The 50866-nt window shown below is 62.1% G+C and carries 47 protein-coding genes and 2 pseudogenes (1 of these 49 running past the window's edge); 22 read left to right on the top strand and 27 right to left on the bottom strand.

The window, feature by feature from the left end; translation table 11 throughout:
* A protein-coding gene (locus AC1Q7Q_RS05985) for an alpha/beta hydrolase (RefSeq protein WP_492373867.1) crosses the window boundary here: on the top strand, positions 1-283 show its final stretch. Its footprint begins 521 nt before the window's first position; the window shows 283 of its 804 coding nt (coding positions 522-804); its start codon lies off the left edge, out of view; the stop codon is at positions 281-283.
* Here the strand turns inward: AC1Q7Q_RS05985 and AC1Q7Q_RS05990 are convergent.
* The 3 genes from AC1Q7Q_RS05990 to AC1Q7Q_RS06000 form a co-directional block, all read right to left on the bottom strand.
* Complete coding sequence (locus tag AC1Q7Q_RS05990; RefSeq protein WP_492373809.1) at positions 280-3198, bottom strand: bifunctional diguanylate cyclase/phosphodiesterase; 2919 nt, start codon at positions 3196-3198, stop codon at positions 280-282. The two genes, AC1Q7Q_RS05985 and AC1Q7Q_RS05990, sit on opposite strands and share 4 nt — an antisense overlap.
* On the bottom strand, positions 3195-4430 hold the full coding sequence (locus AC1Q7Q_RS05995; RefSeq protein WP_492373868.1) for an ABC transporter substrate-binding protein: 1236 nt from the start codon (positions 4428-4430) through the stop codon (positions 3195-3197). Before AC1Q7Q_RS05995 ends, AC1Q7Q_RS05990 begins: the two co-directional genes overlap by 4 nt.
* 477 nt (positions 4431-4907) lie before the next feature.
* A complete protein-coding gene (locus AC1Q7Q_RS06000) occupies positions 4908-5828 on the bottom strand; it encodes a LysR family transcriptional regulator (protein WP_492373810.1) in 921 nt (306 codons plus the stop codon).
* Positions 5829-6042: 214 nt separating this feature from the next.
* Here AC1Q7Q_RS06000 and AC1Q7Q_RS06005 point away from each other — a divergent pair, with 214 nt between their 5' ends.
* Positions 6043-7179, top strand: coding sequence for an MFS transporter (locus AC1Q7Q_RS06005; protein ID WP_492373869.1), 1137 nt, complete (start codon positions 6043-6045; stop codon positions 7177-7179).
* A 191-nt stretch (positions 7180-7370) separates the two neighbouring features.
* A complete protein-coding gene (locus tag AC1Q7Q_RS06010; protein WP_492373870.1) occupies positions 7371-7754 on the top strand; it encodes a hypothetical protein in 384 nt (127 codons plus the stop codon).
* 61 nt (positions 7755-7815) lie between these two features.
* On the opposite strand, the gene gcvA is transcribed toward AC1Q7Q_RS06010, so the two are convergent.
* Positions 7816-8769 (bottom strand): transcriptional regulator GcvA, encoded by a 954-nt coding sequence (gene gcvA / locus AC1Q7Q_RS06015; RefSeq protein WP_492373811.1) that lies wholly within the window; start codon positions 8767-8769, stop codon positions 7816-7818.
* A gap of 152 nt (positions 8770-8921) precedes the next feature.
* Between gcvA and AC1Q7Q_RS06020 the strand changes: the two genes are divergently transcribed.
* Positions 8922-9743 carry an aminotransferase class IV family protein gene (locus AC1Q7Q_RS06020; RefSeq protein WP_492373812.1) on the top strand — a complete coding sequence of 274 codons (822 nt, stop codon included), beginning with the start codon at positions 8922-8924 and terminating at the stop codon, positions 9741-9743.
* Positions 9744-9854: 111 nt separating this feature from the next.
* Positions 9855-10547, top strand: coding sequence for a cytochrome b/b6 domain-containing protein (locus AC1Q7Q_RS06025; protein WP_492373813.1), 693 nt, complete (start codon positions 9855-9857; stop codon positions 10545-10547).
* 29 nt (positions 10548-10576) lie between these two features.
* Here the strand turns inward: AC1Q7Q_RS06025 and AC1Q7Q_RS06030 are convergent, their stop codons facing one another.
* The 4 genes from AC1Q7Q_RS06030 to AC1Q7Q_RS06045 all read right to left on the bottom strand — a co-directional run bounded on the left by AC1Q7Q_RS06030 (position 10577) and on the right by AC1Q7Q_RS06045 (position 14744).
* Entirely contained in the window at positions 10577-11035 is a 459-nt protein-coding gene (locus AC1Q7Q_RS06030) for a CHRD domain-containing protein (protein ID WP_492373814.1), read from the bottom strand.
* A 288-nt stretch (positions 11036-11323) separates the two neighbouring features.
* Entirely contained in the window at positions 11324-12346 is a 1023-nt protein-coding gene (locus AC1Q7Q_RS06035) for a class I fructose-bisphosphate aldolase (protein ID WP_492373815.1), read from the bottom strand.
* A gap of 161 nt (positions 12347-12507) precedes the next feature.
* Positions 12508-14205 (bottom strand): adenylate/guanylate cyclase domain-containing protein, encoded by a 1698-nt coding sequence (locus AC1Q7Q_RS06040; RefSeq protein WP_492373816.1) that lies wholly within the window; start codon positions 14203-14205, stop codon positions 12508-12510.
* A 320-nt stretch (positions 14206-14525) separates the two neighbouring features.
* The gene (locus tag AC1Q7Q_RS06045) at positions 14526-14744 is read right to left on the bottom strand and encodes a hypothetical protein (RefSeq protein ID WP_492373817.1); all 219 of its coding nucleotides are present in this window, start codon (positions 14742-14744) and stop codon (positions 14526-14528) included.
* A gap of 376 nt (positions 14745-15120) precedes the next feature.
* On the opposite strand from AC1Q7Q_RS06045, the gene AC1Q7Q_RS06050 reads away from it, so the two are divergent.
* From AC1Q7Q_RS06050 to AC1Q7Q_RS06075, 6 genes are all read left to right on the top strand, one after another.
* Positions 15121-15465: a DUF4148 domain-containing protein gene (locus AC1Q7Q_RS06050; protein ID WP_492373818.1), complete on the top strand. Its 345-nt coding sequence runs from the start codon at positions 15121-15123 to the stop codon at positions 15463-15465.
* A 550-nt stretch (positions 15466-16015) separates the two neighbouring features.
* Positions 16016-16555 (top strand): sigma-70 family RNA polymerase sigma factor, encoded by a 540-nt coding sequence (locus AC1Q7Q_RS06055; protein ID WP_492373819.1) that lies wholly within the window; start codon positions 16016-16018, stop codon positions 16553-16555.
* Positions 16555-17340 (top strand): anti-sigma factor family protein, encoded by a 786-nt coding sequence (locus AC1Q7Q_RS06060; protein WP_492373820.1) that lies wholly within the window; start codon positions 16555-16557, stop codon positions 17338-17340. Before AC1Q7Q_RS06055 ends, AC1Q7Q_RS06060 begins: the two co-directional genes overlap by 1 nt.
* A 126-nt stretch (positions 17341-17466) precedes the next feature.
* Entirely contained in the window at positions 17467-18411 is a 945-nt protein-coding gene (locus tag AC1Q7Q_RS06065) for a metallophosphoesterase family protein (RefSeq protein ID WP_492373821.1), read from the top strand.
* A 36-nt stretch (positions 18412-18447) separates the two neighbouring features.
* Positions 18448-18795: a cupredoxin domain-containing protein gene (locus AC1Q7Q_RS06070; RefSeq protein ID WP_492373822.1), complete on the top strand. Its 348-nt coding sequence runs from the start codon at positions 18448-18450 to the stop codon at positions 18793-18795.
* A gap of 239 nt (positions 18796-19034) precedes the next feature.
* Complete coding sequence (locus AC1Q7Q_RS06075; RefSeq protein ID WP_492373871.1) at positions 19035-21242, top strand: penicillin-binding protein 1A; 2208 nt, start codon at positions 19035-19037, stop codon at positions 21240-21242.
* A 129-nt stretch (positions 21243-21371) separates the two neighbouring features.
* On the opposite strand, the gene AC1Q7Q_RS06080 is transcribed toward AC1Q7Q_RS06075, so the two are convergent.
* Entirely contained in the window at positions 21372-21845 is a 474-nt protein-coding gene (locus AC1Q7Q_RS06080; RefSeq protein WP_492373823.1) for an aminoacyl-tRNA deacylase, read from the bottom strand.
* Positions 21846-22128: 283 nt separating this feature from the next.
* Between AC1Q7Q_RS06080 and katG the strand changes: the two genes are divergently transcribed.
* Both katG and AC1Q7Q_RS06090 read left to right on the top strand, forming a co-directional pair.
* The gene (katG, locus tag AC1Q7Q_RS06085; protein ID WP_492373824.1) at positions 22129-24384 is read left to right on the top strand and encodes a catalase/peroxidase HPI; all 2256 of its coding nucleotides are present in this window, start codon (positions 22129-22131) and stop codon (positions 24382-24384) included.
* A 166-nt stretch (positions 24385-24550) separates the two neighbouring features.
* Positions 24551-25153, top strand: coding sequence for a cysteine hydrolase family protein (locus AC1Q7Q_RS06090; RefSeq protein WP_492373825.1), 603 nt, complete (start codon positions 24551-24553; stop codon positions 25151-25153).
* 278 nt (positions 25154-25431) lie between these two features.
* Here AC1Q7Q_RS06090 and AC1Q7Q_RS06095 read toward each other — a convergent pair whose 3' ends face one another.
* Entirely contained in the window at positions 25432-26406 is a 975-nt protein-coding gene (locus tag AC1Q7Q_RS06095; protein WP_492373826.1) for an alpha/beta fold hydrolase, read from the bottom strand.
* Between the two features lie 82 nt (positions 26407-26488).
* Here AC1Q7Q_RS06095 and AC1Q7Q_RS06100 point away from each other — a divergent pair, with 82 nt between their 5' ends.
* Together AC1Q7Q_RS06100 and AC1Q7Q_RS06105 are read left to right on the top strand one after the other, a co-directional pair.
* The gene (locus AC1Q7Q_RS06100; RefSeq protein ID WP_492373872.1) at positions 26489-26926 is read left to right on the top strand and encodes an Rrf2 family transcriptional regulator; all 438 of its coding nucleotides are present in this window, start codon (positions 26489-26491) and stop codon (positions 26924-26926) included.
* 281 nt (positions 26927-27207) lie between these two features.
* Complete coding sequence (locus tag AC1Q7Q_RS06105) at positions 27208-27606, top strand: VOC family protein (protein WP_492373827.1); 399 nt, start codon at positions 27208-27210, stop codon at positions 27604-27606.
* Positions 27607-27882: 276 nt separating this feature from the next.
* Here AC1Q7Q_RS06105 and AC1Q7Q_RS06110 read toward each other — a convergent pair whose 3' ends face one another.
* From AC1Q7Q_RS06110 to AC1Q7Q_RS06120, 3 genes are all read right to left on the bottom strand, one after another.
* Entirely contained in the window at positions 27883-29547 is a 1665-nt protein-coding gene (locus AC1Q7Q_RS06110; RefSeq protein WP_492373828.1) for an ABC-F family ATP-binding cassette domain-containing protein, read from the bottom strand.
* Positions 29548-29819: 272 nt separating this feature from the next.
* Positions 29820-31400, bottom strand: coding sequence for an isocitrate lyase (locus AC1Q7Q_RS06115; RefSeq protein WP_492373829.1), 1581 nt, complete (start codon positions 31398-31400; stop codon positions 29820-29822).
* 562 nt (positions 31401-31962) lie between these two features.
* Positions 31963-32886, bottom strand: coding sequence for a LysR family transcriptional regulator (locus AC1Q7Q_RS06120; RefSeq protein WP_492373830.1), 924 nt, complete (start codon positions 32884-32886; stop codon positions 31963-31965).
* A gap of 100 nt (positions 32887-32986) precedes the next feature.
* Between AC1Q7Q_RS06120 and AC1Q7Q_RS06125 the strand changes: the two genes are divergently transcribed.
* Entirely contained in the window at positions 32987-34408 is a 1422-nt protein-coding gene (locus AC1Q7Q_RS06125) for an aldehyde dehydrogenase family protein (protein ID WP_492373831.1), read from the top strand.
* A gap of 465 nt (positions 34409-34873) precedes the next feature.
* On the opposite strand, the gene AC1Q7Q_RS06130 is transcribed toward AC1Q7Q_RS06125, so the two are convergent.
* Positions 34874-35236 (bottom strand): winged helix-turn-helix transcriptional regulator, encoded by a 363-nt coding sequence (locus tag AC1Q7Q_RS06130; RefSeq protein ID WP_492373832.1) that lies wholly within the window; start codon positions 35234-35236, stop codon positions 34874-34876.
* Between the two features lie 89 nt (positions 35237-35325).
* On the opposite strand from AC1Q7Q_RS06130, the gene AC1Q7Q_RS06135 reads away from it, so the two are divergent.
* Positions 35326-35652, top strand: a complete 327-nt coding sequence (locus AC1Q7Q_RS06135; RefSeq protein WP_492373833.1) for a nuclear transport factor 2 family protein — start codon at positions 35326-35328, stop codon at positions 35650-35652.
* On the top strand, positions 35652-36431 hold the full coding sequence (locus AC1Q7Q_RS06140; protein WP_492373834.1) for an SDR family oxidoreductase: 780 nt from the start codon (positions 35652-35654) through the stop codon (positions 36429-36431). The genes AC1Q7Q_RS06135 and AC1Q7Q_RS06140 overlap by 1 nt, the downstream gene beginning before the upstream one ends.
* Before the next feature lie 379 nt (positions 36432-36810).
* Here AC1Q7Q_RS06140 and AC1Q7Q_RS06145 read toward each other — a convergent pair whose 3' ends face one another.
* Entirely contained in the window at positions 36811-37575 is a 765-nt protein-coding gene (locus tag AC1Q7Q_RS06145; RefSeq protein ID WP_492373835.1) for a hypothetical protein, read from the bottom strand.
* 502 nt (positions 37576-38077) lie between these two features.
* On the opposite strand from AC1Q7Q_RS06145, the gene AC1Q7Q_RS06150 reads away from it, so the two are divergent.
* Positions 38078-38647 carry a YdeI/OmpD-associated family protein gene (locus tag AC1Q7Q_RS06150; protein WP_492373836.1) on the top strand — a complete coding sequence of 190 codons (570 nt, stop codon included), beginning with the start codon at positions 38078-38080 and terminating at the stop codon, positions 38645-38647.
* Between the two features lie 276 nt (positions 38648-38923).
* Here AC1Q7Q_RS06150 and AC1Q7Q_RS06155 read toward each other — a convergent pair whose 3' ends face one another.
* On the bottom strand, positions 38924-39289 hold the full coding sequence (locus AC1Q7Q_RS06155; protein WP_492373873.1) for a tautomerase family protein: 366 nt from the start codon (positions 39287-39289) through the stop codon (positions 38924-38926).
* Between AC1Q7Q_RS06155 and AC1Q7Q_RS06160 the strand changes: the two are divergent.
* Positions 39265-39888, top strand: a pseudogene (locus AC1Q7Q_RS06160) (LysR substrate-binding domain-containing protein); the annotation flags it as partial. The gene AC1Q7Q_RS06155 and the pseudogene AC1Q7Q_RS06160 sit on opposite strands and share 25 nt — an antisense overlap.
* Positions 39889-39932: 44 nt before the next feature.
* Here AC1Q7Q_RS06160 and yfcF read toward each other — a convergent pair.
* Both yfcF and AC1Q7Q_RS06170 read right to left on the bottom strand, forming a co-directional pair.
* A complete protein-coding gene (yfcF, locus tag AC1Q7Q_RS06165; protein ID WP_492373837.1) occupies positions 39933-40565 on the bottom strand; it encodes a glutathione transferase in 633 nt (210 codons plus the stop codon).
* Between the two features lie 162 nt (positions 40566-40727).
* Entirely contained in the window at positions 40728-41612 is an 885-nt protein-coding gene (locus tag AC1Q7Q_RS06170) for a LysR family transcriptional regulator (protein WP_492373838.1), read from the bottom strand.
* Between the two features lie 129 nt (positions 41613-41741).
* Between AC1Q7Q_RS06170 and argC the strand changes: the two genes are divergently transcribed.
* Complete coding sequence (argC, locus tag AC1Q7Q_RS06175) at positions 41742-42671, top strand: N-acetyl-gamma-glutamyl-phosphate reductase (RefSeq protein WP_492373839.1); 930 nt, start codon at positions 41742-41744, stop codon at positions 42669-42671.
* Positions 42672-42758: 87 nt separating this feature from the next.
* Here the strand turns inward: argC and AC1Q7Q_RS06180 are convergent, their stop codons facing one another.
* From AC1Q7Q_RS06180 to AC1Q7Q_RS06205, 6 genes are all read right to left on the bottom strand, one after another.
* A complete protein-coding gene (locus AC1Q7Q_RS06180; protein WP_492373840.1) occupies positions 42759-43508 on the bottom strand; it encodes a carbon-nitrogen hydrolase family protein in 750 nt (249 codons plus the stop codon).
* Between the two features lie 229 nt (positions 43509-43737).
* Positions 43738-44610 carry an enoyl-CoA hydratase-related protein gene (locus AC1Q7Q_RS06185; RefSeq protein ID WP_492373841.1) on the bottom strand — a complete coding sequence of 291 codons (873 nt, stop codon included), beginning with the start codon at positions 44608-44610 and terminating at the stop codon, positions 43738-43740.
* An 18-nt stretch (positions 44611-44628) separates the two neighbouring features.
* A complete protein-coding gene (locus AC1Q7Q_RS06190) occupies positions 44629-44787 on the bottom strand; it encodes a hypothetical protein (RefSeq protein ID WP_492373842.1) in 159 nt (52 codons plus the stop codon).
* Between the two features lie 38 nt (positions 44788-44825).
* Positions 44826-46049, bottom strand: coding sequence for a CaiB/BaiF CoA transferase family protein (locus tag AC1Q7Q_RS06195; protein WP_492373843.1), 1224 nt, complete (start codon positions 46047-46049; stop codon positions 44826-44828).
* Positions 46050-46059: 10 nt separating this feature from the next.
* A complete protein-coding gene (locus AC1Q7Q_RS06200) occupies positions 46060-47028 on the bottom strand; it encodes a Bug family tripartite tricarboxylate transporter substrate binding protein (protein ID WP_492373844.1) in 969 nt (322 codons plus the stop codon).
* 138 nt (positions 47029-47166) lie between these two features.
* Positions 47167-48177 carry a LysR family transcriptional regulator gene (locus AC1Q7Q_RS06205; protein ID WP_492373874.1) on the bottom strand — a complete coding sequence of 337 codons (1011 nt, stop codon included), beginning with the start codon at positions 48175-48177 and terminating at the stop codon, positions 47167-47169.
* A gap of 302 nt (positions 48178-48479) precedes the next feature.
* On the opposite strand from AC1Q7Q_RS06205, the gene AC1Q7Q_RS06210 reads away from it, so the two are divergent.
* Entirely contained in the window at positions 48480-48710 is a 231-nt protein-coding gene (locus tag AC1Q7Q_RS06210) for a hypothetical protein (protein WP_492373845.1), read from the top strand.
* A gap of 125 nt (positions 48711-48835) precedes the next feature.
* Here the strand turns inward: AC1Q7Q_RS06210 and AC1Q7Q_RS06215 are convergent, their stop codons facing one another.
* The 3 genes and pseudogenes from AC1Q7Q_RS06215 to AC1Q7Q_RS06225 form a co-directional block, all read right to left on the bottom strand.
* Positions 48836-49291: a hypothetical protein gene (locus AC1Q7Q_RS06215; protein WP_492373846.1), complete on the bottom strand. Its 456-nt coding sequence runs from the start codon at positions 49289-49291 to the stop codon at positions 48836-48838.
* 103 nt (positions 49292-49394) lie between these two features.
* On the bottom strand, positions 49395-50081 hold the full coding sequence (locus AC1Q7Q_RS06220) for a Vgb family protein (protein WP_492373847.1): 687 nt from the start codon (positions 50079-50081) through the stop codon (positions 49395-49397).
* A gap of 63 nt (positions 50082-50144) precedes the next feature.
* Positions 50145-50834 (bottom strand): annotated as a pseudogene (locus AC1Q7Q_RS06225) (helix-turn-helix domain-containing protein); the annotation flags it as partial.
* Positions 50835-50866 lie beyond the last annotated feature (32 nt).

The following is a 50866-nucleotide window of genomic DNA, read 5'->3' on the forward strand; positions in this document are numbered from 1 at the left end:
TGTTGCCGGCTACCACTATCCCTGGCTGCCGGTGTCGTGGCTACTACGAGACCGCTATGACAGCGCGGCCAACCTGGCGCGGTTCGACCGGCCGGTTGTGGTGGTGGTTGCGGAGCGCGACAGCATCGTCCCGGCGCGCTTTGGCGTGGCATTGCACAAGGGGCTGATAGCGCCTCGGCTATTGTGCGTACTGCCTGATGCCGAGCACAACGATTGGTTTGGGCGGGTGGACGGTGGCTGGTGGCGCGATGCCGTTCGATTTTTGCTCGGGGGTTCAGATTAAATCGTTTCCTCGACATTCGGCCATACCCGCATCTCAAACCGATCGGGCGGAACCGGCTCCGAATACAAATAGCCTTGGGCAAAATCACAACCCACGGCGACGAGGAAATCGCGCTGCTCTGTCGTCTCCACGCCCTCGGCAATGACCTTCAATCCCAGCTTGTGAGCCAGCATGACCATGGCCTCGCAAAGCGCCTGATTGTCGCCGTCGGAGCCGAGGTTCTGCACGAATGAGCGGTCGATCTTGAGGTAATCGATGTCGAAGCGCTTGAGATAGGCCAGGGACGAGTAACCGGTGCCGAAGTCGTCGATCGAGACGCCGATTCCCGCATCGCGGAAGGTCAGCAGCTTCTTGTTCAGTTCAGCGTCCAGCAGCAGGCCCTCCGTGATTTCAACCACCATGCTCTGCCCCGGCATCCCTTCCCGCATGAGATAGTCGGACCATTGCGCACAAACCTGGCTGTCTTGCCGAATCTGCATCGGCGACATGTTGACGCTGATCTGGAAAGACGGATGGAATCGGTTGCGCCATTGACGGGCCTGATGCACGGCCTGCTTGAACACCCAATCCCCGATCGGCACGATGAGCCCCGTGTCTTCGGCCAGCGCAATGAAATCCAGCGGACTGATCGTGCCGCGCTCAGGGTGCAACCAGCGGATCAGGGCCTCGGCTTTGCGGATTTCCCCTGTCGCCAGGTCAACGATGGGCTGATAGTAGACCTGGAACTGCCCGCCAGGCAGGGCGGCGCGCAGATCGCTGGTGAGACGCAGGCGCTTTTCCGCCGCCACGCGCAAGTCGGGCGTGAAGTAGTTGAAACGATTGCGCCCGGCGTTCTTGGCCGCGTACATGGCCTGGTCGGCATTCTTGAACAGGACGTCCAGCTCGCTGGTGTCGTCGGGGTAAAGCGTGACGCCGACGCTGGCGGAAATGAAAGCCTCATCCGCGCCGAGCGCGAAGGGCTCGGCCAGCTTGTGGATGATGGCCTTTGCGATGCGTTCAATGCTTTCGGTATCGCCCGTGTTGGGCAGAATGACGGTGAACTCGTCACCGCCAAGGCGAGCGACGATGTCCGATTCGCGCACGCACGAAATGATGCGCCTGGCCGCCTCGATCAGCAGGATGTCTCCTGTGTCGTGTCCCAGGGAGTCATTGACCTCCTTGAAGCGATCCAGGTCAATCAGCATCAGGGCCATGCGCTGCTCGGAGCGATGCGCCAGGCTGGCTTCGTGCTCGAGCCGGCTGTGAAACATCTGGCGATTCGGAAGATGGGTCAGCGCATCGAAATTGGCCTGTTTCCAGATCGTCGCCTCGAATGCCATCCGGTCCGACAGATCACGCCCCACGGCCAGCACCGAGTTCACCTTGCCCGAGCGGTCGATTTCTGGCGTCAGGCGGATGTGGGTGCAGTGTTCCTGTCCATCCCTGCTGACCCATCTCAGCTCCATTTGCCCACTTTTTCCGCTTGCAATGGTTTCGGCTATCTTCTGCTCGTAGATCAGCGCATTGGCGCCGCCGGGGACTTCCGAGGGCCGCTTGCCGAGCGACTCGGCTAGGCTGCACCCTGCCGATTTACAGAAGGCGGGATTGGCGTAAGTGCGGCGGAGATCTCGGTCGTAGCGGGTAATGGTGTCCGGCGAGTTCTCGATCAACGTTCGCGACTCCTGCTCCTTGGTGACGAGCTCCGCGGTTCGCTGGTCGACGGTCTGCTCCAGGGAGGCGTTGATCTCGTTGATCTTCTGGATCTTCTGCTTGATGGCCCCACTCATTCTTTCAAAACGCTGCGCGAGCCGGCCTAGTTCATCCCTGCCGCCAGCATCGGTGCGCGCTGGCGCCGGCGCCTCGGCGCCGGTATCGTTGCCGGTGTCGTGCATCTTCCGCACCAGCTCTCTGAGCGGTGCCGAAATGCTGTGGGAAATAAAGTAGGCCAGGAAGATGGAAAGCAGGAAACCCGAGATGCCAACCAGCACGATCTGATTGCGCACGGACTGTGCCTCCGCCGTCAGTTTCTTTTCCGGGATTGTGCTGACCACGATCCATGTCGTGCCGGGAATGCCTGTGTACGCGGCAAGGTAGCGCCCCTCGCGCTTGTCCTCGAAGTCGACGAAGCCACTGGACTCCCCGTTTAGCCCGTTGCTCGCGATCTTCCTGATCAGGTCGGGCTCGGCCGTCCCGTCGGTGTTCGTGGAGATGCCGTCGGTGCGGACAACCAGCTTGTTGCTGCGGGCATCGAGCACGTAGATCTCCGTTCCGCTCCCCAAGGCGACGTCATTGAAGATGGTCGAGAACTGTTCGGGGCGAATGACCAGGACCAGCGTGCCGATCCGCCGATTGTTGCTCTTGCCGATGATGGCACGCACCATCCCGAGGTTTTGTTGCCCAACACCGTTGTCGTAGCTGCCCCAGTAAGGCCGGCCATTCCGATCGGGCGCCTGCTTGACCAGACGCATCACGCCCCGGGTCAGTTGCGCGAACGCCTGGGTGTCCAGGATCCGGTTGTTCTTGTCGAGCAGGTACTTCTGGTTGATGAAGTCAACCGACCCGTAGTGCTGCAGGAGCAGCCGGGTCATATCCTGGCGTGCCTCGTTCTGCTCCTCTGCGCTGCCATTGACCACGTTTGTCAGCGCATTTTGAACGCGATCGGACAGGACAAGAAGGCTGCTCTCCGTCTCGACCTGCTCCATGCGCAGCGCGATGTTCTTGGAGACCTGCTTGACCATCTCCTTGGAGAATACCTCGGCCTTCTGCTTGATCGCGGCGGTCGACTCTACATACGATATGTAGCCCGAGATCAGTATCGGTATCAGCGACAGCAGGATGAACGCGGTCATCAGCCGGTAGCGAATCTCGACACGGCGCAGCAGGTCCAGCGAGAGATAGGCGAAGGCGCTTCGCAGCGAACCTAGGATTGAGCTCATTTGTAATGCATCTTCGCTTCATTCTTGACGGACGCGTCGAGAAGTTTGGCGGCCTGTCTGGGCGTGATCTTTCTGGTCAGCACTTCCTGCATCAAGTGATGAAGCTGCTCGATCGAGTTGGAGGGTAGAACCGAATAGTATGGGCTGGCGGTCACCGGATAGCGGCTGACCATGTTTGTGTAGTCGACCATCTTCTGATCGCTCACGAGCGTGCCCGCGGCTTGCTTGAATGGGGGGATGTTCTGGCGTTTTCTTTGGAGAATGGAGAAGCCTTTCCCGGCAATGAATTCGAGAAAACGCATGGCTGCGGCCTTGTTGGGCGTGTCACACACCGCAAACCCGGTTTCGCTGCCGATCACAGGCACCACACGCTTGCCGGGCGCGTTCCAGGGTGGAATAAACACGCCAACCTCGAAAGGGTTGCCGTGCAGCAAATGGCCAGCCGCCCAACTGCCGTGAAAAGCCATCGCGACCTTGCCCTCCTTGAACAACCGTATGCCCTCATCGTAATCCGTCGCCATGAAGGCGTCTTGCACGTAGCCGCGTTGCGGCATCAGCGCAATACTGGCAAAGATATCGGCTACCTGAGGCGTGTTCAGGTCCAGCGTGCCATCGCCGATTTTCTGCTTCCAGGCTGGCTCGCGCGCCACCACGTTGTTGGCAAAGCCAAAGCTGAAGGGGCCGTTGCCGAGCATGTTCGGGAAGCCGCCGCTCCACATGATGGGTGTGAAGCCCGCAAGCTTGAGCTGCTCGCAAACCATCAGGAACTCGTGGAAATTGGTTGGCAGTTCCTTGATCCCAGCTTTCGCGAACAGTGCCTTGTTGTAGTAGATCAGCGTTGTCGCCACGCCGCCGGATATGCCAAAGCGCTTGGATTGGCGACTGGTCCAGTCCCCCTTGAGCGGGCTGAGCATGTTGTTCCATGCCGATGTGGTGCTCACATCTGTCAGGATGCCTTGATCGGCCAATTCAGCCGCATAGGCGTTCGGGTTGACACTCACCAGATCCGGCAAGTTGCCAGAGGCGATCCGGGGCTTGATATTCTCCTCGACCGAATTGCCAATCATGAACTGCACATCCACGCGGACGTCTGGATTGAGCTTGCTGAATTCAGCCGCAATCTGGAGCATCTCCTCCGGCCAGTCTGGCGCCCATATCAACGCGGTAATGGCGGTCCTGGCGGGCACGGCCGCGCCTGGCGAAGCGTTGTCTTGCTGTTGGCAACCGGGCAAGAACAATAAAAGAAGGCTGACCAGGCCCGTTAGCAGGGCGGCAAACCCAATGCGTCGCGCTTGGTGATTCACTTTGCGGATTCGGGATGGATTAGCCGTGCTTCAGCAGGCACTTTTGACGCAGTGGAAAGCGAACCGCTGGAACTTGCATCGCGAAGGAACCGATGGCGAGGCATGGTGGCGTCCGGGCTGCGATGGCTTGCAACGACATCGACAAGCGTGAATGCGCAGCCAACCCACATCGGGAAACGCTTACGACGGCTGGGATGCGTATGTTTGACCATGACAGCAGATCGGGCGAATTGAGGGGGGCGGTGCCTACACTGCATATCGACAACGAGCGCGAATACTGTACCGGGACAAACCCGAATTTCCTCGCCATGACGCGTAGTTGCCGGTATCGCCAGAGCCAGCATCATAGCCGAATGAGCGCGCCTGACTGGGGATTCAACCGGCGGATTGCTGATTGCTGATTGCTCAATGCCTTGTCCCACTTGTCGCACCAGGGCCAACGATGCGCAGCGTTTGGACCACCAGCGAAAACGCCGGCGAGGGCTGGCGCCTGCTGGGGTAGTACAGGTGGTAGCCCTCGAATTTCGGGCACCAGTCCTCCAGCACGCGCACTAGCTGGCCTGCCTCGATATGCTGCATCAACTCATCTTCGGGCAGCAGGGTGATACCCAGCCCGGCCAGCGCCGCGTCCACCTGGGGCTGTGCGGTGTTGAAGATCAGCTGACCATCGACGCGTACGTTCACCCGGCGGCCTCGGCGCTCGAAATCCCAAACGTACAACCCGCCGGATGTGGCCATACGCTGATTGATGCAGCGGTGCGCCGTCAGGTCATTTGGCGTCCTGGGGATGGGGTGAGCAGCAAGATATTCCGGCGAAGCCACCACCGCCAGACGCAACGGTGGGCCGATAGGCACGGCAATCATGTCTTTGTCGATGGTGTTACCCAGGCGTACGCCGGCATCGAACCGGTCAGCCACGATGTCACGGAAGCCGTAATTCACGTCGAACTCCAGCTTGATGTCCGGATACTCGCGCAGCAGCGGCGTGAGCTTGGGCAGCAAAATGCTGTGTAGCACGTTGTCACCGCAGGTGATGCGCACGGTGCCGGCGGGCTTCTCGCGCAATTCGGTCAAGGCATCGAGCTCCGCCTCGATCTCGTCGAAGCGATGGCCGATGGCCTGCATCAGCCGTTCGCCCGCTACGGTTGGTGAAACGCTGCGCGTGGTGCGCGTGAGCAGCCGGATCTGCAATCGCTCCTCCAATCCGCGAATGGTCTGGCTCAGGGCCGATTGCGTCACACCCAGCGCAGCAGCGGCACGGGTGAAGCTGCCTTCGCGCGCCACGGTGACGAAGGCCAAGAGATCGTTGAGGTTGCGTCTGGCCACGGCGCAGTCTCCCAAGGCATATTCAGTAGCCTAGCTTATATCCCATTTAAGTATTCATTAGCTAGTCACGGTGGCTTGCGTTCGCGAAGATACAGGGCATGAGAAAGTCAATTTCAATGTCATGACAACGAACGTTTGTACCGCCCCTGCGGGCGAAACCTCCACCCAGCGGGAGGCTGGAGAGCAGCCGGCGTTCTGGAGCGGCGTCTTTGCGATGACGCTGTGCGTCTTTGCGCTGATCGCCTCGGAATTCATGCCCGTCAGCCTGCTGACGCCCATGGCTGCGGATCTCCATGTCACCGAGGGGATGATGGGGCAAGGTATCGCGATCTCCGGCGCATTCGCTGTGGTGACGAGCCTGTTCATTTCCACGCTTGCCGGCAGCATGAATCGCAAGACACTGCTGCTGGGGCTGACGGGCGTAATGACCCTGTCAGGCGCGGTCGTCGCGATGGCTTCGAGCTATTTCACCTACATGGCAGGCCGTGCGCTCATTGGCGTGGTCGTAGGCGGGTTCTGGTCCATGTCGGCGGCGACAGCCATGCGGCTCGTTCCAGCCAGTCAAGTGCCGCGCGCCTTGGCCATCTTCAATGGCGGCAACGCACTGGCCACGGTGGTGGCCGCGCCGCTAGGCAGCTACCTGGGTGCGGTCATTGGATGGCGTGGCGCCTTCTTTTGCCTGGTGCCGGTAGCGTTGATCGCGCTGGCGTGGCAATGGATCAGCCTGCCGTCCATGCGCGTGGAGCCGCGTAGCGCCGGCTCCAGCTCCGGCAATGTCTTCGCGCTATTGCGGAATCCGGTGGTGACCTTGGGGATGCTCGGTGCTGGCCTCTTCTTCATGGGGCAGTTCACGTTGTTCACCTACCTGCGGCCGTTCCTGGAAACGGTGACGCAGGTTGGCGTATCCGCGCTCTCGCTCATTCTGCTGCTGATCGGTGTGGCAGGCTTCATCGGCACCACGCTCATCGGCACGGTACTCCAGCGGCGCTTCTACCAGACGCTGATTGCCATACCGATCTTGATGGCCGCCATCGCCGTGGCATTGATCGCTTTTGGAGGCTGGATGACTGCCGTCGTTGCACTCCTGGGTTTTTGGGGGCTGGTTGCCACCGCAGCGCCCGTAGGATGGTGGGGCTGGGTGGCCAGGACATTTCCGCAGAACGCCGAGGTCGGCGGCGGGCTGATGGTGGCCGTTGTCCAGCTTGCCATTGCCATAGGCTCTACCGTGGGGGGCTTGCTGTTCGACAGCAGCGGCTACCAAAGCACCTTCGAAGCGAGCGTAGCCCTGTTGCTGATCGCAGCCTACCTGACTTTTCTGACATCACGCGCGGAAGCGGCGCAGACCGGTTGATCGATGCACGGTATCAGCGTTGTCGCTGTGGCAACCCGTAGTGGGCGGGTGAACCCGCCGGGTGCCTCAGCGAAGCGCACGGCAAAGTCCTATCCTTTGTCAATGACGTGCCGGACGCATCGCGCGGCCGGGCTGGCATCATGGCCATCAGCACGTTCTCAGTCACGGCCCAACAGTACGGCGGTGTCGGCATGAAGCGTGTTTATGCACTGATTGCGACTTGCATCCTGTTGGTTGCCTGCGTATCGACGGGCGTCGATGTGAAACCGGAGCAATTGTCGAACTTCATTCCCGATTTCTCTACCGTTGACGACGTTACCGCGCAGCTTGGGACGCCCACCTCCATGACGACGCTGCGAGACGGATCCACGATACTGATCTATTCCTTTGCGACCTCCAAGCCTCACCCGGAGAGCTTTATTCCATTCATTGGCCCGCTGTTTTCCGGCGGGGAGATCCGATCGTCGACGGTCCTTTTCGAGTTCGACGAGAACGGTGTCCTCAGGAGTCAACGCAAGACGACATCGAGTGGTGCTTCGGGGTGGAGCGTATTGCCTGCCGGTGCGCCGCCTTGAAGCACTTCGACAACCCGGTGGGCTGCGCATCCGCCTGCTGTTGCAATGTCTCCACCGCCGATCACAGGCGGACAGGAGACAACGACATGTGAGCCGTGTGCGCCGTATGCGCCGTCTCATCGCGCATCCATTGGCTGAACGCAAGGATGCGAGGATCCTGGCTGCTGCGCGCCGGATAGACGAGATGATAGGCATACGCCGGCGCGATGCTCACGCTAATCTCGAATAGGCGCACCAGGCGGCCTTGGGCCAGGTCATTGGCGACCATGGGCAGTTCCACGAGGCCAATGGCAGCGCCGTCGATCACGGCCTGCACGACATGGCTCGAATCGGAAAAGGCAACGCAGCGGCTGTCGTCGAAATCGTCGACGCCGGCCGCGGCCATCCACATGCGCCAGTCGGGCCAGGCCATGCCGTCGACCGGACAGTCGACATGGCACAGCGTGTGGCCAAGCAAGTCCCGCGGTGTTTGCAGCCGGGCACCGGCTTCGCGCAGTTTCGGGCTGCAGATCGGGACGACAACCGTGTCGAACAGCCGGTCTGAGCACGTGTCTTCGTAATGCCCGGCGCCAAAGCGGATCGCGATATCCACGTCGTCCGCGTCGAAGTCCCGTACCTGATCGGAAATATCGAATGTGAGTTCAAGCGCCGGGTTGGCGGCCCTGAACCGCGCAAGCCGGGGCAGCAGCCAGTTGGTGGCGAACATCGCGCCTAGCGAGATGCGCAGATGCGCCGGTCCCCGCGCCATTCTCCGGGCCCGGCTGGTGGCCCGCTGCAAGGTGTCGAGCGCGTCGGCGGCCGCCTCGAACAGGACGGCGCCGGCGGGCGTCAGCTGGATGCTGCGGCTGGTGCGCGCGAACAGCGTGATGCCTAGCTGGTCCTCGATCTCCTTGATCTGGTAGCTGACGGCCGCCGGCGTCAACCCCACCTCCTGCGCCGCGCGCGTGAAGTTCAAGTGCCGCCCGGCTGCCTCGAAGGTCCTCAGTGCTCGTGTGCCCGGCAGCATTCGCTTCATCGATCTTCAAGCCATTTTTAATGATCCGGCAAGAAATACTCGTTTCTCAAAGCGCGGTCAATAGCAGATAGTTGCGGCCAACCCTGCGCATGCAGGCGGCGCGCGACGTTCGCCAAGCCCATTGCACGCCACTACCGGAGTCACAGCAACCCATGCCAGCTAGTCAGTCTTCCTTTATCGTTCAACGCAACGGCCTGCCGGCAACGCTCGCCGAGTTGGCACCCCTCGCCTTTGCGGGCTACGCGCATTTCACCGCGATGCAGGTGCGCGGCGGCCGGGTCCGTGGGCTGGATCTCCATCTCGAGCGGCTCAGGGTTGCCTCGATGGCGTTGTTCGGCCGCGCCTTGCCCGACGATCAGGTGCGTGCCTATCTGCGCGCGGCGCTGGCATGCGCGCCGGCGGACGTCTCGCTGGTGGCCACCGTGTACCTACCGGCGGGTGAGTTCACCGTGGCCGGCGCGGCTGTCGAGCCTGAAGTGCTGGTGCGTACCGGGCCGCCCGCGTCCGGCCCACAGGCCCCGTTGGGGTTGGCCGCTGTCCCTCACGAGCGGGTGCTCCCCGCCCTGAAGCACGTTGGCGAAGTGGCCAAGACGTATTTCCTGCGCCAGTCCGTGGGCAAAGGCTTCGACGATGCCGCTTTCGTTGACGCCCAGGGGCGGCTTAGCGAGGGGAGCATCTGGAACCTGGTCTTTTGGGACGGAGAAGCTGAAACGGTGGTGTGGCCCGAGGCCGAGATGCTGGCAGGCACGACCATGGGTATCGTCCGCCGGCAACTGGATCGCCTCGGTGTGCGTCAGCGCGTCCAGCCCGTGACGCTTGCCGATCTGCCTGGCCTGGCTGGCGCGGCGGTGATGAACTCCTGGACACCGGGGGTGGCGGTGAGCCGGATCGGTTCCGCGCCCATGCCTGAGGCGCCTAGCTTCCTTGCGCTGCTTCATCGGGCTTATCAGATGGAGGAACCTGTCTTGCCGTGAGCCCGTGCCAACGATTGCCCATTGTCGCGGATTGCGGTTGAATGGCTCCAGCTTGAATGGCGCCATTGTGGCCAGAGACCACCGTGGCAACATATGCGGGAGGGCTCAACGATGACACCTGACGGCCAGGTCAAATCTCCGGGGCAAAGTGATCGTCGCCCTGTGCTGGTCTGGGACGCGCCGACGCGGCTGTTCCACTGGCTGGCAGTGGTGCTGGTAGCGGGAGCCTATGCGACCTGGCGGCTGAACTGGATGGACTGGCATGTCCGGATTGGCGAAGCACTGCTCGCGCTGGTGCTTTTCCGGTTGCTTTGGGGCTGCTTCGGTAGCGAAACCGCACGCTTTCGCAGCTTTGTGGCCTCGCCCGCCGCTGCGTTCCGCCATCTGCGGCATATGTTGCGCCGCGAGGCCGACGTGCAAGTCGGCCACAACCCGGCGGGCGGGTGGATGGTGCTGCTGCTGCTTGCGTTGATGCTGGGCGAAACGCTCAGCGGGCTCTACATCAACAACGACATCGCGGACAAAGGGCCGCTCACCGAATGGGTGCCCGCATCGGTCGCCAATGCGATCACGGCGCTGCACACCATCCTGTGGGACGCGCTGCTGGCGGCGGTAGCGTTGCACGTGCTGGCCATCGCACTGTATGCACTGGCCAAGGGCCACAACCTGCTGCTTCCCATGCTGACCGGCCGCAAGCCATTGCCGGCGCGCATCGCCACGCCACGACTGGCATCCGCGCTGCTGGCGCTGCTTGTGCTGGGCGTTGGCGCCGCCGCGGCGGCGCTTCTCACGGCGTATCTCTGAGCTGCCCAGACCTGAGCGCAAGCGCCGCGTTAGTTGCTCTTAGGCGGCAGCACCTGGCCACGGATTTCGCCGGCGGGATGATCCTTTGTGTGCACGTTGATGTACATCTCGCCGGCAAGAAACTCTTGCGCGTCAGCCGGGGAGAGGGTGGCCTGGCCCTTGAGGGGACTGGTGACCGCAGCGCCCTTCCCGGACAGCCAGATTTTCACGCTCGCGTTCTTGCCGCTTGTGGCAGGCCCGTGGAAATGCGCCATGGTGGCCTCGCTGGGTAGGCCGCTCAGCGTGACTGCCCAGGTGACAACCCGTGTGCCAGGGTCGTAGGTGAGGTCGGCGGAACCGCTGCCCTTGGTCTCGACAGGAGGCACCTCCTGCGCGCCGCTGAGCGGCACGGTAAACGAGATTGGCGCCGCCTGCACCCAGGTCATTGACCCCGCCAAGGCGAGGCCGGAGAGCCACATGAGGGCCCGCCGCGATATTGAAACACGCATTTGATTGTCTCCTGTCCGGTATGGCACCGGTTGAACAGCGGCCGCCTGCTTTCACTGCGTGGCGGCGAGCGTACCCGATGCCGGCGCTTCCGGCGCCGGGTCAATCTGTCAGCCGACCGGTCGCTGGCATGAGTCCGAGAAAAGGATAGACCCGGCTGTCTGCCAAATCCAGAACCGTGGTTGGCAGCCAGGCCCGCATGGCGCCGCGCGTCCGAGCGCTACTCGACTTCCCGCTGGAGCGCTTTTTCAGAGTTTGAGCGCCCGATCCTGGCCGCGCCTGCCGAATGCTCAGCCCGCAGCGGTCTCCAGCGCCGCGTCATATTGTCCCAGGCTGGCCAGGCCATTCAGCCGTGAGCGCTGCAGCAGCGCCCGTTGCGCTTGCGCCGCGTTAGCGGCCTCGCCGCGCCAGGCCAGCAAGGGCGGCTCCTGCAAGGCGCGCCCGTAGGAGAAGGACAGCCGCCAGGGCAACTGGGCGAGCCGGTTCATGGCATCGAGATTGGCGGTGGCCTCGGTGGGCGTTTGGCCGCCGGACAGGAAGAAGATGCCCGGCACCGCCGCGGGCACCGTGCGCTTGAGCACCTGCACGGTCTGCATGGCAACCTCGGCCGGCGCCGCGTGCCCGGCCTCCTTGCCGGGGAGCACCATGCTGGGCTTCAGCAGCATGTGTTCGAGCACTACCGCATGCTGGTGCAAGGCGTGAAAGACTTCATGCAGCACGGCCTCGGTGACCTCGGCGCAACGCGCCATGGCGTGCGCGCCATCCATCAGCACCTCGGGCTCGACGATCGGCACCACGCCCATCTCCTGGCAGATCGCGGCATAACGCGCCAGCGCCTGCGCATTGGCCTGGATGGCAAGCCGGCCGGGCAGTTTGTCAGACACGTTGTACACCGCGCGCCACTTGGCAAAGCGCGCGCCTTGCTGGCGATAGGCGGCAAGCCGCTTGGCCAGCCCGTCGAGGCCCTCGGTGATCTCGTCGCCGGGAGCGTGGGCGAGCGCGAGCTTGCCCTTGTCCACCTTGATGCCGGGCACGATGCCATGGCGCGCAGCCAGTTCTGGCAGCGGCGTGCCATCGTCGGCGCACTGGCCTAGCGTTTCCTCGTACAGGATCACGCCGCTGATGCATTCACCAAGACCTGGTGTCGACAGGAGCAGGCTGCGCCACGCCCGGCGGCTTTCCTCGCTCGATGCCACGCCGATGCGCTCGAACCGCTTGGCGATCGTCGCCCCGCTCTCGTCGGCGGCCAGCAGGCCTTTGCCCGGTTGAACCAGGGCATCCACGGTGGCTTGCAGTTCGCTTCGTGTGTCCATGATGCGGCTCCGTGAAGGTGACATGGGAACAAGCATTAGCGCATAAGGGCAATCGCGCAAGCGAGCCGGGGGGCGTGGCCAGTGCTGATGGTGGCCAACCGAACACTTCGCGCAGCTTGCCCTTGTCCTTGCCCTGCTCGGGCGTGGTGCGCAGGGCGTAGTCAGGCCCGAGGCATCTGCGCCGCCTTGGACAGCACACAAACGGGCACCGGGTCATCGCGGCCTCGCAGGCGTGCGGCAAGCTGCGGCAGGCCCGCGGCCGAAACGCCGGCTTGCTGGAAGACCTGTTCCGAGACGATCGCCTCGCAAGCCATCTCCTTTGTCAACTGCTCGAGTCTCGAGGCCACATTCAACGGGTCACCAATTGCCGTGAACGTAACGTGGTCGCGGAAACCAATCTCGCCCATGATGGCCCGGCCGCAATGCAAGCCGATGCCAAAGCGGATTGGCGTCTGCAACTGCTGCTTGAGCGCAGCGTTGAGTTCCTCAATATTGGCTGCAACCAGCGGCACTGCGCTGAGCGCCTGGCGACAGGCCTCGGCTGGCTCGCAGCGCAAGCCAAAGATCGCGAGCACCGCGTCTCCCAGGAACTGGTTTGGCAGACCGCCTGCCTGAACCACCGCGGCACAGACCGCACTGAGGAAGCGGCTGACCATGAACAGGCTGTCGAACGGCAATTGTGCCGCCGCAAGCTTTGTGGAATCCCGCATATCCACGAACATGAACGCCGCGAACCGCTCTTGCGGCATGACGTCCCGCTGGCGCCGCTGCAGGAAGGCCGCCGATGCGGCCGGCGGCACCAGCGGCCACACGGACAGATCATGGGTCGGCCGCAACTGGCAGGCGAGGCGCACTGTCCGCGAATCCGCTCCCAGCCGCTCCAGAACGCGCCGCTCGGCCTCCGCCGGCGCGGGCAGCGGCACAGCACTGAGCACACGCACCCGGCACAATGTGCATCGGGCACGGCCACCGCAGGTGCTGGCATGGGGCACGCCGGCCATGCGGCTAGCCTCCAGCACCGAGAATCCGAGCGGCGCGAATACCTTTCGCCCGTCCGGATACAGAACACAGAGCCGCCCGGCCCGGCGCTCCCGCGCCGTGCGCACCAGGCGCGCTGCAAGCACCAGCAGCAGCGCGCCTCCATCGAAGAGCAAAAAGTCGTTGCGCAGCTCGGCGAGCCAGAGGTTTTGCAACCCCGTTCCGATGATCGTGGTCCGGGTCGCCGCGGCGCGCCAGACGGGATCCTGCGCGAGCGCGACCACTTCCCGTCCGCCCTGCAAGAAACCTAGCAGCGCGAGCACCGGGATCAGCACGGCGACGCTCAGCAGCACGCTGCGCCACGCCCCGAACCATGGTTTCAAGCGCAACCAGAACCAGATGCCGTAACACCCATGCAGCCAGGCGACCACCAATAGCATCAGCTGCACGCGGCCGAAGAACGGTGAATCGATCCAGAACGAGTACAGCAACTGCGCGTAGCCCTTGTTCAGGCCGAACTCGGCAAAGGCGACCCGCGTATTCACAACATGGTTGGCTAGCAGCGGCGGTATGCACAAGCCGAGGACGAGTTGCGCTACCTCACCCGGGGTCCAATGCAACGAGCGCCGTTCGTACAGAGCCCACAGACCCAGGACGAAATGCGTCACCAGCGCGCTGTACAGCACGGCCGTTCCAAGCCATCCCTGCCAGATGAACTTCTGCACGAGCAGACCACGCTCCAGCCAGGCGAGCGAGATATTCCCCAGCGAGTGGTTCAGCAGGTGCGTACCAACATAGGTAAACAGCACCAGTCCTGTGGTCAGACGGACCGATCGCACACCCGCCGGCCACCACCTTTGAAGATAGGGAACGTGTGACATGCTCTACTCTACCCTCCACGCCTGTCGATGCGCCAGCGCTTGCCACCAAGCGCCAGCACTGCCGAGCAGCACGCTAGGTTAGCATCACTTCCAATGGGTAGTGCAGGCGCCTGAGGCGCCTTGGATTCAGGTTCATCCGACGTTCGCGTGGGTCGATGCATCGCCGGGCTAAATCCAGCGCTGCCGTAGCTCCCTTCTCCCATTTCATGGGAGAGGGGAGCAAACCAGCGTTTTTCTTCCTGCCACTTGCACCCGCGTGCAGTACGCATACGACAGTCCGAAGAACCTCTATTTAAGCCGCCTGTGGATCTGGCGGCGTCTTAGCTGTGCGCGCCGTCGGTGAACGGATCGCGCCGATCCGTGATTTTTGCGCCGTCGGAATAAACGTCGAACTTGCCTGCTTTCGCGCCATCCGTGTAGGGATCGCGCGGCCCGACAGTATGGGTGCTGCTGTCAGAAGTTGGGGGGGTGCTGGACGACTGGGCCATGGCAGCGAAGGAAGTCAATGCCGCGACAGCGGCCAAAATCAGGATTTTCATGACGAGCTCCAAATACAGTAGGGATAGCTTCCAAAGCGCATCTCCGTGAAGGCTACGCTTGGGCACGTAACTCGCTTCCGGTTTCCGGGGGTATCGATCAATCCCGAGAACTCGTTCGCCGTGCATTTGTAGAACCGCGCAGCCACCCGTTTTATTCCGGCACAAGCTATGGATGCGGCCAGCGGCCAAGGGAAATTCCTGTGCCTCGGTTCATGTTCCTTTGTCCTCTTATCCCTGATGCCGCGGATGCGTTTTTTCCGCGAAGGAAATTGGGGAATAAGCAGACCGGCTCCGCGGTTTACCCATGCAGAGCGTCCTGCTGCGCAGTCGGGTCGACCGCGGGCATCGCTCGCTCGGACAACCAAGGAGTACTGACATGAAATCGAACTCGCTGAATCGGCTTTTTGCGCTGCCCATGCGCGGCTCGCTCATCGTGAGCACTGCGTTGATGGCAACTTCCGTTTGTGTCTATGCGCAAACGCCGCCGGCACCCGCCACGCATCAAATCACTCGCGCGCAAGTGCGACATGAACTCGAGGAACTGGAGTCGGTCGGCTACAACCCATCCCAAGGCGACAATGGTGACTATCCCGCCGACATTCAAGCAGCGGAGCAAAGGCTGGAAGCCAAACATCAAGCGCAAAGGAATGCGCTGATGGGTGGAAACCAGGCAGCACAGGCCGGTGACAACCAGACCGCACAGACGAAGCCCGCGCCTTGATTGCGGGCGCAGGCCGCACACGGCATCTCGAAAAAGGATACGGCTGGCAGAGCAGTTGAACGACCTTTTTGTGGCGTACCAATCCAGATCGGATGGGATCATGAATCGCGACCAGTTCAAGTTTTGGAACGCCGTTGGGATCATTACCATCGGCCTTCTCTTTTACTACCTCTTGGTCAACTAGTGCCCGCTGAAGCTGGTTTGAGGATCGTTCCGGGCGCGCTATGCCTGAGCCGCAGCGCCAGCGTGAGACCGCGCCCGGCAAGATCCAGCGACCAGATTCCGAGCGCTTGATTGGCCAGGTGGAGAAAGAGGTAGATCAGCAGTCATCCGCTTGCGACGCATGGGCGGCTCGCCGGTGGTGCTGGTCTGGCAGCCCGAGACGTCGACGGCTGCAGGCGGCATACCGATCACATGATCGGCGCTTGCCATGCGGAATCAACACGGGATCCATTTCAGGTCGCGGTTCCGGGAATAAAAATGGCATGCCGGCGGTCTTGCTGTTAACTCACTGCCGGTCACGGATTGCGGTTACAGCAGACACTTCAAAATGGCCGATCCAGACACCGCGCAGCGCTTCGAGACGCTTTTATTGCCGCATATGAACTCGGCCTTCAATGTTGCGCGATGGTTGACGCATAACGACCAGGATGCCCAGGACGTGGTGCAGGAGGCGTACCTGCGCGCATTCCGGTTCTTTGGCGGATTCCGCGGCGAGGATGCCCGTGCATGGCTATTGAGCATTGTGCGCAACACCTTCTACACCTGGCATCAGCAGAACCGGGGGCATGCAGCGCAGACCATGATGTTCGAAGAAGACATGCATAGCCTTGAGACGAGTGTCGCCGACCATGACGACAGTCCTGAAGCCATGCTCATACGCAGCCAGAGCCAGAAGCGGGTGCACAAGGCGTTGCTGGGCTTGCGGCTGGAATACCGGGAGGTTGTCGTGCTGCGGGAGCTGGAAGACTTGTCGTACAAGGAAATCGCCGCCATCGTGGGCATCCCGATCGGCACGGTGATGTCTCGCCTGGGCCGAGGCCGCCAGCAACTCGCGGCGCTGCTCGCCCCGACGGATCAGGAGGCGTGATGGATCACAAACAGGCGTTTGAATTACTGCCGGGCTATCTCGACCAGGAGTTGAGCCTGTCCGAAGCGCTCGAATTCGAGCGTCATCTTGCTGACTGCGAGCCGTGCCAACAGGTCTATGCACAACACCGCCAGGTGAGTGCGCAGCTGCGGCAGGCGGAATTGCGCGTAGCGGCGCCGCAGGAACTGGTGAAACGCATCAAGGCTGCGTTGCCGGTGCGCCGCACGCTCTGGCAGCGCCTGGGTGAACGATTCGGCCGGTGGAGCGGCGGTGGGTCGCTGGCCTGGGCGCCGGCTGGCGCGATGTTGATGAGTGTGGTCGCGTTGACCTGGAGCGTGGGGCTGTACCTCTCGGTGCCGTCGAGCGAGACGCGCCTGACCCAGGAACTCGTGGATAACCATATTCGCTCGCTGCAGGTCAGTCACCTCTCCGATGTGATTTCAACCGACCGGCATACGGTCAAGCCGTGGTTTGACGGCAAGCTGGACTTTGCGCCGCCTGTGGTCGATCTTGTGCAGCAGGGGTATCCGCTGGTCGGCGGGCGGCTGGATTACCTGAAGGGACGGGCGGTAGCCGTGATGGTCTATCGCTACAAGCTGCACCCGATCAATCTTTATGTGTGGCCGGGCAACGACGCGGGCGCCACGCCTCGCATCTACGCGCAGCAGGGCTATCACCTCGCCCACTGGAGTGCCGCGGGGATGAATTACTGGGCGATTACCGATGCCGGCGAAGCTGAGCTGAACGGCTTCATCACGGACCTGCGTGCACATCCTGCTTCCTAGCCGCCGCAGCGCGGTACACATCGCGGAATAAAACGGATGGCACGGCGGTTTACCTGGAGAACCCAATCGGGAGGTCCGTCGGATGGTCCGGTGAGCCACCTCTCGAACTTTCCTTGCGAGGGCAATATGTCGTCAGATCTTCCGTCCAACCCGTCGCGCCGCGGCGCGTTGAAGTGTCTCGCGTTCGGTGGCGCGGGCACCGTCTTTGTCTTGGCAGGCGGCGTTCTCGCGCCCGTGGAACTGGGCCTTGCCGCCTCCGGGAAAGGCCCGTCATCTGCCGCGGGCATTCCTCTTTTCCTGCAGATCAGCGACACGCATATTGGCTTCAATAAGGAAGCCAATCCCGACGTCGCGGGCACGCTCAGGCAGACCATTGACTTCGTCAATGCCATGCCGGTCAAGCCGGCGCTGACGATCCACACGGGCGACATTACGCATCTTTCAAAGGCAGAAGAGTTCGACCACGCGGCCCAATTGATGTCGGGGCTGAATATCACCGAGTTGCATACCGTGCCCGGCGAGCATGACGTGACCGATGGGCCTGGAACGGAATACTTCAAGCGTTTCGGTCAAGCCTCCGGCAACAAGGGCTACTACAGCTTCGACCACAGCGGCGTCCACTTTATCGGCCTGGTCAACGTGATGCATTTCAAGCCAAACGGTTTGGGGGGCTTGGGCGACGACCAACTCGCCTGGCTGAAATCGGATCTGCGGGGCCGCTCGTCCAGCACGCCGATCGTCGTCTTTGCACACATGCCAATGTGGACGATCTACCAACCATGGGGTTGGGGCACCGGCGACGCCGGCGAGGCCATGAGCTATCTGACGCGCTTCGGTTCGGTCACGGTCTTGAACGGCCATATCCACCAGATCGTGTCGAAGGTGGAAGGCAATATCACCTTCCATACGGCGCGCTCGACGGCCTATCCGCAACCGACGGCAGGCAATGGGCCCGGTCCCATGCCGCTGACGGTACCGGGCGATCAGCTTCCCAGGATGCTTGGCGTGACCAGCATCAAGATCATGCGCCACCCGCTCGCAGCGACACTCGCCGACACCACGCTCGCCTGACTTTCCAGGCACCGCTCACCAACCAGGACCCAGATCATGCTAACAACCATCCTTCGCCGCGCCTTCGTCGTCCCCCTCGGGGTCGGGATACTCATGGCGGCATTGACTTGCGAGTTCTCCTTCGCGCAAGCGCAGGAGAACCATGTCGTCGTTGTGAAGAATTTCATGTTCTCGCCGATGTCGCTCACGATCAAAGCTGGCTCGACCGTGACCTGGAAGAACCTCGATGGCGAACCGCACACGGTTGTCAACGACGCCGGCCTGTTCCGCTCCAGCGCGCTCGATCAGAACGACACCTACAAGTTCAAGTTCGACAAGCCGGGGGTCTACAAGATCTTCTGCGGCATCCACCCGAACATGATGGCGACAATCACCGTCCAGTAGGGGCCGACGAACCCGCCGTCCAGCCTCCGCTCGCCGAATGGCCCGTGAGCGGAGGCGGCCATCCAGCTCGTTGAGCTCGCGGTTGGCGATCGTCGCTTCCGTGGCCATCGCGAACGTTGTCCACACGAAACAAATGTAAGCTTCTGTAAATACCATGCGCCGCGGCCCTGTTTTGATAACAGAAGCGCCCTTGCGCTTTGGTACGATCGCGCTCTTTCCGCCAGCGCCCCGCCACCGTGATTCGCCGATATGCATCGTTGTTTTGTGAGCATTGCGCACGGTGGCTCGCCCGTGTCCAACCGCTGGCCGCCGCCGGCAGCACGATCACCAGACTCGCGCTCAACGGCGCGCTGCGCCGCCTGCGCCACCCGACGCGACGCGGCGTCGCGCTGACGCTCGCTGCATTGCCGGCGCTCTTCCTGCTATACGTGCTTGCGCTCGTGCCGTTTACGCCGGGCATCGGCGACATCCGCAAAGCCCGCGTTGATCGGCCAGCATTGATCGTGTCGGCCGACGGCAAACTGCTCGACGCGTTCAAACCGGTCAATCGCGAGTGGGTGTCGCTCAGGCAGGTCTCGCCGCATATGGTGGATGCATTGATCGCGACCGAAGACCGCCGCTTCTATGAGCATCATGGCATCGACTGGAAACGTACCGCGTCGGCCGCGCTGCATACGTTCTCCGGCGACCGGCAAGGTGGCTCGACGATCACGCAGCAGCTCGCGCGCAACCTGTATCCCGACGAGATCGGCCGCGCGCCAACGCTCACGCGCAAGCTCAGGGAAGCAATCACGGCATTCAAGATCGAAGCCGTGTACAGCAAGGATCAGATCCTGGAGACGTACCTGAACACGGTGCCGTTCCTCTACAACGCCTACGGCGTGGAAATGGCCGCGCGCACCTACTTCGGCAAATCGGCCAATCAGCTCGACATTCTCGAAAGCGCGACGCTCGTCGGCATGCTGAAGGCCAACAGCACCTACAACCCCGTGCTCAATCCCGAGCGCGCGTTGCAGCGGCGAAACACGGTGCTCGGGCAGATGAACAAATACGGGAAGCTCAAGCCCGATGCCTACACTGCATTGAAGCGGCAACCGCTCAACATCGATTTCGAGTTGCAGACCGCGCAACCGGGCGCCGCGCCGCATTTTTCGGCGCAATTGCGCAAGTGGCTGATCGCATGGGCCGATCGCAACGGCTACAACATCTATGCCGACGGGCTGGTCGTGCGCACGACCATCGATTCACGCCTGCAGGCCATGGCGACGCAGGCGTTGGACTGGCAGACGAACCAGTTGCAATGGATCGCGAACGGCGCATGGAACGAACACACAGGCTGCTGGCCGGGCAACGACCTGTTCCGGACGTTCATCCGGCAGTCGCCCGACTACCGCGCCGCACGCGATGCGGGTCAATCGGATGAGGCCGCGCTCAGGAAGCTCGCCACGAACCCCACGTTCGTGCGCGCGCTCTGCCGGAGCAAGACGCAGATCCAGGCGGGTTTTGTCGCGATCGACCCGCGCAACGGAGATATCAAGGCATGGGTTGGCAGCCGCGACTTCCGTGACGAGCCGTTCGATCACGTGCAGCAGGCCCGGCGTCAGCCGGGTTCGACGTTCAAGCCGTTCGTCTACGGCGCGGCCTTCGCGGACGGTGCGCGGCCGAGCGATACGATCGTGGACCGTAACGTCGCCATTGCGCTGACCGGGAATGCGATCTGGCGGCCTACCGACGCAGAGCCGCCCACCGGCCGGCCGATGACGCTGCGCGACGCGCTAGTGTATTCGCGCAACCGCGTCACCGCACAGCTCATGCAAAAGGAAGGCCCCGAGAAGGTCGCACGGCTCGCACACGCAATGGGTGTGCGCGCGAGTCCGCTCGAAGCGGTGCCGTCGCTCGCGCTCGGCACAAGCCCGGTCACGCTCAGGGAAATGGTCTCGGCGTACAGCACGATCGCGAACCGTGGCGCCTATATCGAACCGCGCATGGTCACGCGCATCGAGGATCACGACGGCAAGGTGCTCGCCGAATTCGCGAGCGCATCGCCAGAGCAGGCACTGCCCGCCGGCGCGGCGCAAACGCTCGTCGACGTGATGCGCGACGTCGTTAGCCGGGGCACCGGCGCGGCGATCCGGGCGCGCTTCGGGATTCGCGCCGACGTGGCCGGCAAGACAGGCACGACACAGGACAACACGGATAGCTGGTTCATCCTGATGCATCCGCAACTGGTCGCGGGCGCGTGGGTGGGTTTCGACGATGGACGTGTGACGCTCGGCAACTACTGGGGCGAAGGCGCGCACAGCGCCCTACCGATGGTGGGCGCGTTCTACGACATGGCGCTGCGCGCACGGGTGATCGATCCGGATGTGCGGCTCGGCCCCGAAACCCGGCCTCCTCGCCCGGTCCATGAGCGGCGGCATCGACACTTCCTCTTCTGGACGTTCTGACGTCGTCGCTGGCGCACGCGTCATTCGCCGCCTCCACCGACTACCCGCTCGGCAACCCGATCGCGGTGAGGGGCTTCACGAGCGGGAAGCGGTGCATGCGCACTAGCCGCGCCAACCTTGCACGGCGCCCTACATCATCCGGTGCGCGAAATGCCCGCGCCGAGCTTCGGTCATGAGGGCGGCGAACTGCTCGGTGCTCATATGCACCAGTTCCTCATGGTCGCCCGCCTCGAAGTAGACGTCGGGATGCGTCAGCAGGCTGTCGTCGAGCCAGGTCAGCGTGCCGTACGCCATGCCGACCGGCGGGAGCGCGCCGATTTCGCAGTCCCTGAACACTTCGCGCACGCCATCCCCATGCGCCAGCGACAGCTTGCGGCCGGTTTGTTCGCAGATATCTAACAGTTTCAGCTGGTGGGTGGAAGGGATCACCGCTGCGAGATAGCCTCGGTTGTCCTCCAGCAGGACAGTCCGGGCGAGCCGGTCTCCGGGGACATACGCAGTCTGCGCCGTTGCCAGGCCGCTTGGGCTGCTTGGGCGAGGAACGGTTTCAAACCGGCTCTGCTTCTTGCTCAGGCATCTTGCCAGCGTGGTAGCCATGGTCATGATTGCAACCTCCGAGCGCTGATCGCTGCAGTTGCTTACGTATCGGAACTATAGGTCAAGCACCGAGCGACAATCGGTGGGGCTAACCCCAGCACGGTTGCGGGTGACCAATAGCGATGCGCTATTGAGGCAATTGCAAACCTCTCATTTGGTTGCCGAGCGCTTTCAACTATATTTTGTGTGCGGCAGGCCTGCCGACGCAGGTCCCGAGTGGAAGCATTGACGCGGAAATACTAGAACTCACACTAGAACTCACGTTTGGTACGCCTCCGAAGGAGAGAGCATGTCTAACGAAAAGTGCCCCTTCAACCACGCCGCCGGTGACGGCACCACCAACCGGGACTGGTGGCCGAAACAGTTGCGGCTAGAGTTGCTCAGCCAGCACTCCGACAAGTCCAATCCATTGGACAAGAGCTTTAACTATGCCGAGGCGTTCAAGAGCCTCGACCTCGCCGCAGTCAAGAAAGACCTCGCGGCGCTGATGACTGACTCGCAGGACTGGTGGCCGGCGGACTTCGGCCATTACGGTGGTTTGTTTATCCGTATGGCCTGGCACAGCGCCGGCACATACCGCATCGGTGACGGCCGTGGCGGTGGTGGCCGGGGCCAGCAGCGTTTCGCACCGCTCAACAGCTGGCCGGACAATGTCAGCCTGGACAAGGCTCGCCGGCTGCTCTGGCCCATCAAGCAGAAATATGGCCAGAAGATTTCCTGGGGCGACCTGATGATCCTCGCCGGTAACGTTGCCCTTGAAACCATGGGCTTCAAGACATTCGGCTTTGGTGGCGGCCGTGAAGACACCTGGGAACCGGACCAGGACGTGTATTGGGGGAATGAGAAGACCTGGCTGGGCGGCGACGTCCGCTACGGCAAGGGCGCCGCCGGCAAGGACGGCAACGAAGGTGTGATTGTGGCCGACGAGGAATTGCACGGTGGTGAAGTCAGCCGTACCGACCCCGGCCGCAACCTCGAGAATCCCCTGGGTGCCGTGCAGATGGGCCTGATCTACGTGAATCCGGAAGGCCCCGATGGCAATCCGGACCCGCTCGCCGCCGCGTACGACATCCGGGATACGTTCGGCCGCATGGCCATGGACGATGAGGAGACCGTCGCGCTGATTGCCGGCGGCCACACCTTCGGCAAGACGCACGGTGCCGGTCCCGCTGATCACGTAGGCCCCGCGCCCGAAGCCGCCGACCTTGAAAACCAGGGTCTGGGATGGAAGAGCAGCTTCGGCACAGGCAAGGGTGCGGATTCGATCACCAGCGGCCTGGAAGTCACCTGGACGACCGCGCCGACGAAGTGGGACAGTGGCTTCTTCGAAAACCTGTTCGGCTATGAATACGAGCTGACCAAGAGCCCTGCCGGAGCCAACCAGTGGGTGGCCAAGAATGCCGGCGAAACGGTTCCGCACGCTCACGATCCGTCGAAGAAGCTCAAGCCGACCATGCTGACCACGGACCTGTCGCTGCGCTTTGACCCCATCTACGAGAAAATCTCGCGGCGCTTCATGGCGAACCCTGAGGAATTTGCTGATGCCTTCGCCCGTGCCTGGTTCAAACTAACCCACCGGGACATGGGACCGCGCGCCCGCTACCTCGGCCCGGAAGTCCCGGCCGAAGAGTTGCTCTGGCAAGATCCCATTCCGGCGCCGGACCATCCGCTGGTCAATGACCAGGACGTGGCGGCGCTCAAGCAGAGGATCCTGGCATCGGGGCTGTCGGTCTCGGAACTGGTGAAGACTGCCTGGGCATCGGCATCGACGTTTCGCGGTTCGGACAAGCGCGGCGGCGCCAACGGCGCGCGCATTCGCCTGGCTCCGCAGAAGGACTGGGCGGCCAATGAGCCGGATCAGCTGGGCAAGCTACTGAAGACCCTCGAAGGTATCCAGAGCGAGTTCAACGGTGCCCAGTCCGGTGGCAAGAAGATCTCGATGGCCGATCTGATCGTGCTGGCGGGCGGCGCCGGTATCGAGAAGGCAGCGGAGAAGGCTGGGCAGAGGCTGACCGTACCATTCTCGCCGGGCCGCATGGACGCTTCGCAGGAAAAGACCGACGTGCAATCGGTTGGCGCCCTCGAACCCACGGCCGATGCCTTCCGCAACTACCTCAACCCGAGCGTTCGTGTTCCGGCAGAAGCGATGATGCTGGACAAGGCGCAGTTGCTGACTCTGACCGCGCCCGAAATGACGGTGTTGATCGGCGGCCTGCGTGTGCTGAATGTCCATACAGGGAACGATGCGCACGGTGTCTTCACCGACCGCCCGGAAACGCTGACCAACGACTTCTTTCGCAACCTGCTCGACATGGGCGTGGAATGGAAGGCGCTCACCCGGGATGTGTTCGAGGGACGTGACCGTAAGACGGGGCAGGTCAAGTGGACCGGATCGCGAGTGGATCTGGTGTTCGGCTCACACTCTCAACTCCGGGCCCTGAGCGAAGTCTACGCAAGCGAGGACGGGGCGGATAAGTTCGTCAAGGACTTCGTCGCTGCCTGGGTCAAGGTGATGAACCTCGACCGCTTCGATCTGCGTACATAGCGTTAAGTCAGGGGCAAATAAGGGGCAAACAAGGGCGCCGGACCACGTTCGGCGCCCGTCCGGACCGATTGATCGTGGTAGAGTCGATCATCACTCTCTATCGCGTAGCCTTATGTCGCCACCCGTTGAACGTGGATCCGCCGATTCGTCAGACCATCAACAGGGCATGGAAAGCGCCGCTGATGCGCACAGTGTGACCATGCGGATTCCGGCAATTGTTCCAGCGCAAACCGCGCTGGTGGTCATGCATTATCAGACCGACATCCTGGCGTTGTTTCCATCGGTCGCGCCCACCTTGCTCTCCAATACGCGCAAGCTGTGTGACGCCGCGCGAGCCAAGGGCGTCAGCATCTATTTCGCCAAGATCCACTTTGGTCCAGGCTATCCGGAAGTCAGTCCGTTGAACAGGAACGGACAGGGAATCAAGCAACTTGGTCTATTCGTCGACGACCAGATCTCACCGGAACTCGGCCAACAGGCCACGGAACCGCTCATCATCGCGCATCGTGCCAGCGTGTTCTTTGGTACCGACCTGCAGGTGCGGCTTTCCGCCCAGGGCATCGACACCCTGCTCATGGTGGGCATTGCGTCGACCGGTGTGGTGCTGTCGTCGGTCGCGTACGCGAGCGATGCGGACTTCCGTTTATTCACGGTCAAGGATTGCTGCTACGACCCGGATCAGGTCGTGCACGATCATCTTTTTTCAACGGCGTTCGATTCGCGCACAACGGTGCTCTCGCTCGCTGATGCCTTGCTGTTGCTTGCTTAGCATTTGCCGGGATTTCTGTCGCTTCGACTTGAATACCGCGTAGTGGGCGCGACAAGCGCTGCGTTTGCGGGCTATCCCGCCAGGACAATTCTCGCCAATACAAGTCGTCTTATGACGTCCTTGCGTCGGTCGTAGTGGAAACGCCGCAACCCAAAACCGTGCTCGATCGACCCGACTCAGCTCCGAACTTCCGTGGTCGAACCCGTCTCCGACATTCCTCATTGAGCGCGGAATGTCCGCTATCCGCAGTTGAACCCTCGGATCACGCCGGGGCAAACTCAAAGATCGCGAAAAAACTCAATCAATGCGGAGTTGACCAAATCCGGTGCCTCTTGTTGTAGCCAGTGCCCTGCTCGCGGAATCACTTGGGAGAGGCGTAGGTTTGGCACGAGCTGGGGCATGGCGCCGATGACCTCGTGCATGCCTGGAATTGCCAGACCTGTGTCGCGCTCGCCGACAAGGTAAAGCGCCGGGACCTCGACGCGCAGGCCCTCGAAAGCGGCTTGCACTTCCCAGTTGCGGTCGAGGTTGCGATAGTAGTTCAATCCGCCGCGAAAGCCAGAAACGCTGAATGCCTGAACAAATTTGTCCAGGTCGGCGGGGGCGAGCCACGCGGGCAACGAGGACGGATCATTCAGAGAGTCAAGGAGCCCGCCACTCCGTAACAGAAGTCCAAAGGGATTAGGTGTATTCGCGTCGCGGACACCTACATCGCCCGATGCAGAGAAATAGATCTTGCGCAATGTGGCCGCAACGTCATGCTCAAGTTCTGTTTCGGCCAACCCTGGTTGGGAAAAGTAATGTGTGTAGAACCACGCCTGGTCGGTCTGTGGAAAAAGCCGACTCGGTGCCATCGGCGCGCGGCCCATCATTGGCACCCCGAGCGCAGCGACCGCGCGAAATCGGTCGGGCCGAAGCATCGCGGCATACCAGGCAATGGTTGCGCCCCAATCATTTCCCACGATAACTGCGTCGCGTTCTCCAAGCACATCAACGAGCGCAACCAGGTCAGCGACAACGTCCAAGGTTGTGTACTGTCCGATCATCGCTGGACATTCGCTTGATCCGTAGCCACGCAAATCTGGGGCAACTGCGTGGAAGCCGGCGCGCGCAAGTGCCCCCAACTGGTGGCGCCAGGCATGCGAGGTCTCGGGAAAGCCGTGACAAAGCAACACTAACGGACCATCGCCCTGCTCAGCGACGTGCAGGCGGATGCCGTTGGTTTCAATATAGGTTTGACGGTATGCACTCATGCTTGCTCGAAGAGACAGTTTTACACAAGAAGCTCGGTATATCGTAACATCTAAAGTTACTCATTTCCACATTTTCAAAGTTATGCAACGTGATACCCGGCTGGCTCGACTTCTGCACGTACTCATCCACATGCATCTTCGCGGCGGCGCGACCACTTCGGAGACGATCGCGCAGATGCTGCATACGAACCCCGTTGTTGTTCGCCGCACAATGGCTGCGCTACGCGAAGCTGGATATGCAAGGTCTACAGGCGGTCCAGGCGGAGGTTGGGCACTCGCATGTGACCTCAACGCTCTTACGGTGAGAGACGTTTACGTGGCCATCGCGCACACCGCATTGTTCGCGGTCGGCCCGGCTGACGACAATCGCGATTGCCCGGTAGAGGCGGCGGTAAATCGGCATATCAATGAGGCCTTGCGTTCAGCAGAAAATGCGTTGCTTCAACTGTTTGGCGAAAAGCGACTCTCACAGATCGCGCACGACGTGACCTCGTCAAAGTCGGGCAAGACGATCACCTAATTCTGGGGCCATGGAATGGGTATTAATGGAGGCAAGTCGCGCGGGCTTGCTTGACAACGACTTCTCGAACGAACGGGTGTCAGCTTCCATCCTGCAAGCCGCCGTTGATTTGAGCGCTGTCAATGCCCCTTCCTGGCCGGGAAGGGACCTCGGTCTCTTCCCGACCCGATTCGCCCCCCGGCTTGCCGAAAGCGGCCGTTCGAATCCGAAGCGGCGGATTGGGTTATCAGAGCTTGTGGCGGTGATAATGTTGGTCGGCACCGTCTCCTGAGAGACTCAATGTGATCTCGCACACTTTTCTCGGCATTAACGACTTCGATCGCGCGTTCGAGTTTTATTCGGCTTTGATGCAGGAACTGGGACATCGCCTCAAATTCTGCGAACGCGACAGGCCATGGGCAGGATGGATGGCAACGGACGCACCGCGGCCGCTGTTCCTTATTGGCAAGCCATATGACGGCAATGCCGCGCGAGGTGGAAATGGCCAGATGGTGGCGCTGCTTGCGCGTGACCGGCAGACGGTTGATCGGGCATACGCCTGCGCGCTCGCAAACGGAGCGCATTGCGAAGGGCCTCCTGGCCTGAGAGTCCAGTATCACCCTCACTACTACGGCGCATACTTCCGGGATGCCGACGCAAACAAGCTCTGCGTATGCTGTCACGACCCGGTATCGGATTAGCGTTGTCGATTTAGCACTGCGGCCTGCCTCCGGGCCATGGGGGACGTCTCTTGATGGCCGGCTCCAGTCCACGGAGGGGGCGGAACGGCGGTCGTTTCCTACCTACCCATCTCTGCCGTTCGATCCAGCGAAACAAAGCGGCTAAAAAGGTGAGTCCGGGAACGATCTCGACGCCGAAGTTCGTTATCAGTCTCGAGGCGCTCGATGGCAACCTTCACGCTGAATCCTGCGAAGCTCACCCCTGCCCTTTGTCTCACCATTGCAGGCGATGACCTTCTACTGCGCGGCAGGCTGCTCCCGCATACGACGGGCTTCGTCGCGCAGGAACTGCTGGTAATCGTCCAGATCCCCGTCGAAGGGCTCGACGCCGCCCTTGGTAACCAGCCAGAACTCGTCGCATACGGCGCGCAGCAGGGCCCGGTCGTGACTGACCAGCATCACCGTGCCTTCGAATTCGTTGAGCGCCATGGCTAGCGCTTCGCGTGTGGCCAGGTCGAGGTGGTTGGTAGGCTCGTCGAGCAGCAGCAGGTTGGGACGCTGCCACACGATCATGCACAACACGAGCCGCGCCTTTTCGCCGCCGCTCATCGTGCCAACCGCCTGATGGACCATGTCGCCGCTGAAGCTGAATGTGCCGAGGAAGGTGCGAAGCGATTGTTCGGTGCCACTCTGGCCAGGGGCGCGCATGTGCGCCGGCGTGTCCTTGGCAAGGCGGATCATGTGTTCCAGCGGCGTGTCGAGCGGGCGCAGCACGTCGAGTTCCTGCTGTGCGAAGTAGCCGATGTTCAGGCCTTTGCCTTCGCTGATTTCGCCGGAAATCGGCGCCAGCGCGTGCGCCACCGTCTTCACCAGCGTGGACTTGCCTTGGCCGTTGGCACCGAGAATGCCGATGCGCTGCCCGGCCAGCACGGAACGGTTGATGCCCCGCACGATGACCGTGGGCGGCGTGCCCGGCAGTGCGCCGGCCGGCGCGGGGTAGCCGAAGCTCGCGTCCAGCATGGACAACAGCGGGTTCGGGACGTTGAGGGGCTCCTTGAACTCGAAGTTGAACTCAGCATCGGCAAGCACCGGTGCGATCTTCTCCATGCGTTCAAGCGCCTTGACCCGGCTCTGCGCCTGCTTCGCCTTCGAGGCCTTGGCCTTGAAACGGTCGATGAACTTCTGCAGGTGGGCGATCTTTTCCACCTGCTTGGCCATCGCGGCCTGCTGCAACACGATCTGCTCAGCGCGCATGTCTTCGAACTTGCTGTAGTTGCCGCCATAGCGCACGAGCTTGGCGTTGTCGACGTGCACCGTCACCTGCGTCACCGCGTCGAGGAATTCGCGGTCGTGGCTGATCATTACCAGGGTTCCTTGATAGCGCTTGAGCCAGGCTTCCAGCCAGACCAGCGCGTCGAGGTCGAGGTGATTGGTCGGCTCGTCGAGCAGCAGTAGGTCGGACGGGCACATGAGCGCGCGCGCCAGCTGCAGTCGCATGCGCCAGCCGCCGGAGAAGCTGTTGACCGGCTGGCTAAGCTGCTCAGCACTGAAGCCAAGGCCCAGGATCAGCGCTTGGGCACGTGCGGGGGCATCGTGTGCACCGGCGTCGTGCAGGGCCATATAGGCGTGCGCCATGCGCATGCCGTCGTCGCTGGCCTCGGCGGCGGCTACTTCGGCCTGCGCGGCCAGCAGCCCGGTGTCACCCTCGACTACGAAGTCGGTCGCGCTCTGCTCGGTCTCCGGCATCTCCTGCGCGACCTGGCCCATCTTCCATGCAGCGGGAATCGAGAACTCGCCGCTGTCTTCGTGCAGCGTGCCGTTGAGAAGGCCGAAGAAGGATGACTTGCCGGCGCCATTGCGGCCGACAAGACCAATCTTTTCTCCGGGGGTGAAAGTGACGGACGCGCGGTCGAGTACGACATTGACGCCGCGGCGCAGCGTGACATTACGGACGGAGATCATAAGGAGCCACTTCGGAGAGGATCAGCATGATAGCCGACCGGACGCGCAGGGCTGTCGCTTTTCTGGCAGCACGCGTGAACATAGCGGTGAATGACGGCTCCTGGCCACCTGCGAATCCGCCGCTCGTCGTTCTCTACCGAGCCACACATAAAGCCTTTGCAGGTGAGCGCACTAGAAAACGTTCGATGAGCCCCCTCCCCGCGCTATGTCGCCGGATAAAAAAACGCCAACCCGTTTTGGGTTGGCGCTATGTTTTGGGCGTACTACTGGTATCAGAACTGGTTCATGGTGTTGTCTTTACCAGCCGCTTTCAGGGCTGCTTCGCCGCTGAAATACTCCTTGTGGTCGTCGCCGATGTCCGAGCCGGACATGTTCTGGTGCTTGACGCAGGCGATGCCCTGACGGATTTCCTTGCGCTGCACGCCAGCCACATAACCCAGCATGCCCTGGTCGCCGAAGTATTCCTTGGCCAGGTTGTCGGTCGACAGTGCGGCGGTGTGGTAGGTCGGCAGCGTAATCAGATGGTGGAAGATACCGGCTTCGCGCGACGAGTCGGCCTGGAAGGTCCGGATCTTTTCGTCGGCGAGCTTCGCCAGTTCGGTCTGATCGTATTCCACGTTCATCAGCTGGGTGCGCTCGTATGCCGATACATCCTTGCCCGCGGCCTTCATCGCGTCATACACCTGCTGGCGGAAATTCAGGGTCCAGTTGAACGATGGGCTGTTGTTGTACACCAGCTTGGCGTTCGGGATGACTTTGCGAATCTCGCTGACCATGCCGCCGATCTGGGCGATATGCGGCTTTTCGGTCTCGATCCACAGCAGGTCAGCGCCGTTTTGCAGTGCGGTGACGCAATCCAGGACGCAGCGCGCTTCGCCCGTGCCGGCGCGGAACTGGAACAGGTTGCTAGGCAGGCGCTTAGGGCGCAGCAGCTTGCCGTCGCGCTTGATGATGACGTCACCATTGCCCAGTTCGTCGGCCGACAATTCTTCGCAATCGAGGAAGGAATTGTATTGATCGCCCAGGTCACCCGCCGTGTTGGTCACGGCGATCTGCTTGGTCAGGCCAGCGCCCAGCGAGTCGGTACGGGCCACGATGACGCCATCGTCCACGCCCAGTTCCAGGAAGGCGTAGCGGATGGCGCGGATCTTGGCCAGGAAGTCCTCGTGCGGCACGGTGACCTTGCCATCCTGGTGACCGCACTGCTTCTCGTCGGACACCTGGTTTTCGATCTGAATGCAGCATGCGCCCGCTTCGATGAACTGCTTGGCCAGCAGGTACGTCGCTTCGGCGTTGCCGAAACCCGCGTCGATGTCCGCGATGATGGGCACAACGTGGGTGACGTGGTTGTCGATTTTTTCCTGGATGGCGGCCTTGGCAGGTCCTTGGGCAGCATCCAGTTCGCGGAACAGGCCGCCCAGTTCACGGGCGTCGGCCTGGCGCAGGAAGGTGTACAGCTCGCGGATCAGCGCGCTGACGGAGGTTTTCTCGTGCATCGACTGGTCCGGCAGCGGGCCGAACTCGGAGCGCAGCGCGGCCACCATCCAGCCGGACAGGTAAAGGTAGCGGCGCTCGGTACTGTTGAAGTGCTTCTTGATGGAGATCATTTTCTGCTGGCCGATGAAGCCGTGCCAGCAACCCAACGACTGAGTGTACTTGGACGAGTCGGCATCATAGGCGGCCATGTCGGCGCGCATGATCTTGGCGGTGTACTTGGCAATGTCCAGGCCCGTCTTGAACTTGTTCTGGGCACGCATGCGGGCAGCATACTCGGGGTTGATGGCATTCCATGCGCTGCCGTGGTTCTCTTTCAAACCGGCAACTGCCTTGATGTCGTCTTGATACTGGGCCATGTCAAATTCCTAAGCGTGTTTGAAGAAAGGGGGGCGTGTGCCGCTACGGATCTATGAATGTCGAAGCAGGCAGCGTGGAATCATTGTATGGCGCTTCTGGTGCACTGCGGTGAAGTCTTATATAAGACATAAGAGTTGGTTTATCCTTATTTTTCAATGAGATAGGCCTTGGATTTCGCGATGCGGAACGCGTTTTCGAGGAACGAAAACAAAACACTGCGGAAACTCGGCGTGAATTCCGCAATGTGAAAAGCGCTTTCAGTGGCTAGAAGTGAAGGCAAGCCCAGATGGCTTGAGCAACGATTGTTGGGGTGATTTTGTAGACGCCTGTCGAACGAACAGGGTCATGAGGCGGTGCGCAAACGTGTGGCTATCTTCGTGCCCGCTGCGGTCATTCGATCTCGGACGAGGATCGTCGCAAACTGGCCGAACCTGGAAGTTCGCCACCAGCCAGCGCTCGATCGACCCGGCTGAGCTCCGAACTTCCGTTGTCGACTGCGGACTCAACCGGTCGTCCGTACCTCGTAACGCCGCACTAAGTCCGTTCGCCGGGCTCCTTGCCCTATGCGGACGTGCGCTGATGGCGTGCCCGCCGCGCGTCGGTGTGTTCGCGGATCATGTCGATCAGCGCGCGCAGTCCGGCCGGCACGTGGCGGCGGCCCGGATAGTACAGGCAGAGGCCGTCGAGCGGGGGCGTCCAATCGTCCAGCACGCGAACCAGCGTGCCAGCTTCCAGATCCGCGGCGACGTTCCATTCGGTCAGATACGCAAGACCGAGACCGGCACGCGCCGCCGCCAGCATCAGGCCCGGCTCGTCGAGCGTCAGCGCGCCTTTGCCATCGATACGCAACGTTTCGCCGTGCCGCTCGAACTCCCACTGATATATCGCGCCGCTCGGCATGCGTGAGCGGATGCAGCGGTGTGCGTTCAGATCGGCGGGCGTGCGCGGCGGTTTTTGCTGCGCAAAATAGGCTGGACTGCCGACCACGGCAAAGCGCTGCCTGTCCCCGAACGGCACCGCGATCATTTCCTGCGGCACCGTTTCAGTCAGCCGAATGCCAGCATCGAAGCCTTCGGCAACTATATCGATCAGGCGCCCTTCAGTGACCAGGTCGAGCTTCATCTCCGGATAGCGCCGCAGGAATTCGATGAAGAGCGGCATCACCTGCCTGGCCGCGCCGGTTGACGCATTGATACGCAGCGTGCCCGACGGCGTGTCACGGAAGCTGCCGGCCTGCTCGATCGCGACGCGGATCGTGGAGAGTGCAGGCGCAACGCTGTCGACGAACTGCACGCCGGCTTCCGACAATGACACGCTGCGCGTCGTGCGGTTGAAGAGCCGTACGCCGATACGCGCTTCGAGCGCCGCCACGGCATGACTGAGCGCAGACGTCGACATGCCCAGATCCGTCGCGGCCGCGCGGAAGCTGCGATGACGCGCGACGGCCAGCACCGCCTCCAGTTCGCCCAAGCCCGATGTCCTCATTATCCTATATTTTTCAATGATACATGCCGTATTGTATGACTAGTCGGGGCAATGCATCGGGTCTATCTTTAGTGATCTGGAACGTCTTCTGGGAGCAGCCATGCAGATCATCGACAAAATCTATATCGACGGCGCCTTCGTCACACCGCACGGCGACGAACTGTTCAACCTCTTCAATCCAGCGACCGAGCAGGTAATTGGCCGCGTGCGTCTCGCCGATGCGCAGGACGCGCGCGATGCGATCGCCGCAGCAAAGCGCGCGTTTCCCGCGTTTTCCCGCACCAGCAAGAGCGAGCGCATCGACATGCTCAAGCGCATGCACCAAGCCGTTGTCGCCAAAGAGGACGAACTGTACGAGGCGATCACGGAGGAATATGGCGCGCCCATATCGCGCGGCCGCTGGATGGCGCAGCATGCCAGCAATGTGCTGCTCGAAGCGGCGAAGGTGCTGCAGGACTATGCGTTCACGCGTCGCGCGGGTATTGCCGAGGTCGTGATGCAGCCACTAGGTGTCGCCGGTCTGATTACGCCATGGAACAGCAACGCGGGATTCATCTGCGGCAAGCTCGCCACCGCGTTGGCTGCGGGTTGCACGGCCGTCATCAAGCCAAGCGAGATGAGCGCGATCCAGACACGCGTCGTCACCGAGGCGTTGCACGAAGCCGGCTTGCCGCCGGGCTTGTTCAACATCGTAACGGGACGCGGCGAAACGGTCGGTGCGCAGATCAGTTCCCATCCGGATGTCGCAAAGCTGTCGTTCACCGGTTCGACCGCAGTCGGCAAGACGATTCTGCGCGCGGGTGCGGAGACGTTGAAGCGCGTGACGCTCGAACTTGGCGGCAAGTCGCCGGTACTCGTGCTCGAAGACGCAAACTTCGACGAGGTGGTGCCGCTCGCGATTCAGGCCGGCTTCATGAATAGCGGCCAGGCGTGCATCGCGGGCACGCGTATTCTAGTTCCGCAGCAGCGGCTCGCGGAATTCGAAGCGCGGGTGCAGCAAGAAGTTGCGCGCACGCAGGCAGGCGATCCGCGCGATCCGCGGACGACTGTCGGCCCAATGGTCAGCCAGAAGCAGTGGGAACGCGTACAGCGCTATATCCGGATCGGCATCGACACAGGCGCGCGTCTGATCGCGGGAGGCGAAGGCCGGCCAGATGGCATCGATGCAGGATGGTTCGTACGTCCGACCGTCTTCAGCGATGTAACCAACGACATGGCGATTGCGCGCGAAGAGATCTTCGGTCCTGTGCTGTCGATTATCGCGTACCGCGATACTGAAGATGCGGTCGCAATCGCCAACGACACCAACTTCGGCTTGCAAGCGTACGTGTTTTCGGCGGATGACCAGCGTGCGCGCGAGCTCGCACGGCGAATCGACGCGGGTCGAGTGCTAGTCAACACGCTGGCACACGAACCGGCCGCGCCATTCGGCGGATTCAAGCAATCTGGTATCGGCCGCGAGTACGGAACGTTTGGGCTCGAGGCTTTTCTCGAGCCGAAGGCCGTTCTCACTGTTTCGTGATCGCGCAACCCAAGCGCTCGTTGAAGCGACTCGCTAGGCGGCAAGGAGGACTTCCAACGTTTATGAGTACCGGAGGACGAAAGGCCGTTGCCCGGTGGAGCTGTCGCTCGAATGGCTCTGCGCAACTATGGGCAAACGTCTGAAGATGACCGGGGAGGGACCCCGGCCCGCAGTTTCCCGGTCGTCCCTTCCCGCCCCGATTGAGCCGCTCGGACAAGCTCTACGACCGTCCGTTCCGGGAGCAACATGAGACGGCCGCCGGATAACGCGTCGGCCTTCATCTCGTCGGCCATCACAGAAAGTGGCGGATCGCTGACGCGGGCCGACCATAGCGCGACCCGACGGTGTGATTCTGAAAATTTTGGGAGAGCACCCCAAACCGATGCAAACGCATCCGTTAACTTACAGCAGACACCGCGTCGACCACCCACAGAATTCGTATTCTGGAAAACAGGTCTGTCAGCCTTAGGCACGCACGCTCGACGCAGCCGATGGAAAGTCTTCACGGCGCCCCGCCCATTTCAGGATCGCATCCAGTGCCGGGCAGAGCGCTTGGCCCCAATCGGTCAGGCGGTAGTCCACCTTCGGCGGCACCTGGTGATAGACCGTGCGCGTCACAATGCCGTCCTCTTCGAGGCGGCGTAACTGCTGGGCAAGCATCTTTTGCGTGATGCCGGGGATCAGCCTCTCGAGGTCCGAAAAACGCCGCACCTGGCCACCGAAAAGGTGAAACAGGATCACCAGCTTCCAACGACCTTCCAGTAGCTTGAATGCCGCTTCGACATCGACCGCGGCGGTCGCAGGAGTGTAGGCTTTTCGGTTAGGCACGGCTTACTTACTTTTTAGTGCGTTCTTGCGATGTGGTAACTATAGCGCCATCATTGGGACATGCAAACGTGACATTCAGGAAAAGTCCGATGAACATGACCCTGCCGCCGCCGCTGGATGCCTATCTGAACGCGGAAACCACAAGCGACACTGCCTCTCTTGCGAACTGCTTCGCTGCCGACGCCGTCGTGCGCGACGAGGGCCGCACTATCGAGGGGCTCGAAGCCATCCAGGCCTGGAAGAAAGACACCAAAGCCAGATACCAGTACAACGTCGAGCCGTTGGACCTGTCCCAGGATGGCACCGCCGTCACGATGCGCGCGAGGCTCACGGGCGCCTTCCCCGGTAGCCCGGTCGAGCTGACCTACACGTTTGTCCTGGCTGGCGGCAAGATCGCGTCTCTCGAGATTCACTGATGAGCGCCGCACCCGAACTTCAGGGCCTTCGGGCGCTTGTCACAGGCGGGACCAAAGGAGTCGGTAAAGCCGTTGTCGCGCACCTTTGCAAGGCCGGCGCGAACGTCCTCGCGACAGCACGTTCGCGTCCCGATGACCTTTCCGAAGACAGGTTCATCGGTGCGGACATCACGACGGCTGAGGGCTGTAAAACCATTGTCGACGCCGTGCTCGAACGGCTCGGCGGCGTCGATATTGTCGTGCACGTGGCGGGTGGCTCATCTGCGCCGGCGGGTGGCTTCAGGGTGCTCGACGACGACGAATGGCACAAGGCATTGAACCTGAACCTGTTCCCGGCGGTGCGGATCGATCGCGCGCTGTTGCCCTTGATGGCCGAGCAGCGCTCGGGCGTCATCATCCACGTCACGTCGATCCAGCGGCAGTTACCGTTGCCGGAGGCCACGATTGCCTATGCCGCCGCCAAGGCTGCCCTGTCGAACTACAGCAAAGCCTTGTCCAGGGAAGTCAGTCCGAAAGGCGTTCGCGTCGTGCGTGTCTCCCCCGGCTGGGTCGAGACAGATGCCGCCGCGGGTCTCGTTGCTGAGATCGCCCGGCAGAACGGCATCGACATGGAAGGCGCCCGCAAGATCATCATGGATTCGCTCGGGGGCATTCCTCTCGGCCGGCCATGCTCTCCCCGAGAAGTGGCAGAACTCATTGGCTTCCTCGTCTCCGCGCGGGCCAGCGCCATCACCGGCACTGAGTACGTCATCGACGGCGGAACTGTTCCGACCGCGTAGTCTGAGCCACTTGCTCTGCCGCCCCGGCGTTGCATGTTTCTGCCGGCAGGCGGACAGCCACAGCCAGGCCTCCTCGGCGCTGCCGTATTGCATGTCCTGTTTCGTCGGGATCGAGTGGCAAGGACATTCGCAGCATCAATTGCCGTACTGTGCTTTTGGATCGACGAACGGCCGTAACGATCTTGAGGATTCAACCGGTCGATGCAACACCCTTCACTGCTCACGCAGCCATTAGTGTGTTGCGTTGACCGGTTGAATCCTCATCTTCGAAGCGGCCATTCGCACAAACTCCGCCAACGTCTCAGTGTGGCCGAACGCGGCCGTCGGATCAGGTCTTTCCCCAAAAGAGCGGCGATGAGCTTTTCTGCCTTTATGCCGGTCACGTCGACATCTGAAACTCGATGCCCGCCTTGTGGAGGCGCGCAAAGATGTCCCCCACTTCGGGGTACCAAGCCTCAGGCATGTCGACCTGCAACCCTAGCCCACCGGAGCTGATGCTGCGATCCAGATAGTTTCGCTCGTCGTCGGTGATTTTTACGATTGCCAGAAACCGGATGATGTCGCTTGTGGCTTGCTCGGCCGTACCTCCCTGCGTCAATAGGTGCACGCAGTGCTTTCGGATGTAGGCAAGCGGCACCACGTGCTCGTTGTAGGTTCCTCCATTCTTCCCCTGGCCCGTCGGTACGTCGTACACGCCGCGGAGAAAATACTCGAAGCAACGCGTGTCGGAGTCCATGCCTCGAAGGCTTAGGTAGCAAGCCAGTCGGACGAAGGAGCGCTTCCTTATCGCTGCTGGATCGCTGACCAAGGTGAATGGACGTGAGGCGGACGAGCACATGATGCCCAACTCGGAAAGGTCATCGTCGTCGACCGCAGGAGCAAGACCTCGGTCACAGCAGTATTCAACTAACGCCATCGATGCCTCTAGCAACCCCATCCGCCGAGTCTGGAAACACGCATGGAGTACGAGTTTCCGAAGCTGGAGCGGCGCGACCTGCGAGGAGGGGCGCAGAAGCTTCACGATCTTCGTGTGGCCGCTATTTCCTTCCTCCCACATTTCCGAACAATAGCGGACGGATTCGAAGACGAACCGCACGAACGAAACACGAGCCGTGGTGTCTTCGTTCTCGAACGCCTTCGTCAACCGGCGAAAGCCATCTAGGCGAGGGGTCAACACATCCTGATGTTGCAGGGCATTGAGAACTGCCTCTGTGCCTGAGTAGGGCAATTTCAGGGTGCGTTGCAGAAGGCGGGTCGAAACCCGTTGTTTGGAGAGAAGGATCGCCTTGGCGGCTTCGATTTGGTCGTGCGTGATGTTGGTCGTGGTTTGAGGATGGTGTCACGGCGAATGCCGGCCGCTAACAGCACTGAGTAGCTCCTGACCTTCCCACTGTTACAATTTTCGCCGCCTGGATTCTACATGCGACCGTCAGCGGGTCGTCCGGTGGACGACTCAAGATGGCCGGACTCTGACTTCGGCCCTCCGCCAGGGCCGGCCGTCTCAGACCGACCCAAACCAGCCGACGGGCTAGTGGCTACTGAGAGACCGGTCTTTGGTTCGCACCACGGACGTTGATGCCCGTATAAGCACTGTTAGACTGCGGACGCCTTCCCCGCGCATGTACTCAACCATTCAGGATAGTGACATGACCGAATGCGTTCTAACATTTACAAGTCAGACCGAATGGGAAAGTTGGTTAGGGCAAAACGGCAGCACTTCGACGGGAGCATGGCTGCGTCTAGCGAAAAAAGGCACCGAGCAGCGAACCGTAACCTACGAACAGGCGTTGGAAAGCGCCCTCTGCTATGGCTGGATTGATGGTCAAAAGCAGGCTGAGAGCGAGAAATACTGGTTACAGCGCTTCACCCCACGCTCCGCAAAAAGCATCTGGTCCAAACTTAACAAAGACAGGGCTGAAGCGCTGATCGCCGCAGGCAGAATGCGCCCGCCCGGCATGTGCGAAATCGAGAAAGCTAGGAAGGACGGCCGCTGGAAGGCTGCTTATACGTCGGCCAGTAACTCGATAGTGCCGGACGACCTGCAGGTGGCTTTGGACGCAAATCCGGAAGCCAAGAAGTTTTTTGCAACACTGAACAGCCGTAACCGCTATGCCATCCTGTTTCGGGTACAGAATGCCAAAAAACCAGAAACAAGGGCGCGTAAAATCGAGGAATTCGTCAACATGCTGAACCGTGGCGAAACGTTCTATCCATAGATCTTGCGCTTCTGACGGAGAATTTGCCAAACGGGGGCATGGCATATAAACCCCTAATGGCCGCTTCGCACCCAGCAGTCGTCATTCGTGAGACACGCCCGAAGGGCTGTTACTGGCCCCGTGAAGCGACCTCCGGCAGCCGTGTCGCATTCGGCTCTTGTCAACCCTCAGCGGTCGACCAACTTTCTCGACGACGGACATTCACGCAAATTTTGTGTCGCGCGTCGCGAAGCAGCCGGCAAATGGTGGCCGCGATCAACAGCACCGACCACCGACTCAAGCGTATTGCGCGAGGCCGTTGCCGAGGGACCAATTCTCCTTTGCGACCTCGACAAGGCTCACGAACACGTCCTCCGGCCGGATGCCGGGGCTCTCGCCGAGCAACTCCGCGATCTGCTGGAACAGCACTCTTTTCCGTTCCACGGTGCGGGTGTTGTTCGCGGTGATCTGGATGAACACGAGATCGTCACTCCGGGCGATGCCAAGATAGGACGCGCCGTAACGGAAGTTCGCGGCGTCATGCTCCGTGATGGTCAGGAACTGGTCGCCCTCGGGCACGTTGAACGTTTCGTGCAGCGTGCGATACAGGTTGTCGAAGATCGCCTGGCGATAGGCTTGCGGCTGATCGCGCGCTCGCTGGATTTGCCGGGGTCCGGCAGCGTCTCGTCATTGGTATCAGTGACCATGTTGCGGGACCGGAGCTGCCCGCACTGATCGCGCGCATGAACGCGCAAAGCCCGCAACTGCTGATCGAGATCCGGATCGGCTCGTCGGGTGACCTGCTTCAAAGTTTCGACCGGCGGGAACTCGACACGGTGATCGTCCGCTTGCATGTCGGTCGAAGCGACGGAGAAATTCTTACCGACGAGCAATTCGGCTGGTTCGCAGCGCCAAGCTGGGAGCATCGCGCCGGCGAGCCCCTGCCGCTTGCCACACTTGCTGAACCTTGCGGTGTGCGTGCGATGGCCGGCCAGCTTCTCGATGCGGCAGGCTTGCCTTGGACAGAAGTTTTCGTCGGCGGCGGCGTTGCTGCAGTCGCTGCAGCCGTGGTGGCGGGGCTCGGCGTAGCAGCATTGGCTCCTCGCATGCTGCCATTGGGCGCAGTGGACGTAGGCCCCAAGCTCGGGCTGCCTGACTTACCACGCTTGCCGGTTCTGCTTCACTCACGGGTCAACGACGGCCGGCCGCGCGATGCGCTTGCCGTGCTTTCAGCCGCCTTCAGGAGCGCGGTGCGAGGCTAGCAACTAGCCGGTCGCATACTCAAAGCGCGGCGAGTTCGAGGGTTTCACAGCGGGGGGCGATTCAGGGCGATCCAACGCTGAACAGACGGCCTTTGCCACTGATGCGCAGCGTAGTCAGCCAACCTTCCCGGCACCGCATCACCATTGAGGACGAGCCGGTTCAGCATCAGAGCGAGGTCGACGTCTGCGATGCACCACTCGCCAAAGAGGTTCGGTGAGTGGTCGGTAAGCAGCACCTCGCAAGCAGAAAACAGTTTTCCTGCGGCCGTACGTGCTGCAGCAGATAGGGGCGCTGCGGGAGCGCCATAAAATACCACCTCAGTGGAGCGCTCCTGCCGGATGGGCATAAGATCGCTTCGCAGCCACGCCTGGACTTGGCGTGCCCGAGCGCGACTGATCGCATCTTTTGGGTATAACAAGGTGCCCGGAAAAACCTCGTCGAGATATTCAGTTATGGCTGACGACTCGGACAAAGCGAAACTGCCGTGAATCAGCGTAGGTATGCGCTGCGTGAGTGAGCTCTGTGCATAACCAGGTTCGAGGTTCGCATTGTTGGCCAGGTCGATGGTGACAAGCTCAAACGACAATCCCTTTTCGTGAAGGGCCACGAAGGCCGACATCGCATATGGACTTGCGAATTGAGCGTCGGCGTAGAGACGCAGATTCGTTGAAGGCAAAGTGGGCTCCTGTTTGCTTACGCAAGGAAAACGATTGTCAACGATCTAGGCGTCGATGTCGACCGGCCGCGCTTGTTCGGCATGACATGCAATAAAGCTACTGTCCCAGCAAGAACGAACCGAAGCGGCGAATGGCGAATGGCGATTGGAAAATGGCAACGCCTACGCCAATCGCAGATCCCACAACACATCGAGTACGTGTTGCGTGGAACGCTCAACGTACCCCGCACGATGTGCAATGCCGAGCCGGCGCCACAACGCCGGGCGCAGCGCACGCATGACGATGCGCCCATCGGGTAATGGCGTAGTGGCCTCATGGGGCAACAGCGCTGCGCCGTAACCTGCCGCTACCAGACTCTTGATCGCGTCGTTGTAGTTGAGCTGGATGCGCGGCGCAGGATGGTGCCCCCCGGTCGCGAACCACTCCGCAGTCAGACGCGAGAGACGCGTGGTCGCGTCATTGAGAATGAGAGGTTGGGCAGCGAGCCATTCCGGCGTGACGCGGGCCGGACACCGCCAATGCGCCGGCAAAAAGGCCATCACGGGGTCGCGGCGCCAAGGCTTTATCACGAGTCCAGCCACCGGGGGCTGAGGCAGCGCGATCAGCCCAACATCCAGCGTTCCATCCGCCAGTCGGGACAGCGTTTCATGCGAAGTGAGTACTGCAACCTGAATGTCGATAGCGGGATGGTGCTGGCGCAGCACCTCAAGCGCTTGCGGCAACAGGTGCGCGATCACGCCAGTCGACGCACCGAGCCGCGCGCGCCCTTCGAGCCCCTGCACCTGGCGTTGAATATCGTCTAACGCCTGCTCCGCATCGGCCAGCAGTCGACGCGCGCGCTCCACCAGCACCTCCCCTATCGCCGACGGCCTGACATGTCCGCGCTTGCGCGACAGGAGCGGCGCCCCAATGCGGTCTTCGAGTTCAGCGATGTGGAGGCTGACCGTTGGCGGCGCCAGGTGCAATGCACGCGCCGCTTCGACAAATGAGCCACGGTCGGCAATGGCGACCAGAGTGCGCAAACGGTCCAGGCTGATCTCTCGCATATTGGCGTCCAGATTCAGAAAAACTGAATATTCACGTTGTGAAATACAACTTTCTCTATTCTAGCGGTCCATGGAACATAGGGGCTCGTTCTCCTTGTCAAAACCCACAGTCACCGGAGTATTCCACGTATGAGCTCTCCCGTTGTTTTCATCGACGGCGACCAAGGCACCACCGGGTTGCAAATCCACGAACGGCTGCGCAACCGGACCGACCTTAGACTGTTCACGCTTGCCGCTGCGGAACGCAAGGATCCGCGGCGTCGCGCAGAAGCCATCAATGCCTGCGACATCGCCATCCTCTGTTTGCCGGATGCTGCCGCGCGCGAGGCAGTGGACTCCATTGTGAATCCTGCCGTCCGGGTCATCGACGCAAGTTCCGCCCACCGCACACAGCCGGACTGGACGTACGGCTTTCCGGAAATGACGCAGGGACAGGCTGAGCGCATTGCCAACGCACGTCGGGTCACCAATCCCGGTTGCTATCCGACCGGCGCGATTGGCTTGCTGCGTCCCCTGTTGCAGGCCGGGCTCATACCAGGCGACTACCCTATCAGCATTCATGCGGTGTCGGGCTACTCCGGACGCGGGCGTGCCGGCGTGGAGGAACATGAGGGACAGGGTGCCGTCAACGCGCCTTCATACCAGGTATATGGTCTGGAACTCGCGCACAAGCACACCCCGGAGATCCAGCAGCACGCCGGGCTCGCGCAGCGTCCCATCTTTGTCCCTGCGTTGGGTGCGTTCCGCCAGGGCATCGTGCTGACGGTGCCCTTGGCGTTGCGGCTGCTGGCACCCGACGTGGATGGCGTCACGTTACAGGCATGCCTCGCACGCCACTATGCCGAGGCGGCCCACGTCCATGTCTTGCCGCTGCACGAATCGTGCGCCTTGAAACACCTGGATCCACAAGTGCTGAACGGTACGAACGACATGCGCTTAAGCGTATTTCCCAACATGGAACACGGGCACGTCCTGCTGTCCGCGGTGTTCGATAATCTTGGCAAAGGCGCATCCGGCGCTGCGGTTCAGAACCTGAACCTGATGCTCACGCGGCAATAGTGGCCGAGGTCGGGCTAGCGGTCAACACGCTTCGCTTGCCCGGCCCCCAACACGGCGTGGCGATACAGATGCACCACTCAAATGGGTTCATCGCAACGAGACGACTTCACCGTGCCAGCCGGCGTCGGCCCTGCTCGCGATGACCAGCGCGGCCCCGGGTCCGTCCGCCGCGACGACGCAGCGGCCGTGCTCGTCCCAAAACGCACTCTTGCCTATGGATGACCATCCGCCTGTGTCTGCGCCGTGGTTAGCCATCAGCACGGCGAAGCGGTGCTGTGCCGCATAGCGCCGGAGCAACGCGGTATCCGCAGCGTAACCGTTCGCGGTGAATAGCACGCCCGCCGCGTACAGGATCGCACCCATGGTGGATGCTTGCGCTGCATGCTCTGGATGGCCCGTGTCCGCACAAACGGCGAGCGCGACAGTCTCGCCGTCAACGGAAATCGGCGGCCCGCCCGATCCGGGCGCGAAGGTCGCGTCTTCTCCTGGATGCAGGTATTGCTTCGTGTAGCTGGTGACCTTGCCGTCCGGTGTCAACGTCAGCGCGCCGATCCGCACCCCATCGTCGAAGCGCAAGGGAGCGCCCACGACGGCGGTCAGTCCGCTTCGCGTGCATTCGTGACGCAGGGGCGCGAGTCGCGCGTCGTCGTTGTGGATTGCGACTTCGTTCGCAATGGTGCTCTCGTATCCGGTCAGCGAAAGCTCGGGAAAGACGACGAGACGCGCGCGTCTCGCGGCGGCTTCGCGTAAAAACGAGAGATGCCGGTCGACGTTCTGCTGTATGTCACCGGCGACGGAAATGGACTGGACTGCTGCTACGACGAAAGACGCTGACATCGTGGGGATCTCTCAACGGTCAATCAGATAAGACGTCCGGGAATGCGGCTCGGTATCCATCGACCGCCGTCACATTGCCCTGTGCCGCCAAGGCCGCACAAAGTGAGGAACGCAATACCGAATAAGAGCATTGAGATTGTCGACGATCCCGACACCAATGTCGAACAGTCGAACAGTCGAACAGTCGAACAAGCGAAACTGGCCGGGATGGGCCGTGCAGGCACGCCGCTCAGCGTCCCAGTCCCGAGAACGAAGGCTGGCGTTTGTCGAGGAACGCCGCTACGCCCTCACGGAAGTCGGTCCCCTGCAATGAAGCCGCGATCTCGCGCTCGGCCTGCGCAACACTTTCACCTAGAGTCTGGCCGAGCGCGCGGTACGACTGTCGCTTGGCCGCTGCCATTGCGCTAGGCGAGCACAGGGCGGCCAATACTGCGGCGCGTTCGAGCACCGTCGGCAGGAAGCGATCGGCTTCGAACACGGCGGAAACCAGACCGGCCTGTTCGGCCTCCTGCGCGCCCATTGACCTGCCGCTCATCAGCCACTCGAGCGCACGTGACAGGCCGATCATCCTGGGCAGCATCCAGGCTATGCCGTGTTCGGCGGCCAGCCCGCGCCGCACGAATGCCGGCACCAGCCGCGCTTCGCGGCTGGCGTAGCGGATATCGCAATAGAGTGAGAGCACCAGGCCGACCCCGGCTGCGGCACCGTTCAGGGCGCAGATGATGGGCTTGCCGATCGCCAGCAAATAGCTGTAGCGCTGGCCAAAGTCCTCCCGGGCGGCGACATCGTTGGGCGCGTGAGCCGCCGTAGTACTGGCGTGTCGCGGGCTGGACTCCGCCAGCCGCGCGCGCGCCGCCGACAAGTCGGCGCCTGCGCAGAAGGCCTTTCCGGCCCCGGTCAACACGATCACACGGACCTCGCGATCGTCCCGGCAGCGCTCTAGTGCGGTGCGCAGTCCAGCTTCCATCTCAGAGTTCCAGGCGTTGAGCTGGTCCGGCCGGTTGAGGGTAATGACGGCAATCCGGTTCGCCACGTCGCAGAGGATGGTCTCGTTGGTATTGGTATTGGCATTGGTGTTGGTATTGGGGCTGGCCGCGCTCATGATTTTCTCCCCACGCGTTCAGTCATCAAGCGCAGCGCCTGACGGTGCGCTTCGGTGCTGTGCGCCAGCGCCTGCATGCTGGCGGAGATCGTCCGCAATGGCGTTGCGGGTATGCGGGTGGTTCAGCGTGATGACGGCGATGCCGTCCTCGCGGACAATCTGGACGAAATCTGACATGGCTGGTGTTTTCTCTTGGCAGGAGGCTGGTTCTTGCTTCAGAACGCGCCTTGCTGGCGCAGGGTGTCGATTGCCGCGGCCGACAGTCCGAGAAGCTCGCTCAGTACCGCCTTGTTGTGCTCGCCGAGGTCCGGGTTGGGCCTCAGTGCCAACGGCGGCGACTGGTGAAAGCGCAAGGGGCTGTTGGGCAGGACCACCTCGCCCAACTTGGGATGCATCACATAGTTCAGCATGCCGCGCTCGTGCATATGACGGTCGTGCACGACCTCATCGAGCGTGCGAACCGGCGCGCAGGGAAAGTGATGGGCCTGGCCAGCCGTCATGATCTCGGCGCGCGTGAGGTTGCAGGTCCAGGAGGCAACCAGTTCGTCCACCTCGCTCATCACCGTACAACGCGAGGCGTGCGTCGCGTAGCGCTCCTGTCCACCCAGGTCGGGGCGCCCCATCGCCTGGCACAGCCCCGGCCAGTGGCCTTCGGTGACGCAGATAATGGCGATGTAGCCATCCTTGGCCGAGTAGGTGTTGTAGGGCGACATTGCGAGCGCCCCGTGCCGGTTTCCGGTGCGCGGATTGCGTTCCGGGTCCTCGTAATACATCGTCAGGTTTGAGGCGAGAGCAGGATACATCGTGTCCTGCATGGCGATCTCGACAATCCTTCCGCGGCCGCTGCGTTCGCGCTCGAACAAGGCCGAGACGATGGCCCCATAGAGGTGGATACCGCCCAGGAAATCGCTGATGGCCGGCCCTGCCTTGAGCGGGGGGCTGTCGGGATAGCCGGTTACGTGCATGGCGCCGCTCATGGCCTGAATGGTCAGGTCCATGGCAAGATGATCGCGATTCGGCCCACTGGTCCCGTAGCCCGAGGCGGACGCGTAGACCAAGCGAGGCTGGATCTCCAGCAGCGCCTCGGCCCCGAGGCCGAGGCGCTCCATCACGCCCGGCATGAAGTTCTCGAGCACCACGTCTGCCTTGGCCACCAGGTCACGAAAGACGCTGCGGCCTTGCTCGGTCTTGAAGTTGAGCGTGATGCCGCGCTTGTTGGAATTAAGCATGGCCAGGGGCAACAGCGACTCGCGGCGCGCGCGCACCGGCTCGCCATGTGGTGGTTCGATCTTGATTACGTCGGCGCCGGCCATCGCCAGAAGGAAGCCGCAGTAGGGACCCTGATAGATCTGGCCCAGGTCGAGTACGGTCAGGCCGGCAAGGGGAAGCTGGCGAGCCGGAAGTTGCTCGGTCACGCTCTTGGTCAGGTTCGTCGTCATGATATGGCTCTCATTGTTTCTGTATCCCGGCCTGCCGGGCTGCCTGCTCCCAGCGGCTGATTTCCTCAAGCTGGAAGCGCCTCAGTTCGTTGGCATCGCCCACAAACGGCTCGCCGTAGGATTGCCGCACCTTCATCGCGGTTTCGGGCAAGCGGTAGATCGCCTGCAACTGCTTGTCGAGCAGGTCGACGACGGACGCCGGCGTACGAGCCGGAACGAAAGCGCCGGTCCAGTTGACCATGTAGTAGTCCCGGAAGCCCGACTCCTGCAGCGTCGGCACCTTGGGGAAGGCGTCGAAGCGCCGATCGCTGCTCACAGCCAGCAATCGAACCTTGCCGGACTGGAGAAAGGGAACGACGGCGCCGAGGTCGACAAAGGCGAAATCGAGCTGGCCGCCAGCCAGGTCCGACAAAGCTGGCGCCACGCCCTTGTAGGGCACCGGCGTAGCGCGGCCACCGGCAAGTTGAAGGAAGAGTTCGGTGGCGACCTGGTATGAGGCCGCACCAGCGCCATAGTTGAGCGTGCCAGGCTGGGCCCGGCTGCGCGCTACCAGGTCGCCGATCGTTTTCACACCCGAAGAGCCTGGCACCACCACCGCCATCACGCCACGCGTCAGCCGGGCCACCGGTGCGAAGTCCTTCACGGGGTCGTATGGCAAGCGCTTGAAGATGGCAACATTGGTCGCCATCGGTGAATTGCTGGCCAGGAAGATCGTGTGGCCATCGGCGTCCGCGCTGGCCACGGCCATGGATGCGATGAAGCTGTTGGCACCGGGCCGGTTCTCCACCACCACCGGCTTGCCCAGCCGCTCACCGAGCTTCTGCGCGACATAGCGCGCAGTAGTATCGGCGCCGCTGCCGGGCGGGAACGATACGACTAGTCGGATTGGCTTATCAGGGTAGGCGCCCGCGTTGAAGGGCTGCGCCAGCAAGAGCAATGCGACCGCTCCGGCAAGGCGCAGTGAGGTGCGTCTGTTCATCTTGTCTCCACGCTAACTGATCGGGGGCGAGCTCTGTCTCTGGCTCGCGTGGCTGCAGAATAGACAGCCACAGACACGGCACCAATCGGGGTGGGTATATATCAGCCATACCACTGCTGGTATGACCTTGTAATCGTGTTAGTGCGCGGGGAGTACGTTGCTGATCTCGGCGCGCAGCCAAGCGCAGGCCGCGTCGCGGTGGGTGAGGTTGTGCCAGAACATCGAGACATCCGTGGCAGGCGCCTCGAAGGCAAGTTCGGCCACCGCAACGTTATCTGGCAAGGCCAGTCGCCTGGCTGTCCTTGCCGGGATGGCGCAGATCATGTCGGTCTCGCTGACGATCTGCGGCGCCGCCATGAAGCTGGAAATGGTGTACACCACCCGGCGCGAGCCACCTTGCTTGCGGATGGTCCGGTCGATCAGTTCACCGAGCAGGGTGAGGCCGGTTGGCGAGACGTCGAGGTGAGGCAGGTTGCAGAAATCCTTCAGGCTTATCCGTGCATTCGCCCCGGTACGGCGCGGCTTGCGCATCACACAGACAAAGGCCTCGGAGTATAGGAACCGAGTGCGGATCCCGGGTGCGGAGGGAAAGGCCGAGCCGATGCAGAGATCGAGTTCGCCGCTTGCCAACGCATCAACGGCGCCGCTCCGATGCAATGGACTGAACTGTGCCGTGATGGAGGGGGCGGCGCACCGCAGTGCGCTTAGCAAGGAGGGGGCCAGCGAGAGCTGGATATGCTCATTGCAGGCCAGCGAGAAGTGTCGCACGTGGGTGGCGGCATCGAAGGGCGCATTGGCCCCCGCCAACTGGGCCGTGGTTTCCAGCAGTTTTTCCACGATCGGCAGCAACTCCTTGCCGTGCGAGGTCAGCAGCATATGGTTGCCTTCACGCACCAGCAGGGCATCCTGGAAGACGTTGCGCAGGCGATCGAGGGTTCGACTCATAGCCGGCTGCGACACCTCCATCTGGGCCGCCGCGCGCGATACGCTGCGGCCTCGCAACAGGGCGGCAAGCGCGTACAACGTATGGAAGTCAACATTGCCCAGCCGGTCCAGACCGGACATCGGGTTAGCTTTGCCTGCTTTAATTTCGGGCTCCACGCTATCGTAGACAGGGCCACATGATAGTACCTGGCGGCTGGGGGCGATTCTGGTCGCACGGAGCCAGCGCGGCATCTGCGCCATCCTGCTCGGCGACGACCCCGAACAACCCACATCTGGCCATGTTGACCTGCCTGGCGGCTGTGCCTGGATGGTGACACAAACGCAGAGCCTGCACTGGGCCACCTCCAGCAGCCCCGGGGCGCACATTTGACCAATGGGACCTTCCTGGACTATGTTCTATCGTTGGCGAAGAAGAGAGTCGTGGAGGCACTTCAACGAAAACGGGGACCCTACGTCACGACGCTTGCGCCCCGCTATTTGCAACTGCACGGAGGACCGAGGCACCTATGTCAAAGACCACCAAGAAGCAATACCTCAAGGCACTCAACCGGCGCCTGAAGAAGGAATCGGCAGGCAGGTTCGATACGGAGTTTGTGTGCTATCCGGTCGGCTCAAAACCGAAGGACGCGACTGGCGTGACAGCAAGTGCACCCGCCGATGCGCAGGTCCTCGCCGTCATGGATGCTGTCCAGGCTCGGGTGTTTGCCAAGTTCGAGGACTCGGCAAAACACGGATAGGCCGATGTTTCGGCGACGGCAGGCCGCGCGGGCGCGCTACGAGCGCCCGGCGTGGCCCGAAGCGCTCTCGCCGCTGCCGGAAGCGCTCTCGCCGCTGCCGGAACCCGCCGCCCCAGGCACGCCGCTCAGGCCTTGGCGGGACGCCCGGTCTTGATGGCTTCGACTTTTGAGACCGCGCTCAGCAATTGCTTCGGCGAGCTTGCAGCAAGCAGCTGCAATCCGGCGCGCAGGATCTCGCTTTTCTTGATGTGCACGCCCGCGTCGAGGCACCGCTGCTTGAGCTCGGCGAGCTTCGCGTAGTCGGACTTCGGCATCGTGAAGCTGTCACGCAGCACCTTTTCTTTCTTGGCGCCCTGCGCTTTTTTCGGCGCGGCCACATCGGTGCGAGCTTCCACCTTCGATGGTTTGCTCTTCTGGGATTTCGTCTCGGCCTTCGTTGCGGCCTTGGTCACGGCCTTCTTGCTACCCGAGCCCCTTGGCGTCTTCCCCTTGGGGGCGGCTGCGTTGCTGTCGGCTACTGGCGCGCTCGTCGGAAAATGAAAGACCTCTTTCGTCGGCGGCTTGATGATGGGTGAATTCACGGTAATTCTCAAATCAGAAACAGGCTAAACAGTATATACCGTTTAGCGACGGGCATCAGGCGGCCCCTCAAGCCGCCACCCTCGCCCGTTAGGGGCGCTTCGGTTATTTGCTAGTGGCGTCAACAGGGATCCCGGCGGCGCTGCCGGCCGCGCCGCCTCGCCCGGGCCGGCGCACGGCTCTTACCTTCCCGCTGCTTCCGCCTCCGCAGAAGAACTGGTCGCTGCCATTGGACTCGAGCCCCGACACGCCGACGCCGCCTGGCATCTCGATGCTCTCCAGGACCTTTCCCGTGCGGGGATCGACTTGCCTCAACTCGCTCTGCTCACCTTCCCAGGTGCCGTGCCAGAGCTCTCCTTCGACCCATGTGACCCCGGTGACGAAGCGATTGGACTCGATGGTGCGAAGAATCTCCCCGGTTTGGGGATCGACCTGATGGATCTTGCGCTCCCGGTACTGCCCCACCCAGAGCGTCCCTTCAGCCCATGCAAGTCCCGAGTCGTTGCCGCCGCCGGGGGCCGGAATCGTGGCGACCACGCGGCCGGTCTGCGGATCGATCTTCTGGATGCGATCCTCGGCGATCTGGAACAGGTGCTGGCCGTCGAAGGCCGTTCCTGCGTGTGCGGCGACATCCATCGAGCGCAGCGTCTTCCCGCTCGCCGGATCCAGCGCGATCAGCTTGTCGCCGGTGGCAAACCAGACTTGCTGACCGTCATACGTGACCCCATGCACGTTGTCGACACCCGGAAAGGGACCATACTCGCGAATGATTTCGGCCGCTGATCGTTTCATGTTTCCATCCTCGTCACGCTGTAGTGAATCCGCTGTAGTGAAGTGCAATCCATGAAGCGCATTCTAGTCACCCGGCAGTGGCGCGGGGAGTAACAAGGTCGTCGTGAATCCCTGCACGGGCGGCGTCAGCCAGCGGCGCGCGCGCCCGCGGCCAAACGACTGCACCTTGCCTGTTGCCGCAAGCGCGTCGAGCGCCCGCTGCACGGTGCGCTGGCTGGCGCCAAGGGCCACCGCCAGGCCCGAGCTAGACCATGACTCACCGTCCGCAACGAAGGCGAGCACCGCCGCGTGCGCTTCGTCGACGGGCCTCGCCAGCACGACAACCTCACGGGCGACGCGCGGCACCAGCGCAAACCCCCGCTGGGTCGCGCTCACGCCGGCCAGCGGCCCGAGCACCGAGCGAAGCCGCCCGATTTCAACGCGTAGCCGCGCGCGATGCGACGCATCGGCATGCTTGGCGCGGAATGCCCGCGCAACGAGCGCGTCCCTCGGCACGTCCGCGGGCCACGCTTCGGCCAGCGCGCGTGCGAGCGCGAACAGCACCGGACGCCTTGCCAGCGAGACCACCGTGCCCGCGTCACGCACGGCATGACGGCACGCGTCCACGACAAGCGCCTTGGACGCCAGCAACGCTTCCACCTCATCGAGCAGCAGGAACCGCTCCTCGCCACGCGCAATCAGGCGCGCCGCGGGCGTTTTCAGGACGAGGAATGCGCTCTGGACCTCTGCCGTCAGCGCGGGGATGCCGGCGTGGGGGGGGGGGGGGGGGGGGGGGGGGGGGGGCG

The organism is Cupriavidus sp. GW823-FHT07A04 (genome assembly GCF_058794615.1).

What these genes read in the sequence shown, in the direction of transcription:
- AC1Q7Q_RS05990 (WP_492373809.1), bottom strand. Translation starts at nt 3,198, where the DNA reads ATGAGCTCAATCCTAGGTTCGCTGCGAAGCGCCTTCGCCTATCTCTCG.
- AC1Q7Q_RS06005 (WP_492373869.1), top strand. Translation starts at nt 6,043, where the DNA reads ATGACGCTGTGCGTCTTTGCGCTGATCGCCTCGGAATTCATGCCCGTC.
- AC1Q7Q_RS06010 (WP_492373870.1), top strand. Translation starts at nt 7,371, where the DNA reads ATGAAGCGTGTTTATGCACTGATTGCGACTTGCATCCTGTTGGTTGCC.
- gcvA (WP_492373811.1), bottom strand. Translation starts at nt 8,769, where the DNA reads ATGAAGCGAATGCTGCCGGGCACACGAGCACTGAGGACCTTCGAGGCA.
- AC1Q7Q_RS06020 (WP_492373812.1), top strand. Translation starts at nt 8,922, where the DNA reads ATGCCAGCTAGTCAGTCTTCCTTTATCGTTCAACGCAACGGCCTGCCG.
- AC1Q7Q_RS06025 (WP_492373813.1), top strand. Translation starts at nt 9,855, where the DNA reads ATGACACCTGACGGCCAGGTCAAATCTCCGGGGCAAAGTGATCGTCGC.
- AC1Q7Q_RS06030 (WP_492373814.1), bottom strand. Translation starts at nt 11,035, where the DNA reads ATGCGTGTTTCAATATCGCGGCGGGCCCTCATGTGGCTCTCCGGCCTC.
- AC1Q7Q_RS06035 (WP_492373815.1), bottom strand. Translation starts at nt 12,346, where the DNA reads ATGGACACACGAAGCGAACTGCAAGCCACCGTGGATGCCCTGGTTCAA.
- AC1Q7Q_RS06040 (WP_492373816.1), bottom strand. Translation starts at nt 14,205, where the DNA reads ATGTCACACGTTCCCTATCTTCAAAGGTGGTGGCCGGCGGGTGTGCGA.
- AC1Q7Q_RS06045 (WP_492373817.1), bottom strand. Translation starts at nt 14,744, where the DNA reads ATGAAAATCCTGATTTTGGCCGCTGTCGCGGCATTGACTTCCTTCGCT.
- AC1Q7Q_RS06050 (WP_492373818.1), top strand. Translation starts at nt 15,121, where the DNA reads ATGAAATCGAACTCGCTGAATCGGCTTTTTGCGCTGCCCATGCGCGGC.
- AC1Q7Q_RS06055 (WP_492373819.1), top strand. Translation starts at nt 16,016, where the DNA reads ATGGCCGATCCAGACACCGCGCAGCGCTTCGAGACGCTTTTATTGCCG.
- AC1Q7Q_RS06060 (WP_492373820.1), top strand. Translation starts at nt 16,555, where the DNA reads ATGGATCACAAACAGGCGTTTGAATTACTGCCGGGCTATCTCGACCAG.
- AC1Q7Q_RS06065 (WP_492373821.1), top strand. Translation starts at nt 17,467, where the DNA reads ATGTCGTCAGATCTTCCGTCCAACCCGTCGCGCCGCGGCGCGTTGAAG.
- AC1Q7Q_RS06070 (WP_492373822.1), top strand. Translation starts at nt 18,448, where the DNA reads ATGCTAACAACCATCCTTCGCCGCGCCTTCGTCGTCCCCCTCGGGGTC.
- AC1Q7Q_RS06080 (WP_492373823.1), bottom strand. Translation starts at nt 21,845, where the DNA reads ATGACCATGGCTACCACGCTGGCAAGATGCCTGAGCAAGAAGCAGAGC.
- katG (WP_492373824.1), top strand. Translation starts at nt 22,129, where the DNA reads ATGTCTAACGAAAAGTGCCCCTTCAACCACGCCGCCGGTGACGGCACC.
- AC1Q7Q_RS06090 (WP_492373825.1), top strand. Translation starts at nt 24,551, where the DNA reads ATGGAAAGCGCCGCTGATGCGCACAGTGTGACCATGCGGATTCCGGCA.
- AC1Q7Q_RS06095 (WP_492373826.1), bottom strand. Translation starts at nt 26,406, where the DNA reads ATGAGTGCATACCGTCAAACCTATATTGAAACCAACGGCATCCGCCTG.
- AC1Q7Q_RS06100 (WP_492373872.1), top strand. Translation starts at nt 26,489, where the DNA reads ATGCAACGTGATACCCGGCTGGCTCGACTTCTGCACGTACTCATCCAC.
- AC1Q7Q_RS06110 (WP_492373828.1), bottom strand. Translation starts at nt 29,547, where the DNA reads ATGATCTCCGTCCGTAATGTCACGCTGCGCCGCGGCGTCAATGTCGTA.
- AC1Q7Q_RS06115 (WP_492373829.1), bottom strand. Translation starts at nt 31,400, where the DNA reads ATGGCCCAGTATCAAGACGACATCAAGGCAGTTGCCGGTTTGAAAGAG.
- AC1Q7Q_RS06120 (WP_492373830.1), bottom strand. Translation starts at nt 32,886, where the DNA reads ATGAGGACATCGGGCTTGGGCGAACTGGAGGCGGTGCTGGCCGTCGCG.
- AC1Q7Q_RS06125 (WP_492373831.1), top strand. Translation starts at nt 32,987, where the DNA reads ATGCAGATCATCGACAAAATCTATATCGACGGCGCCTTCGTCACACCG.
- AC1Q7Q_RS06135 (WP_492373833.1), top strand. Translation starts at nt 35,326, where the DNA reads ATGAACATGACCCTGCCGCCGCCGCTGGATGCCTATCTGAACGCGGAA.
- AC1Q7Q_RS06140 (WP_492373834.1), top strand. Translation starts at nt 35,652, where the DNA reads ATGAGCGCCGCACCCGAACTTCAGGGCCTTCGGGCGCTTGTCACAGGC.
- AC1Q7Q_RS06150 (WP_492373836.1), top strand. Translation starts at nt 38,078, where the DNA reads ATGACCGAATGCGTTCTAACATTTACAAGTCAGACCGAATGGGAAAGT.
- AC1Q7Q_RS06170 (WP_492373838.1), bottom strand. Translation starts at nt 41,612, where the DNA reads ATGCGAGAGATCAGCCTGGACCGTTTGCGCACTCTGGTCGCCATTGCC.
- argC (WP_492373839.1), top strand. Translation starts at nt 41,742, where the DNA reads ATGAGCTCTCCCGTTGTTTTCATCGACGGCGACCAAGGCACCACCGGG.
- AC1Q7Q_RS06180 (WP_492373840.1), bottom strand. Translation starts at nt 43,508, where the DNA reads ATGTCAGCGTCTTTCGTCGTAGCAGCAGTCCAGTCCATTTCCGTCGCC.
- AC1Q7Q_RS06185 (WP_492373841.1), bottom strand. Translation starts at nt 44,610, where the DNA reads ATGAGCGCGGCCAGCCCCAATACCAACACCAATGCCAATACCAATACC.
- AC1Q7Q_RS06190 (WP_492373842.1), bottom strand. Translation starts at nt 44,787, where the DNA reads ATGTCAGATTTCGTCCAGATTGTCCGCGAGGACGGCATCGCCGTCATC.
- AC1Q7Q_RS06195 (WP_492373843.1), bottom strand. Translation starts at nt 46,049, where the DNA reads ATGACGACGAACCTGACCAAGAGCGTGACCGAGCAACTTCCGGCTCGC.
- AC1Q7Q_RS06200 (WP_492373844.1), bottom strand. Translation starts at nt 47,028, where the DNA reads ATGAACAGACGCACCTCACTGCGCCTTGCCGGAGCGGTCGCATTGCTC.
- AC1Q7Q_RS06210 (WP_492373845.1), top strand. Translation starts at nt 48,480, where the DNA reads ATGTCAAAGACCACCAAGAAGCAATACCTCAAGGCACTCAACCGGCGC.
- AC1Q7Q_RS06220 (WP_492373847.1), bottom strand. Translation starts at nt 50,081, where the DNA reads ATGAAACGATCAGCGGCCGAAATCATTCGCGAGTATGGTCCCTTTCCG.